This window comes from [Pseudopropionibacterium] massiliense (assembly GCF_900607225.1).
Taxonomy (GTDB): domain Bacteria; phylum Actinomycetota; class Actinomycetes; order Propionibacteriales; family Propionibacteriaceae; genus Arachnia; species Arachnia massiliensis.
Genome location: NZ_LR027842.1, coordinates 382,362 through 439,484, shown reverse-complemented (window position 1 = coordinate 439,484; position 57,123 = coordinate 382,362). Strand labels below are relative to the sequence as shown.

Here is a 57,123-nt window from a genome sequence, read left to right as displayed (position 1 = left end):
GTGGGCGGGCCTCGATCCCCTCGGGACCTTCTCCACCAAACCCGGCCCGGTGATGGCCAGCACCGACGAGATCAAGGTGCGGGTTCACGGGCGCGGCGGACACGGCTCCGCCCCGCACCTGGCCGCCGACCCGGTTCCCGCGATGGCGGAGATGATCACCGCCACCCACGCCATGGTGACCAGACGGTTCAGCGTCTTCGACCCCGTCGTGGTCAGCGTCGGCCGGGTGCAGGCCGGCACCGCGGCGAACGTGATCCCGGAGGAGGCCTTCTTCGACGCCACGATGCGCACCTTCTCCGACGCCTCCCGGACCCGCCTGAAGCAGTTGTGGCCGGAGCTGCTGGAGGGCATCGCCCGCGCCCACGGCGTCGGGGTGGAGATCGAGGTGGTGGAGCAGTATCCCGTCACCGTCAACGACGAGGCCGCCGCCGATCACGTCGCCGATGTCGTCCAGGAGCTGTTCGGCGAACACCGGCACGTCCGCTGGAGCGAACCCCTGGCCGCGGCCGAGGACTTCTCCCGCATCCTGGAGACCGCGCCCGGATGCTTCATCGGGTTGTCGGCCTGCCTGCCGGAGCTGGATCCGGCCACGGCACCCATGAACCACTCCGCCTACTGCCGCTTCGACGACTCGGTGGTCGCCGACGGCGCCGCCCTGCTGGCCGAACTGGCCCACAGGCGCCTCGCGCCCTCCGCCCAGTAATCTGGACGGTGATGACCACCCAGCCGCCCCCCCCCCCCCCGCACCGGCCCCACGCTTCCGATGGGTCCTGCCCGGGAACACCGCGATGCCCAGCCGGAACGCCACCAGCCGCATCGTCTCCCCGCCCGCCCCGAAGGAGATCGCGACACTTCCGCCGCTGCCGGTGCTGCGCCAGGACGTGCCGTTGTCGAAACGCACGGGGGAACCGCCTCGCCCGTGGAGCGTGCTGGTGGGGTTGGTGCTGTTCTGCCTGGCGGCCGTCGCCGTGACCGCGGTCTACGCGCGACACTGGTGGCTCGCCGTGTACCCCAACACGTATTCGTCGTCGGCCCACCTGGTCCAGTGGGTGGCCCCCGATCCCGGCAAGTGGCTGTCGCTGACCCTGGAGGGGGTGCTGGCGCTCGTCCTGGTGCTGGTCGCGGGCGCCTGCGCCGTCGCCGGCTACCAGGCGTGGATCGGCTGGACCTGGGCGCGGGTCATCTCGGTGGTGGCGCTGGCCCTGACGGGGGTCGCGGTCCTGCTGTTCGACCTGTGGGCCCTGGTCGGGGTGGGTCTGGCCCTGCTGGGCACGGTGTGCGTGTTCCTGCCCGCCACGACCCGCTACTTCCGGTACTTCGCGGCCCACCGGGCGAAAAAGGAGGAAACCTACCGGACCCCGATGCGTATCTTCTACGGTCGCCTGCCACGTTTCCGCTAGAAAGAGCACGCTGACCGCCGCGAACGAGCCGGACCCTTGAAACCGGTTGGCCCGGACCGCAAGTCCCCGGACACCCGCAAAAGGTTTCGACACGACCCACTCGCTGACGCTCGCAGGCCGGCTCAACCACCATCGACACGACCCACTCGCTGACGCTCGCAGGCCGGCTCAACCAGCTCCAAATGGGAATCTCGGCCGGCCCGACCGGCCGAGATTCCCTCGGAGGGATTACTTGGAAGCGAGGACCTCGCCCTTCGGCCAGGTCTGCTTGATGAAGTCCTTGACCTGCTGGCTGTGCAGCAGGTCGTCGAGCTTCTTCACGCCCTGATTGGTGTTGTCCTCACGCCACACGAGGATGTTGGCGTAGGGATTGTTCTCCACCTCCTCGACCAGCAGCGCATTGCTGGTGTCCAGGTTGGCGCTGAGGATGAAGTTGGAGTTCACGAAGACCAGGTCGAAGCCCGGGTCGCTCAGCAGCTGCACGTTGATCTCGGGCTGGTTCTCCTTGAAGTCGAGGCCGCGCGGGTTCTGCTCGGGGGTCAGATTGAGGACGGTGGATTCCTCGGTGAGGTTCTTCAGCAGACCTGCCTTCTCCAGCAGTTTGAGGGCACGGTACTGGTTCGTCACGTCGCTGTTGATGGCGACGACCGCGCCGTCGGGCACCGTGGACAGGTTGGTGTGTTTCTGTGAGAACACGGACAGGGGTTCGATGTGGACGCCCTCCCCGTGGGCGAACTTGTAGCCCTTCTCCTTCATCTCGGTTTCCAGGTAGGGCAGGTGCTGGAAGTAGTTGGCGTCCAGGGATCCGTCGCTCAGGGAGGAGTTCGGGAGCACGTAGTCGTCGAATTCCTTGATCTCGATCTCGATTCCGGCCTCCGCGGCGAGGTTGTCGCGGACGTACTCGAGGATCTTGGCGTGCGGCACGGGGCTGGCGCCGACCGTCACCTTGGTCTTGTCCGACGAGGTACCGCTGCCGCAGGCGGTCAGGGCCAGGGTTGCGGCCAACAAGGCCGCCAGCAGGGACAGGTGTTTACGCATGATGTCTGCGTCCTTTCCGGGCCAACCACGAGTTGGCCGCTGTTGTCACGGTGCGTCGGTTCCTCTTCAGCGGTGATCGACGCGGCGGATCACCACATCCCCCAACACCTGGATGAGCTGAACCATTCCCACGAGGATCGCGATGGTGATCAGCTGCACCGAGGTCTCGAAACGCTGGTAGCCGTAGTTGTAGGCGAGGCGCCCGAGACCGCCTCCACCGATCAACCCCGCCATGGCGGAATAGCCGACCAGCGTGACCACCGTCGTGGTGACGGCGGCGATCAGCGACGGCGCCGCCTCGGGCAGCAGCACCTTGGTGACGGTCTGCATCCGGGTGGATCCCATGGCGTGGGCGGCATCCACCTTTCCGGGGTGGACGTCACGCAGCGCCGACTCCACGAGCCGCGCGAAGAACGGCACGGCACCGATGGTCAGCGACACACAGGCCGCGATCGGCCCCACCGACGAGCCGGTCAGCCAGCGGGTGAACGGGATGAGGCTCAGCATGAGGATGGCGTAGGGAATGGAACGGGTGATGTTGGCGATGGTGGACAGCGTGATCGAGAGCACCGGGTTGGCGACGATCCCGCCGCGCTGGGTGACGAACAGCACCACGCCGAGCGGCAACCCCAGGAGCACGGTGGCGAGGCTGGAGACGCCGACCATGATGAGGGTTTCGTAGATCGCGGGCACGAGGGCCCGGACGATGTCGTCGACGCTCAGTTCGAGGGGGATCATCGGCTGGCTCCGTTCAGCTCGGATGTGGGGGTGCGTTTGGCATCGGCGCCGAGCTGACGCAGGTAGCCCACCACGGCGTCGGGGTCGGTTCCGTCCGGGACGCGCAGCCTGAGGTGGCTGAAGGTGATCCCGGCCAGGTGTTCGACGCTGCCCGCGACGATCGGGATGGTCACCCCGAAGTGCTGCGAGGTGAGCGCGACCACGGGACGGTCGGCGGTGCTGCCGGAGGCCAGCACGTCGATGAGCCGTCCGCCGTTCTCGACGCTGGGGTCGTGGGGTGGGATTCCCAGCAGCGCCTGCGACAGGGGCCCGTCGAGGGTGCGGATCACCTCGGTGAGCGGCCCGGACTCGACGATCCTTCCCGCCTCCAGCAGCGAGACGGAGTCGCAGATGCGTTTGATCACGTGCATCTCGTGGGTGATCACGAGGACGGCCAGATCGAGCTGGGAACGCAGGTCGAGGATCAGGTCGAGGATCTCGTCGGTGGTGCGGGGATCGAGCGCGGATGTGGGTTCGTCGCACAGCAGCACGGCGGGGTTCGTGGCGAGCGCCCGCGCGATGCCGACCCGCTGCCGCTGCCCACCCGACAGCTGCGCCGGGTAGGCGTTCGCCGCGTCCGCCAACCCGACGAGTTCCAAGAGGTCGAGGGCGCGTTCCCGGGCGGAGGCGCGACGTCCTTGGATCTCCAAGGGGTAGGTGACGTTGCGCCACACGGTGCGGGAGTCGAACAGGTTCGCGTGCTGGAACACCAACCCCAGGCTTCGCCGGGCGTTGCGCAGTGCGGTTGAGTGCACCTTGGTCAGTTCCACGCCGCCGATCTCGATCTTTCCCGAGGTGGGGCGGTCCAGCATGGCCAGGCAACGCACCAGGGTGGACTTCCCCGCCCCGGAGTGGCCGATGATGCCGTGGACGCTGCCATCGGGGACGGTCAGGGACACCCCGTCAAGGGCCTGCACCTCGCGTCCGGACTGGTGGTAGACCTTGTACAGGTCGGTTACGGTGATCAAGGACCCTCCTGGATGGTTGGCGTGCTCCTCAGGGGCTGACTCATTGCATCAACCCGAAAGGCCTCACGTAAATTCCTGCCCCGTCATCGCTGCCCGTTTCACGGTCCTCAGGCACGCACGGCCGCGGCGACCGCATCGAAGACGTCGCGGTCGAGGACGGCACCGATCCGGCGGACGTCGTCGGGGTCGATGCGGATGATCCGGTTGATGCGCACCTCGCTGGGACGCCGTTGGGGGTCCCACTCCCCCGTTCCGATGTCCATCCAGAACCGTCCGCTGCGAGCCTCCTGGGCGGCGTCGCGGTCGTGGTCCTTGGATGTGAGCAGCAGCCCGAGCAGCCACTCGTGGTCGCGCCCGATGATCAGGACGGGCCGGTCCTTGCCCTCCCTGTGGTCCTCCTCGTAGGGCACCCAGGTCCAGACCACCTCGCCCGGGTCGGCCTCCTTCCCGGGGGCCGGGGAGTAGGTGATCCTGGGGGTGCCCGTGAAATCGCCCGGGTACTCGCGGCGCCTCGATCCCCCGGTGCGACGGGAACCGTTCGGGCGCTGTCCCGTGTTGCTGGATGTCCCCGTGGTGCGCCTCCTCGTGCTGCGGCTCCGGCGTGACCGGTTCACGTCGGGTCTGAACTGGGCCACGAGGTCGCGAAGGATCCGTGACAGCAGGTCGCCCAGCCAGTTGCTCATGGGTTGAGCCTAGAGGGTCGGGGCACGAACGACGGATGTGTGGGAAAAGTATTCGACGAAGAAGTTGCCTCACAGGCAAGTGTGGGCGTGGAACCTGGTGCCGCGGCCTCCGACAGAGAGGCCCGCGCCCGTCCGATGGGGGGGTTCGGGCGGGCGCGGGCGTCCTTGGGTCCCGGCTAGCCGGGAGCCGGCGGCGCGGTCCGCTGCCCAGATGGGGGGAACAGGCTACGTCTCCTGCGCTCCGGCAGGACATACGTTACAGCACTCGTGGTCCACAGGGAAGCCAATCGCCCTGCGCGTTAACCGTGAATAATCCTTTTCCCGCCGCCGCGTTAACCGAGGGCAATCCTTCGTGCCAGCTCTTTGGCCCTCCCGAAGGGGCATTCACCTTTGTCAGGGGCTGTTTCAGACCTTTGTCAGGGGCCGTTCTGACGCATCGGAGGTGCTTGTCGTCGCCACCCACTCCACCATGCCGGATCCAAACAGCGGTCTTGACTTCGACCCCAGAACGTCTCGGGAGTGTCATGAACCACCGCTCGGGACGCACCGGACCGCGGACGACCCGACCCACTTCTCGCGGACAGGGCCCGGGAGGCCCGTATCCGCTCCTCGCGTTGACCGTTCCATCCCCCGGCTCCGCCCGTGGAGCCACCGGCCGGATGGCATGATTGCCACCATGTCTGACGCACCCCTGACCGGCACCGTTGCGCTGCTCGACGACGCCCCCCTCGACGAACTCATCGGGGTCGTGGAGGTACTCGCCCAGGAGGGAGTGGCGAACCTGTCGCTGCCCACCGGCGCCACGAACCTCAAGGAACTCGCGGCCCTGTACGGCCAACGGATCAGGATCGGTGCGCACGGTCCGGCGAAAACCCCCGCGACGCTCGTGATGCAGGGGGTGGATTTCATCCTTCCGGATTTCGTGACCCCGGACACCGCAACCGTCGCGGAAGCGCTCGAACTCGCCTGCTACGCCACCGCCATGACCCCCAACGAGGTGACGACCGCCCTGAGGATGCCGGTCACCGGTGTGCAGCTGCGTCCCGCGGATGTCGTGGGACCCACGATGGCGGAGCACCTACGGGAACTGGGGCTGATCGAGAAGACGATCCCACGGGGCGGATTGATCCCCTTCACCGCCAAGCAGTGGCTGAAGGCGGGCGCCCCCGCGGTGTGCGTGGGACGGCATCTGATCGGCGACGCCCTCACGGGCGGAGATCTGGCAGCCCTCCGCGACCGCTGCCGCAGCCTCCGGGACTAGGTCGGCCACCCGCACACCGGCGGGGGCGTGTTCAGCGCGGCGGCTAGGGCCTCCAGACGCCGGGGCGTCTCACGTACATCGGCGGGGCCTTCCCCCATCGGAAATGCCCGCCACGGGGCCCCTCAGATCCCGCGGCGCGGTTTCGGGTCTCCTCCGCGGCGCGGGAGTGGTTCCTGCGGCGACTCCTCACGCACCCTGACCTGGGTGATCTCCGAGTCCGTGAAGTCGTCCCAGTCCTCCCCGGGGGCGCGCGACTCGGGCAAGGGCACGTCCTCCCCCTCACGGAACCAGGCGGGCGGCATGGTCCGCGTCTCCTGCGGGGACGCGACCCCCTCGGGGGCATCCCGCAGGAGACGGTCATCGGGATCCACACGCACATCGGTCTCATCGTCCAGCCCCGGGTCGGGTTCCATCGCGTCCTCCGGGAACTCGTCCTCGAGCAGTTCCCCGTCGCCGATCAGGCCCAGCGTTCCCTCATCCGCGTCCCTGCGCCGGGAGCGCACGATGAGGCCGAGCACCACCAGGGCCGCGGCCGCGACTGCGACGACACCTCCGCCGATGAGCAGCCACAGCAGGGAATCGCCGCCACCCTCGCTCTGCGCCGTCGCCGCGGACGGCGACCCGGTGCCGATGGGGCCGCGCGTGCTGGCCGTCGGCGAGGGGGGCTGCGGAGCCGCGTCCTGCGTGGCCTCCCCTTCGCTCGGCGTCGGGCTGCTGTCGGGGATGGGGGCGTTGATGGTGAGCTGCTTCTCGGCCGACCCGGCCTGAAGATTCGAACTGCCCGCGAAGGTCGCGACCAGCTTTCCCTCCCCGACGGCGGCGGCTTCCGGAATCGCCACCCAGCCGTCGAAGTTTCCGTTCGCATCCGTTTGGAGGGTGTAGTCGGAAAGCTCGGCTCCCCCGTAGGAGAAGTTCACCAGCGCACCCGCAATCGGGCCGCCAGCGGCCGTCGTGACCCCGCCCGTCACCCTCACGAGGTCACCCGGGGTGGCGCTCGCCGGTTCGGCCTCCAGGGTGACCATGGTGGCACTCTGCGTCGCGAACTCGATCCGTGAGCTCTGTGACGACGGGGCGTACTGGGCATCGCCCGGATAAGTGATGACGAGCTCCTGGGGACCGGAGAGCTTGTCGGCCGGGACGTTGAACTCCATGGCGAAGGCGCCGCCACCTCCGCTGGCGACGGTCTGCAGCGGTTGCCCCGCGACGGTGGCGGTCACCTGGCCGCCACTCACGCCCTGTCCGGAACCGTCGAGCAGGAGACCCGAGACCTTGACATGCCCCGTGGTGTCCGCGGTGACGTTGGTCTGGATCTGCGTGGGGGCCGGGTCCGCCCGGGCATCGAGGCCCGGGAGGACCAAGGCCAGCAGGGCTGCCAGAAGCAGGCTCAGGGCCGTTCGTCTCGCCCGCAAGATCGGTGAACTCATTCAGATTCCTTTTCAGGAGGGTCCTGTGCAGATTACCGGGAAGGGTCACAGGGTGTCATGGCGCCTGTACCACCAACGCCGGACCCTGGGGTGAGAGTTCTGCCGCGGGCTCACACCCACTCGCCCCCAACAGCCGCCGACACCCCGTCGCCAAGCCCACTTTCCAGCCTACCGTCTGCTGAATCCATCCCAGAAGCCGGCTTGAGGAGATGGGATGACATGAACTTTCGGACATGGGATGATACTTCCGGCACTCAGTTCAGCAGGACGAGGTTTGTGCAATCCGCAACCACAACCTATCCTGAGAGAAGTTCAGGTATTTCTAAGAAATGAGGGGATCCATGGCAAAGGCACGACGCGCCTTCCTGGAGGAGGACGCCCAGGACGTCCTCGACATCACCCCTTCCGCCGTCACTTCCCCACGACGGGAGGCAAAACGACCACGCCTCCTCGGCAAGGTGCTTGCACCCATCGCGCTGTCGGGCCTGGTTGTAGCAGGCTCCTTCGCGATCGCGAGCAGAGGACACTCCGACAAGGTCGCCGACCCGAGCTACCAGAACACCGATCTCGGCGTGAGCCGCGGCGGGGAACGCGCGCCCCTGCCCTCCGAGTCACCGACAGGTGACGCCGAGACCAGCAGCCCGGCTCCGCTGCCGACCCCGACCGAAACCCCCGAGACGACACCGACCGAGACCACCACCCCCACCGAGGAAGCCGCCTCCGCCACCCCGTCCCCGACCAAGACCTTCGATCCCTCAGAGCTCGGCGAGAAGACCGGCGAGATGTACATCGCGTCCTCGGCCAACATCCGCACCGGCCCCGGCTCCGACTACGACGTGCGAACCACGCTCGATGCGGGGTTGGCGGTGACGGTGACGAACATCACGTCGAACGGCTGGCAGCAGATCTCCTACAAGGGCCGCGCGGGCTGGGTGAAGTCCGATCTGCTCACCTCCAAGAAACCCGAGACCCCGTCCGCCTCCCCCTCCACCGAATCCGGCTCCGGATCGGGCGGGGGCGCTTCCTCCGGTGGCACCTGTTCGTCCTCCTCGGCGAAGAGCATCGAATCCGGGCTCACGTCGAAGTCGATCTCCGTGCTCCACGCCGTCTGTGCCGCCTTCCCGGATGTGAAATCCTACGGCGGCTACCGCAACGAGTCCGGGTATCACGGCCAGGGCCGGGCCATCGACGTGATGGTCTCCGGCGACCGGGCCTGGGAAATCGCTCGCTGGCTTCGGGAGAACGCGAAGAGCCTGGGCGTGATCGAGGTCATCCACGCCCAGAAGATCTGGACCACACAGCGTTCCTCCGAGGGCTGGCGTTCCATGTCGGACCGCGGATCGGCCACCGCGAACCACTACGACCACGTCCACATCTCCGTCGGGGGCTGACCACCGCCTCGCCCGATCCTCCTCGGAGGGAAGGGACCGGTCACTCGCCACACCCGAGGCCCGAGGGGACAGAGGCGCGCCCCTCCGTCCCCTGCACCGTGCCGCCGCGAACCGCGGCCGGACCAGATCCTCAGGAGCCGAACGCGTACAGTCGCCATGCCGACCCTCGGCTGTCGCGCCACTCACGTTCCAAGGTCGCGACCCCGCTGCCGTGCTCGTAGATCCCCGGGAACTGGAGCGCCACCGCGTCAGCGGTCGAGGACGCCGGATCGGTCACGAGGGCGTAGCGGACCTTTCCCTCGACGGGGTTGCTCAGTTTCTCCCTGAAGTCCCGGTCCGGGGTGATGACGAACTGCTTGGGTCTCCTGCTGGCCAGGACGATGGGGAAGGAGTAGGCGACATCCGTGATCACGCTGCCCTCGGGCAGGTCCAGGGAATCGAGGTAGGCGGCCACCTGCCCCTGCATGACGTACTGACCACCCTGGGCGACCGAAAGAGCCAGGTGCTCCTCCCGGGCCAGGTGAGAATTCATTGAGGCCCACCAACCGAGGGGCAGCGGGGCGAGGGTGGCGATCAGTACCGTCCAGGCCGTGACCCTCCGCAGCGCCAGGCGTCCTTCCCCCTCCCGCAGAGCGGCCAGGATGTACCCGGCCATCACCAGCCCCCAGGGAATCGCCATGAGTTGGAACCGGAGCCACCCGAAGGACGATCCGCTCATGAAGGCCCATTCATCGAAGGCCAGGATTCCGCCGAGGACGGCGGCAGGTCCCAGCACACCGGCATCCCGCCGGAGTACCCCGATCACCATGGCCACCACCACGAACAGGAGCGCGAAGGGAGCCACCGAGAACAACTGGGCGCCCAGATAGGCCAGAATCCCCTCGAGGTTTCCACCCGTGACCCTGTCGATGGCGGCCCGGGCACTGGTGACCTGCGCCGTGTTCCCGTACAGGGATGTGTAGGTCTCGAACCACGACCCCGCCACCAGGCGCGAGGCCAACGCCCACGCCCCGAAAGACGCCGCGAAGGGCCCACCGGCCAGGAAACAGTCCAGCAGGAAGATCGTCCTGGCTCGCCGCCCACCCCTGGAACGCCACAGACTGACGACGAGGACGACGAGAACGGTCGCGAGCGCAGCCGCCACCGCTTCGTACCGCACCAGATAGGCCAGGCCGAGACCGAAACCGGTGTGTGCCAGATGCCATGGGTCGTCCTCCCGGAGCCAACGCGTCAGATTCAACGCTGTGTAGAGCGCGACCGCCAGGAGCATGGACTCGCTGGCCCCGGTGGCGGCCGAGAGCAGCACCAGTGGTTGGATGGCCAGGATTCCCGTCAGGACCATCACGGCTCCCCGCCCCATTCCGAACAGGGCGAGAAGTCTGCGCGCGAAGACCATCGCCAGGGCTCCGCAGAATGCCGAGACGATCACCCCGGCGAACGCCTTGGAGGCCAGTACGGGGATCAGGGGCGACAGCAGGAGCAGGGGGATCGCCGCCAGCGACGGCAACGGATTCCAGACGAACCCGATGGCCGCCAGGTGGGGATCCCGGCTGAAGACCACGTAGTAGCCGTTGGCGACCCGGCTCATGGAATCGGGGAAGATGATGTCCTGGCTGCTCAACCAGGCCCCGACTCCCAGGTAGAGCACCAGGGCGAGGATGGCCACGACCCAGTCATCGGAGATCCGGGGACGTTTCTTCTCCTCCTTCATCGCACACCTCCCGGCTCGGGGGTCGCGTGGGCGGGCTGCCCATCGACCGGCGATGGGCCGGCCTTCGCGTGAAGGCCGTGTGCTGTCTTCTCCCAGTAGGAGGGGTTGCGAATCAGCTGGACGACGGCCTTGACCGCGGCGACCCACATCAGGAGCCAGTAGGCGGGTACCAGCAGCGCCGCCACCAGCAGGTCGGGACGTTCCATGACACGGGCCACGTACAAGCTCATGTACATGACGACGAGGTTGCCCACCACCATGCACATCAACCCCAGGTGGTAGATCCCGGGTGGGAACAGTCCGGCCACGATCGGGGACTGGGACGTGAACCAGACCAGGGTGAGAATCCAGAACACACCGTTGAGGGCGCTGAGCAGGGGGGTTCCGGCGATGAAGATCGCCATGTCCGCCACGGCCCGCCAGCCGAGCTGCCTGGTGACCAGGCGCGGCGAGCGCATGTGCACCAGGAAGGTTTGCAGGTACCCCTTGTACCAGCGGCTCCGCTGTCGCACCCAGTTGATCAGGTCCGGGTTGGCCTCCTCCAGGGTCGTGGAGTCGAGCACACCGACCTGGTGTCCGGCCCGGTGCAACCTGAGTCCCAGATCGGCGTCCTCGGTGACGTTCCACGGGTCCCACGCCCCGACGGCCTTGAGCACATCCACCCGGAAATGGTTGGACGTACCCCCCAGCGGGATCGGTGCGGAGATGTCCACCAGCCCGGGAAGCATGTTGCCGAACCACGCGCCGTAGTCCAGCGTGAACCACCGGGTCAACAGGTTCTGACGCGAGTTGTAGAAACCCAGCCGGGCCTGCACGCATGCGTACTCCGGCCCCAGGCGCTCCAGGGCAAGAACGGCTTTGCGCAGCTGGAGCGGGTCGGGTTGATCCTCCGCGTCGAAGATCGTGCAGAGCGTTCCACGCGCGGTCAGAAGACCGTAGTTGCAGGCCTTCGGTTTCGTCTGGGGCTCGGCCCTGGGAACCTGGATAACGGTCAGGTGCGCCCGGGGCCGCAACCTGCTGGCCGCAGCAATGGTCTCGGTGTCATCGGCCTCCAGCAGAAGCCGTATGTCCAGTTTTTCCCTGGGATATTCGATGCGTTCCAGGGCCTCGACCAGTTCCTCGATCAACGGCTCCTTGAAAACCGGGACGAGCACCGTGTAGACGGGAAGCCGATCATCGGGGAAGGCCCTGGCATCCTCGTCGGTGATCTTCATCATTCGCCCTCCCCGGGCACCGTGCTTGAAGATCAGAAAACGAAACCCGAGCGCCCAGATGTAGGAGGCCGTTGCCAGCGCCACCACCACCACACCGGTGACCCACGGCAGAAATACCAGGCCGAGCAGGAAAAGAACCACGACAGATATGAGAATCGCCCGCTGCCAACGCGCCAGAACGCTGTGGGCGGAATATGCGGGAGAACGGTACTCCAAGGCATGACAGGCCACGTCCAGAGCTTGCTCCGGGGGCACCAGCCCCGAATCCGGAAATGGCGCCGGAGCTCCCCCGGATCGAGTGCCCACTCCCCCGTTGGATGCGTGCTTGACAGACCGGGACGTCACAGAATCACCCCGATCCGCGACAGGATGACGACGAGGATCAACGCCACACCCACTGTGACATAACGCGAGATCGGAATGCGGGCCAGCTGGTCGGAAGGAGCCCACCCCCGACGGAACAGAACCGCTCCGACGACACTCACCCACACGAGGGCGACGACAATCAAGGCGATCAGGTGGGCGGGCGGGGGAAGTAACCAGACCAGGGCCGGCAGGGCGGCGGGGCAGACCCACATCATGGCCCGGGTGCCACTCACTATCAGCATGCACGTCGCCAGGCAGAGGAGCCAGGCGATGGTGATGGCCGCCGGGTTGCCGGCGGTCGGCCACTGTCGGAGCACCCAGATCCCAGCCCCGAGCAGGATGGCGGCGAGGATCAGGTCGACCTCCCGGTCGTCGATTCTGGGCTGCGTGCGCCGAACGCAGAGCAGGACCTCGGCGACCAGCAGCGATATCAACCAGCCGATCCACAGCTCCGGCAGCGCGGCCGAGTGTGGAATCACGGCCGCGATCAGCACACCGCACAGAAAAAGGAAAGCTGCGTGTCCCTTTATTCCGTGCAGCACGGCGGCCAGCCCGGAATCCCCTCCCCGGATTTTTGTCATCTTGTTTACGGCTTCACCCATGACGTGGTGACCTCCCATGACGCGTTGGACATGACTTGAGGAATATGCTTCGCCTTCGGCCGGACAAAAGAAAGCAGCCACGCTGCACGGCTGCCCAACAGCTGTCCCCGGCCCACGCGAAGGTGATACTCCTCGCAACCAGCGGTTAGGGGCGCATCAAACGGAGCGATGCGACCACGATCATCATAACGACAATCCCCCACGAACCAAGGGAACCAGATTTCCTTAACCAAAGGAATTGGCCACCCCCAACCAAAGGAAATGGAATCCATTGGCCGAAAGTACTGGTCCCGCACGACCCGTTCTTCGCAAAGCCGCATCGGAAAATCAATCATTGACGAGATTCACCGATGGATTGACGCCCGTGATGTCGAGGTTTTCTCGTGAAAATATTGTGCATTCGGGACCTTTCGGGCGGCATGGACACGGGGTTTTCACCGCAGTGTTTTCCCTGGAGGGATGCACCGGCCACGATGGCGAGTCACGTCGCGGGGTACCGGACCACCCGGTCCGGTACCCCGCGGCTGGGCGCGATGTCGGCAACAGGACCTAAGCTGGTGCCATGATCAAGCCGGTTGACGCCACCACCACTGCCGCCTGGGATGAGCTGGACGAGCTCGCCGACAATGCCGAACTGGATCTTCGCCGGGCCTTCGCCGACGATCCGGAACGGGCCTCCCGTTTCACGTACACCGTCGGGGATCTGCACGTCGATCTGTCGAAGAACCTCATCAACGACGACGTCGTCGCGGCGCTGCTTCGGCTCGCCGAGCAGACCGACGTCGCCGGTCGCCGGGACGCGATGTTCCGCGGCGAACACATCAACGTCACCGAGGACCGTGCCGTGCTGCACACCGCGCTGCGGCTGCCCCGCGACGCAGAGTTGACGGTCGACGGGCAGGACGTGGTCGCGGACGTCCACGAGGTGCTGGGCAAGATGTTCGCCTTCGCCGACAAGGTGCGTTCCGGCGAGTGGGTGGGGGTCACGGGCAAACCGATCCGCACCGTGGTCAACATCGGTATCGGCGGCTCAGATCTCGGGCCTGTGATGGTCTACGAGGCACTGCTGCCGTACAAGCAGCAGGGCCTCGAATGCCGGTTCATCTCGAACATCGACCCGACCGACTGTTTCGTCAAGACCGCGGACCTGGATCCCGAGACCACGCTGTTCATCGTCGCGTCCAAGACCTTCACCACCCTGGAGACCCTCACCAACGCCCGCATGGCCCGCACCTGGCTGCTGGACGCGCTCGTCGCCGCGGGAGCCATCGAGGACACCGAGCAGGCGCGCCGCGAGGCCGTCGCGAAACACTTCGTCGCCGTGTCCACCGCGCTGGACAAGGTGGCGGAGTTCGGCATCGACCCGGTCAACGCCTTCGGGTTCTGGAGCTGGGTGGGGGGCCGCTACTCGGTGGACTCGGCCGTCGGCCTGCCCGTGGCGATCGCGATCGGCCCCGACGGTTTCCGCGACTTCCTGGCCGGCTTCCACAGCGTCGACCAGCACTTCCGCACGGCCGAGCCGTCGCGCAACGTGCCGCTGCTGATGGGGTTGTTGAACGTCTGGTACGTCAACTTCCTGGGCGCCACCAGTCACGCGGTGCTGCCCTACGCGCAGTATCTTCACCGCTTCGCCGCCTACCTGCAGCAGTTGACGATGGAGTCGAACGGCAAGTCGGTGCGCTGGGACGGTTCCCCGGTGACGTGCGAGACGGGCGAGGTGTTCTGGGGTGAGCCGGGCACCAACGGCCAGCACGCCTTCTACCAGCTGATCCACCAGGGCACCCAGCTGATCCCCGCCGACTTCATCGCGGTCGCCAATCCGCCGCACGCGATCAAGGACGGCGACGTGGACGTGCACGGGATGTTCCTGGCGAACTTCTTCGCCCAGACCGCGGCGCTGGCCTTCGGGAAGACCGAGGAGCAGGTGCGCGCGGAGGGCACGCCCGAGGAGATCGTGCCGGCCCGGATCTTCTCCGGGAACCGACCCACCACCTCGATCCTGGCGCCCGCGCTGACGCCGTCGGTGGTGGGGCAGCTGATCGCGCTCTACGAGCACATCACGTTCGTGCAGGGAGTCGTGTGGGGCATCGACTCCTTCGACCAGTGGGGCGTGGAACTCGGCAAGAAGCTGGCCCTGGAGATCGCCCCCGCGGTCTTCGGTGACGCCCACGCCCTGGCCGGGCAGGACGGCTCCACCCGCGCCCTGGTGTCCTGGTACCTGGAAAATCGCCGGTGAACCCACGGGGGGAGAAGGCGGGCAGGCCGCGTCGCCGTCGCCTGGAGGTGGCGGCGGCCGTGGCCCTGGCCGTCACGCTCGGCCCGATCCTGTCGGGGGTTTTCATGGTGGCCTCGGGCAGCGCCGAGCGGATCTATGCAGCGGGTGATGACGTCCCGGCCCGGGATGTGATCATGGTGCTGGGCGCGAAGGCCGATCCCGGACGCCCGTCGGGGTTTCTGACGGCCCGCCTGAACGTCGCCGTCGATCTGTTCAAGTCGGGCAGGGGCAAGGTGATCCTCGTCACGGGAGCGAACACCGCGGAGAGCAACTACGAAACCCAGGTGATGGAGGACTACCTCATCGCTCAGGGTATCCCCGCGGGCAGGATCGTGCAGGACATCGCAGGCTACGACACCTACGATTCCTGCATCCGGGCCCGCGATGTGTTCGGGGTGCGGGAAATGACGGTGGTCTCGCAGGCCTACCACCTGCCGCGCACGATCACCACCTGCCGGGCCCTGGGGGTCGACGCCATCGGGGTGGGTGACGTGACGGCCCAGCGGAACTGGCCTGAGCTTTACCTCCAGGGGGAGCTGCGCGAGTTCCCGGCGTACGTGAAGATGCAGCTCGACCTGCTGCGCGGGGCGAAGGCGACGCAGTCGCCGCCGAGCAGCGCTATCCAGGACGCACTTCGAAGGAGTTGAGTCGAAACCACCCCATTGAAGCCGGTTGAGCCGGGGCTAGCAGTCCGACTCGAAACCCCAGCACCCGAACAACAAACCCAGCCCCGGCTCCCCGGACACCCTCCCCCTTGGTTTCGACACGACCCACTCGCTGGCGCTCGTGAGGATCGGCTCAACCGACTTCCGCCCCGTCGAAGCTGGTTGAGCCGGGGTGCGAGGAACGAGCGGCCCGAGTCGAAACCAGTTCTGGCGTCCGGGAAGTGGACCTGGCCACGGGTCCCGGGGTGTGTGCGGGATGGTTTCGACTCGCCCGATGCGGAAAAAAGAACCCCGCGTTGCGGCGGGGTGGGATTCACATCTGGTGGCCAGGGCCGGGGTCGAACCGGCGACCTTTCACTTTTCAGGCGAACGCTACTACCAACTGAGCTACCTGGCCGTTGGGTGGCCTGTGGCTCACCCAGCGACCCCGACGGGACTCGAACCCGCGACCTCCGCCGTGACAGGGCGGCGCGCTAACCAACTGCGCCACGGGGCCAATCTCTTGGCCTGCCGGCTCTCACCAGCCCGGGTAACTCTAGCGGCACTCCCCGGTTTTGGGAAATCGGGGTTCGTCACCGCTCTGCCACCCGGTTCAGGACCACTCCGTGAGGAGTTTCCCTGGCATCCCCAACGGGATTCGAACCCGTGTTGCCGCCGTGAAAGGGCGGAGTCCTAGGCCGCTAGACGATGGGGACCGGCCCCGAGAAGAATAGTGGCGATCCGCCATCCGGGCAACTTGACCCCGGGGAACGTTTTCCCCGACGGTGTTGTGGCCGAGGGAGGGAACCGACGGATGGCTCCTTCGACTCCAGCAGGTTGAGCGGGTCGGGTTCCGCCGAATGCACCATGCCCTCCGGCCCCGGGAAAAGCCGCGGAGCCCCGGGCGTAGTCTTGTTCCTCGTGAGCCGGAGAGTCGCCACCCCGATGTGCCCGTTGCGTCCCGGCGACCCCTGTGGCCTGTGCGTTCCCGGGGCCGACGGTCCCCACAACTGCCCGACGGTGCGTCTCGTGCTGGAGGATCCCGAGATGCGGGAAATGTGGTTGGCGAAGAAGGCCGAGAGACGCGCCGCCGCCCGCTGAGCCGCGCCTCCTCTCAGGCGCCGTGGGGGCCGTAGGTGGCAAGCCAGCGCCGGATCTCGTCGAGGAAACGACGCCGCGGCTCCTCCTCCGAGAGCACCAGGTCGTGCCTGCCACCGTGGATGCGGATGAGGGTGACGTGGTCACCGAGCTGCGGGGCCCGCGCGGCCAGGGCGTCGACGTCGAGCACCAGGTCCGCGCGGTGCATGTCGTCGTTCCAGGTGCGGGAGGAGTCGCTACGGGAGCTGATCAGCATCAACACCGGGACGTCGATCCCGAGACCGGCCGCCACCGCAGCGTGGCCGCGCATCACCGCCGATATCCAGCCGACCCGGGGCAGGAAGGCCGGATCGCCCTTGAGGTTGTGGTTGTAGCTCCACTCCCCCTCCTCGTCCGCGGAGACGGAGCGGCGATAGAGCCCCAGGTCGGGCAGGGGAAGGGAACGGGTCGGGGAGAGCGTCCCCACCGCCCCGAAGGCCGCCGCGAGAGCAGGCCGCCACGCCTGGAGACTCGGCAGCTCGAGCCACGGCGAGTTCAGCACCACCGCATCCGCCACCCCGGGGCGGTCGCGCGCGAACAGCGACACCACCAACCCACCCGTCGAGTGCCCGAGCAGCACCACACGGTCGTGCCCCTCGTCGCGGATCAGCTCGACGGCGGCGTCGATTTCCTGGTGGTACTCGCAGAGATCCGCCGTGTAGCCGGCGAGCTGCCCGTCCCGCAGCGACCTGCCGTAGCGGCGCAGATCGAGGGCGTAGAAGTCGTATCCCCAGTCCTCGAAGGCCTCGGCGAGGTGGGTCTGGAAGAAGTAGTCGCTCCACCCGTGGATGTACAGCACGGCGCGACGAACCCCCGGATCGGAACGCCGGACGAGCGTGGCGACCAGTTCGTGATCCGGCTCCCCCGGGTAGGTCCGCGCCCCGGGCAGGGGGATGTTGAGCTGGCGGTAGCCCGGCAGCTCAACATCCGGAACCCAGGAAATCACCGACGGGGATCAGCGATGCGGGTACTCGTCCTCGGTGTCGTCGTCAGTGTTGTACTGCTCTGCGAGGTCTGCGTACGCATCAGGAATGTCGGTGGTCTCCCGGGACTGATACTTCTCGCCTCGGAGCTCACGCTCCAGAGATGCGAAATCGGTGTCCACTGAGCGATATTTCAAATCGCGGGCCACCTTCGTCTGCTTCGCCTTTGCACGGCCGCGCCCCATATGGGTCGACCCCCTCGTTCAATCATCGCGGGCTTGCCGCGGAATCTGTCAGTAACTCGTGCCTACGAGCCTACCGGAGTCAGTCAACATGCTCAAAGCTTCCCTCCGGGTAGGCTGGCTGAGCCGACTGCCGAGAGCCGAGGAGACCCCGATGGGAAAGATCATCTACACCCTCACCGACGAAGCCCCCGCGCTGGCCACGCACTCGTTGCTCCCGGTGCTCCAGGCCTACGGGCACCTGGCCGGCATCGGCATCGAGGGACGCGACATCTCCCTGGCCGCCCGCATCCTGGCGCGTTTCCCCGACTTTCTGCCCGATGACAAGCGGGTTTCCGATTCCCTGGATGAACTCAGGGAGCTGACGAGGGACCCTTCGGCCAACATCATCAAACTACCCAACATCTCCGCCTCGGTGCCGCAGCTGAAGGCGGCCATCGCGGAGCTCCGGGCCAAGGGGTTTCCCCTGCCCGACTACCCGGAGGAACCCGCCACCCCGGAGGAGCGGGAGATCCGCTCCCGTTACGACCGGGTCAAGGGATCCGCCGTAAACCCTGTACTACGCGAGGGCAATTCCGATCGCCGTGCACCCGAGTCCGTGAAGAGGCACGCGCAGGCCAATCCGCACCGGCTGGGAGCCTGGGCGCCGGACTCGCGAACCCGCGTCGCGACCATGACCTCCGGTGACTTCCGCCACAACGAACATTCGGTGGTGCTGGCCGGCGACGACGTGCTCACCATCCGTCACGTCGCCGGCGACGGGACCGTCACCGTACTGCGGGACGGCCTGGAAGTGTTTCCCGGGGAGGTCGTGGACGCCACCGTCATGCGCGCTGCGGCGCTCGACGATTTCCTGACCGAACAGGTCGCCGAGGCGAAACGAGAGGGCCTGCTGTTCTCCGTGCACCTGAAGGCAACCATGATGAAGGTGTCCGACCCGATCATCTTCGGTCACGTCGTGAAGGCCTTCATCGGTCCCGTCCTGGAACGCCACGGCGAGGCCCTGGCCGCCGCGGGGCTGTCCCCCGACGAGGGTCTGGGCGCAATCCTCGCGGGGCTGGACGACCTGCCGGGGGGCGAGACGATCCGTGCCGACATCGAGGCGGCCCTGGCCGATGGCCCAGCCCTGGCGATGGTCGACTCCGACCGGGGCATCACCAACCTGCACGTTCCCTCCGACGTGATCGTCGACGCCTCCATGCCCGCCATGATCCGCAACTCCGGGCACATGTGGGGTCCCGACGGGGCCGGGGCCGACACCCTCGCCGTGCTGCCCGACTCCTCCTACGCCGGGGTCTACCAGGCGGTGATCGACGACTGCCGGACCCACGGAGCCTACGACCCACGCACCATGGGCACCGTCCCCAACGTCGGGTTGATGGCACGGCAGGCCGAGGAGTACGGCTCCCACGACAAGACCTTCCACATCAAGGACGCCGGCCGCGTCGAGGTGGTGAACTCGGCCGGGGACGTGCTGCTGCGCCACGACGTCGCCGCGGGAGACATCTGGCGGGCCTGCCAGACCAAGGACGCCGCCATCCGCGACTGGGTGGGGCTGGCCATCGCCCGGACCCGCGCCACCGGCTGGCCCGCCGTGTTCTGGCTGGATGAGACCCGCGCCCACGACCGCAACCTGCTGCTCAAGGTGAGGACCTACCTGGCCGAGCAGGAGGTCGACGACCTGGACATCCGTGTCCTGTCCCCCGTCGAGGCCGCCCGGTTCACCGTCGAACGCATCCGCCGCGGGGAGAACACCATCTCGGTGACCGGCAACGTCCTGCGCGACTACCTCACCGACCTGTTCCCCATCCTGGAGCTGGGAACCTCGGCGAAGATGCTGTCGATCGTGCCGCTGATGGCCGGTGGCGGGTTGTTCGAGACCGGAGCGGGCGGTTCCGCCCCGAAGCACGTGCAGCAGTTCCTGGCGGAGAACTACCTGCGCTGGGACTCGCTGGGCGAGTTCCTGGCCTTGGCCGCGTCGCTGGAGCACCTCGCATCCACGGGAAACGCCCGGGCAGCCGTGCTGGCCGCCACCCTCGACCGCGCGAACGGACGATACCTGGCCGAGGACAAGTCGCCGACGCGTCGGCTGGGTGGCACCGACAACCGCGGGTCGCACTACTGGCTGGCCCGGTTCTGGGCGGAGGAGCTGGCCTCCCAGCGGGAGAACACCGGCCTGGCGGTGGCCTTCGGCCCCGTTGCGACGGCACTCGCGGAGGCCGAGGAGGCGATCACCTCGGAGCTGATCGCGGTACAGGGCTCCCCCGTCGACATCGGCGGCCACTACCTGCCCGACGAGTCCCTGACCTCGGCGGTGATGCGCCCCTCACCCACCTTCAACGCCATCATCGACGGCATCTGAGAGACGCCGGGGACGGGCACCACGGTTCCACTTCGGGGAGGGTGAAGCCGGTTGGGCCGGACCGCGACGAAGGAGCAGTCCGAGTCGAAACCATCCCTGACACCCGATCGACAAACCCCGCCCCCAAAAACCCCGGACCCCCCACCCCAACCACCTCCCCGAAACCGGTCGAGCCAGCACCCGGCCCGTGCCTGGCACCCGGATGGGCCACTATCGCGGTGGCGGCGATCGACCGGCACAGGATGAAACTGTGCACGTATTCCCGTGATGTCCGCGAGGTCCTTCAGATCGTGCGGGCCACCAGCGGAGGTCCGTGCGGCACATGCCTGGCCTCGTCCACGAGTGATTGGCTGGGCGAATGGAAACCGAAGGGGCCTTGATCCATTTCGGGGTTCGCGGTGCTTCCAGACCTCTCTTTCACAGAGAGAGGGGAGCCCTCGTTCTGGCGTTTCATTCCGCTTTAAGGTTCGCGGTGGTTTCAGACCCGCAAGCTGCGGAAAACGCGGCCACCGGCCGGAACGAGTTTCAATCCGCTTTGAGGTTCGCGGTGGTTTCAGACGATGGGACTAACATGGGAGCTCCTGCGCTCCTAGTTTCAATCCGCTTTGAGGTTCGCGGTGGTTTCAGACATCATCACTTACCTCGATCGGTGGCGGGACCGGTTCGGTTTCAATCCGCTTTGAGGTTCGCGGTGGTTTCAGGCCCTACCCCTTGGCACGCCGTCCTGACAAGCCCTACCCCTTGGCACGCCGTCCTGACAAGCCCTGTTGCGGCGGTTTTACACACCACCCCTCCTCACCCCCTCCAACAAGCGGACAGAACCTGTCCTAAATGGGGTAAAACCCCTAGTCAAGTGGCATACACACCTGAGGCTGTTTTTGGCCGTTCTCCAACCACCCCTGTCCGAGGGTGTCTCCAAAACCCCCGGCTGCGGGCAGCCGGGATTGCCGGCTTCTTTCAACCCTACCCTCATGCCGCCTCCCGGCCCGTCCTGCCAGGTGTCGGCGGATCCGGATCCGGCAGGATTCTTCACATCACCGTGTAGTGCAGCACCCGGGCCGGTGGGTGGGCCTGACCCAGGGTCCGGGCTTCCTCCCAGCAGGCCGCGCACTGTCTCACGATCCACAGCGAGTCCGTGTTCTCGTCGATGATGCCGGCTGCCCGGCTCTGGATCTCCACCAGCTCCTCCGGGGTGATGCCGAGCAGGAACACGGAGTACTGGATGCGGTCCCCGTAGGCCTGGAGGAGTGCGGAGAGTTGGGCGCGTCGCTGGTCCTCGTGTACGTCGTAGGCGGCCAGGTGCATCATCGCCATGCCAGTCCCGTCCATTTCTGTTCGGGGTCCATGATGGCTGCGCGCAGTCGCTGGGCCTGTTGTTACAGGTGGCCTCGTCTGGTGGAGCGGAAGTCGTCCAGCGCCCCGGCCACGCATGTGAGCATTCTGCGTTCGTAGGCGTCCAGCATCAGTTCCCGTCCCGCCGCGGTGAGGAAGATCCCTCCCTTGTCGGCCACCTCCCGGCCGTGCGACGCGGTGAGGACGTGTTTGCGGGCCGCCGTCACCACGACGTGGTCCACCACGAGTGGGCGAAACTCCTCCATCAGGTCGAGGGCCAGGCTGGGGCGGGTGTCGTGGTCGGCGTGCAGGACACCCATGTCCGGGTCCAGTCCGGTGGCCCGCAGGGCGGTCACGCATTCGCCGAGGAGGATCGTGTACAGGAACGACAGGGCGGCGTTCAGCACATCCCTCGGGGGTTGTTTCGATCGCACGGTGAAAGCCACATCCTCGCGACGCCAGCAGCACTTCGACCCCGTTCTGCAGCGCCCAGTTGCGGGCTCCGGCCGTCACCCCGACCGAGCCGAAACAAACCATTCGGGAAATGTCGCTGACGGGCACGGAAAGCAGTTCGTGGTCGTCCTGGATCACCTGCACCCGTCCTTTTCTTACCTGGATGCGGCTGCCCTGTTTCGCCACGTAGAGGATTTTCTTGTCCGGTTCCCGGATGCGGCCCTCGCCTTCTGCCGGCGGGTAGCGGGGGCCGAAGTCCTCCCCCAGGAAGGCGAATCCCTCCGAGAACGATGCGACTGCCGTTTTCTCCGCTCCAAGTTCCATTCCCAGCTCCTTCAACACCTTTGTTGCTGTTCTCAGGGCCTCGGGTGCGTCCCCGGGTTCTTCGAGGGCGATCACGAGGTCGTCGGCGTATCTGACCACCGGGAATCCCGCATCCACCAGTGCCTCGTCCAGGGGGATCAGCGCCAGGTTCGCGAGCAGCGGTGAAAGTGGGCTGCCCTGCGGCAGCCCGGGGAAGACACCCCGTCGCTTCCCGGGGAACCGGGCGCAGCGGTCGAGCAGCAGGTCCACCACGGCCAGGATCTCTGGTTCGGCTATCAGGAACTCCAGCTGGCGACGCAGCAGGGCCACGGGAAGCGACGGGAAACAGTCGTGCACGTCCGTTCGCAGGACGTGGGTGTAGCCCTCCTCGCGGAGTCGCACCACCTCCTGGGCGGCGTCCGCCACCCCCAGTCCGGGGCGGTAACCGAACGCGGTTGCCCCGAGGAGCGGGTCGATGGCCGGGTTGATGTGTTCCAGGATCGCCCGTTCCACTATCCGGTCCCGCACCGAGGGGATGTCGAGGAAACGTTCCCCGTTCTTCTTCGGGATCACCACCCGGCTCAGGTCCGAGGGCCGGTACGCCCCCGCCCGGAGCTCCTCGGCGAGCTCCTCCAGTCTTTCCTGAACCCCCTCGGCGAACCGCTCCACCGAATCGGAGATGTCGCCGTCCTGGGCGTCCTTCTTCAACACCCTCTCCCAGGCGCAACGAAGCGCGGGCAGGGTGAAACACTCCACCACCTTCTCCTCATCGAGAAGAAGGTTGTCAGTAGTCATTATTTTCCCCTCCACGTCATGCACTAAATCCCCAACTCGCCCTGCGCAAGAAGAGGTCGAATACGACGAAAACAACCCATCGAAGTTCTCAACGATTCCTCATGGGAACAGCTCACCAAACTGACTCAATCCAGTTTTTCAATCCGCTTTAAGGTTCGCGGTGGTTTCAGACACCCATGTTACGGCATGGATGACGGGAATGGAATAGTTTCAATCCGCTTTAAGGTTCGCGGTGGTTTCAGACTGCTGATTATCAGTATTGCCTTCCTGGTGGACGTTTCAATCCGCTTTAAGGTTCGCGGTGATTTCAGACACAGGGAAAAGAACGTGCACTGAGAAACTTGGCAGCAGTTTCAATCCGCTTTAAGGTTCGCGGTGGTTCCAGACCCTACCCCCTGGCACGCTGTCCTGACAAGCCCTGTTGCGGCGGTTTTACACACCACCCCTCCTCACCCCCTCCAACCAGGGGACAGAATCTGTCCTAAATGGGGTAAAATCCCTAGTCAAGTGCCATACACACCTGAGGCTGTTTTTGGTCGTTCTCCAACACCCCTGCCTGAGGGTGTCTCCAAGATGCCCGGTCGCAGGGAGCTGGGCGTCTTCGTCGGAGTCTACCTCGGGCCGGGTCCCGTCCCGAGGCGCGGGATCCGGCCCAGGGCGCGGTCGGGTTTGCTGTTCGGCCGCCGGTAGTGGTTTCGACACAGCCGTTCGCTAGCGCTCACGAGCTGGCTCAACCAGCTTCAAAAACTTTCACCACGAGCTGACTCAACCAGCTTTGAGGAACCTTGATCACGGGCTGGGCCGATCTGCTTCAGGAGAAATGGTTTCGACACGGGCCACTCCTTCGTCGCGGCCCGGCTCAACCAACTTAAAAAAGCATCCGTCGCGGCCCGGCTCAACCAACTTCAAGAAGCTTCGTCGCGGCCCGGCTCAACCAGCTTCATAAATACCCTCAAGACCTTTCCGTTTCTTCTTTTATGAATGTCACCGGGTTTTCTCCTAGCACCTCCACTGATTGCATTGTTTCGGGCCAGTGTGATTTTTCTCCCGCGAAGTTGATCTTCAGGCGTTCGTGGTCGGGTTTCCAAGTGATGACCTGCCGGGTTACCGTGGTCACCTCCTTTTCCTTCTCCCCGCCGCCCGGGGTTTTCCGCAGCCATCCCGCTATCACCCTGCCCGCGTCGATCCTGCCTCGCAGCAGCACCTCGCCGTCGCGGCTCCAGCCCCAGATGTGGCTGTATGGGGGTGCTTCGTCGGGGCAGGGGCCGATGTGGAAGCCGTCGTAGTTGGCCCAGGCGCAGGTGAGTTCGCTCGCTTCTTTCCGCAGCCGGGACCATTCCACCTCGCCCTGCCCGGAAAGGTAGCGGGTCTCGGTGGTTCGTTTCTTCTCAGGCATGCTGCATTGCCTCCTTCTCCTCCTTCTCCTTCAGTAACCGGTGGGTTCTTTCCAGTTCGATTTCCGCCTCGGTGATGCCCTCGACGGCCTCCAGGCTTGTCGCGGTCATCCCGAAACGCTGGAACTCCTCGCCGAGCCTCAGCTTCTCGAACCGCACCGAACCGAGTCCCGTCGAGGTCCGGCCCCCGATTCCGAGGTATCCCTCCTGCAGGTCTCGCAGCGCCAGCAGCAGGGCCTTCAGCACCCAGGCGTGGTGTTCCTCGACGCCGCTCAGCTGCCCAATCACCAGCCGCGCCTGGGAGGTCACCGTCTTTTCGGGAAAGAGTTTCTTCTCCGCCACCCCTCCGGTGAAACGGTCGATGGCGTTGCGGGTTCGCCCCGCCGGGTGGTCGGGTTTCAGCGGGGTGAAGTGGAAACTCCACCTGCCCACCCCGGTTTCCCCGGACCCGAAGACCTCGCAGACGGCGCACCTCCCGCAGCCGCGCCACTGCTGGTCCTCCGCGCCGCAGACGTCCAGGCCGAGGCTGCGTCCGATGTATTCCACCCGGCCCCGGAGGATTCCCTTCCACCGGGTGCCGTGGAACCAGTGGTCCTCCGGTCTCAGCTGATCCGCTAGCTTCTGGGTGGGAAGGTTCAGTCCGTCGATGCGGATCGTCGCTTCCAGGAGGGTGGGTGATTCCCCGGTGTTCACCTTATGTTTGGCGCCGCCTTGCAGCAGCTCGTCGAGGGCGTCTGGTCCGGTGTCCCGCAGTGAGACCCGGGCCAGCAGGTCGGCGGGTTGCGACAGATCCAGGGTGCGGTACCGGATGGCCGTCACCTCGGCGCGGCCGAGGCCCGTGCTGATTCCGCCCCCGATGGTGACCCGCCACTTACCGAGCAGCCGCAGCGCCTCGGCGGGGTCGCCCTCGTGCCGCAGGTAGAGCTGGATGGTTTCGGTGCCGTAGACCTCTTCGACGTCGTGCGACCCGTGGTTGCGGGCCGCGCGACGGTTCCGGTCGACGGCGGTGGCGGTGCGGCGCCTGATCTCCGGCTGTCCGTCCTCGACGCCGGTGAGCCGGGCGCCAAGGAACCACAGCGCGGAGGCCCGGAAGTCCTGTTTTCCGTTCTTCGTTTTCTCCTGGCCCATGAGGAGTTTCCGGGCGGCCTCGTCGATGCCGGCCCGGAAGGAACCGGCCAGGCTCGACGGCGGCAGCGCCGGCCTCCCGGCGTTATCGCGCAGCGTTTCGAGCGCGGCCTGGTCCTGTCCGACCGCTCCGACGCGCCACGGGCCCAACGGGCGGATCGTCACTCGAATGTAGGTGAGAATCATGTCAGTTCCGTCCCTCTCGTAGCCTCGATGCCCACGGGTTGCGCTGCGCCTGTGGGGTGTCGCGGATCACGCGCCGGGCCGCCGCCCGCCGGCCCTCGGTCAGGTTCAGCCAGGCGCGCCTGCTCTCCAGGGGCTCGGTGCCGTCGCCCTCCCGCAGTTCCTGCAGCCAGCCCGCCACCGCCCTGCGGTCCTCCAGCGGCCAGCCGAGCATTGCGTCGAGATCCGGGGTCGCGACTCCCCCGGTTTGTTCCTCGCCGGGTTTCCCACCGGGTGGCCGCCAGGGTTTCGTCACCTGTTCGAGCCATCCGAATCCCTCGGCCCTGCGGGTCCCGAGACCGCGTTCCAGCAGCTCCAGCACCTTGTCCCGGCCGGGTTCCCGCAGTTTCACGACGGCCCCGGGCGCGATGGCGATGTCCCCGGGTTTCGGGGTGCCGGAAGCCATGTGCCAGCCGCTGATCCCCTCGCCTGCGACTCTGCCACCCCAGGCATCCACGACCTCACAACCCTCGAAGGTTTTCATTCCTTTCCACTCGAGGTTGGGTTCGCCCGCGTCGCCCAAGAGGATCGTCGGCGACAGGGTGCGCAGCACCACATCCCCCGATTCGGGCAGCTCGGGTGGTTGTGCCGGTTCAATCCGGATCCGGGCGCGTCCCATGACGCTTCTGCGACCCCCGATGCTGGCGGATTCCAGTTCCGCCAACCTCCCCACCAGGTTCTCGTCGCCGTGGATCAGGCCGTGGTAGGTCTGCCGGCGACGGTGGGCCGCGCGGGAGAACAGGTTACCCTCGAGCGCGGTGCGTTTCTCGGGGTCGATGGCGGTGGTGGTCACCACCTTCAACGCGTTTTTGTCGCCCCAGATCACGTCGCCCTTGAGGTGTTCCCCCACGGCATCCCCCGCGTCCTCGAAGGCGCAGTCGACGTATTCGCCGTCGCCGGGGGCGTACTTGCGGCGCAGCACGGACTGGTTGGCGACGTCCCCCGACGCGGCCAGCAGGGGCCCGAACCGCACCGAGTGGTCGAAGGTTTCCCGGAAGGCAGGGTCCGGGTCGCCGTACCGGATCCGCCAGGCAGTGGCCAGCGCCCCGCGCAGCGTGGAACCGGGAATGTATCCGAGGCTCGGGGTGTGGAAGGCCCGGGTGGCCCCGGTGCCGATGACGATCGCCTGTTCGCTTGTCACCGTTACCCGCCACCAGCTCATGATTCGCTCCCGACCTGCTCGTTCCCGGTCTGCCCGTTCCTGACCCGCTCGATCCTGTCGACCATTGCCTCGATGTCGTCGGCGTCGGTGGTGATGCTCACCCACCCCAGGCCGCGACGCCGGTCGGCGCCGATCCCGTCGACCAGCCGCGCGGCGACGTGCAGCAGCGCGACGTGTGTGTCCAGCTCCTCCGGGGGCAGGGGCTGGGTCAGGGAGATCGTCACGGTGGCCCGGTCCGCGTGCAGCTCCTCCGCGAAGAGCAACGCCCCGGCCCGGGTGCGGCGCTGCTCGTCGATGGCCACCCGGGAACGCACCCGGATCCGCTCCCGGGGATCATCCGGGTGGTCGAGTTTCCCGTCCGAGAAGTTCCACGGGGAGCTGTCGCTGCCGCGTTTCCCGAAGACGGCGTACACCAGGTGATGGTCGACGTATTTGTCGCCTTGTCGTTTTCCCGGCAGGACCATGCGGGCGGCGTCCCGCATGACGCCTTTCAGCGACGTGGCCGGCAGCGGGTTCTCCTCGTCGATCACGTCGTCGACCTCCCCCTGCCCGTATCCCTGGGAGATGCGGAAGGCGGTGTTGAAACGGATTTTCAACTCGATCGTGGTCTTGGTCGTCGTCATGCGTACCACCTCATGATGTTCAGTACCGTCAGGAGTTCCTCGGTTCCCTGGTTCGTCGCCCGCTCCCAGTTCCTTCCAAACACCGCGTTCAGGAGGTCCGCGACCCCGGGCAGCCTGCCGGCCCGGTGTCTCAGGTGCAGGGTGCGGTCCTTCTCGTCTCTGATCCGCAGTTCCTGGCGCAGGGTGGCACGCGCCGCGTTGCCGCGTTCGTCGTCGCCGAGCCGGCGCGCCAGGTCCCGGAGTTCCTCGATCCGCCCCCAGTCATCGAGGGTGAGGAATCGTCTCGGCGGTTTGGGACCCTCGTTGGTGACGTCCAGCCAGGCGAAGGACCAGTCGTTGCCCCTCACCGCTTCCTTGGCGGTGCGCAGCAGGGCGGTGGCCAGCTCCACCTGGTCGCCGATGGGGTAGGCGAGTTTGCAGATCACCATGCCCGCGGAGAAGCTGACCTTCCCCGCCCCCAGTCCGAAGGTGTCGCTGCCCGATTCCTGTTCCAGGTGTTTCAGGAATGCGATGAGGAAGGGCCATGCCTTGGTGGCGGGTACGGTCACCAGCACGTCGTCGCCGCCGAGGATGTGCGGGACGGCGGGCATGCGGTTCGCTGCGGCGACCCGGTCGTCCGTGATCTCCTCGATGGCTTTTTGCAGCGCCTGTTTCGTGGAGTCCTTGACGGCCTTGGAAACCCTCCGCAGCTCCTGCAGGCCGTCCTCCGATTCCGCCGCGGCCGCCCGCAGCTCCCGGAACAGTTTCCCGAAGCCGTTGCCGTCGGCGAAGATGGTGGCGACGTGGTTGTCGGTGTGGGTGCGCGACCCCTCGGAGCCGAGGTCGCCGAGCTGCGCCAGCTCATCGAAGTTCTCCACCTGTTTGAGATTCCCGAATTTCTCCTGCTTCCGGAGCTCGCGGAGCATGACCTGTTCCACCATGAACCCCTGCTGGACGCTACCCAGCCGGGACCAGTTCAGGAGCCTGTTGCGGCCCTCCCGCGGGGCGCGGGAGGCGCAGTCGCCGCACAGCCGCGTCGTCTCGTCACCTACCGAGGTTTCCTCCGAGGCCATGCCTGAGGAGCATTCGTCGCAGTGGTGGGCCAGGGGGAACTCGATCATCGACGGCGGATACTGCCTGGTCTCCGCGGCCATGTCCCGGTCCTCGGCGCGGATGACGTCGCCGTACCCGGCGGCCTTCCGGAGGCTGGTGTGGACGTGCGCGGCGGGCAGGTGCAGTTTGATGTTGAGCGCGAGGGTCTCGGTGGCCTTGCGGACCTCGCCGGGATTCTCGCCCCGGATGTTCAGCACCGAGTCGACGTCGACGGCCTCGTCGTTGACCGTCACCCCGGGGAAACCCTGCAGGATCTCCCCCGCGGTCTCGAAACTGCGTTCCTCGATGCGGTCGGCGGCCCCGGTGGTGTCGGTGAGGTAGGCCAGCATGTCGGAGGCGCCGCGGCGTCCCCACAGGCGACGGGACCGGGCGAGATAACCCTGGATCTGTTTGACCCCGATGGATGCGAAACAAGTCATCTCCGGTCCTTTCAGTTCTCGTTGCTCATGTACTGGATCGGGTCGTTGATCCTGGGGAGGGTGCGCATCCGGGTTTTCTTGTTCTTGCCTCCGGAGAACCTGGCGTAGTACTCGAAGCTCTTGTCGAACTTCTGCTGCTGCACGTCACTGCCCCGCTGGGTGAAGTTGCCCATGGTCGGGTACCAGATTCGGTCGGCGGGGACGCTTTCGGTGCCGAGCGCCTTGACCAGCCCGGTGATCCACGGCACATCCGGGTCGATGACCTGCATGGCGGCCCCCCAAGGATCCACCTCCACCTTCCCCGCGCCGGCACGGTACCTGCCCGCGGCATCCTGGATACAGGTTGCGGTGATGCGGCCGACGGCGGTGCCGAAGCCCAGGCCCTTACCGCCACCGAGGTGGGTGGCAAGTTCACCGTTGACGGTGATACCGGCGCGTTTCGCGAGTTCCCGGGGTTCCAGCGCGAGCATGAGGAGCCCGAGCTGGCGGGCGTCGATGTTCTCGAAGTGGATCCGTCCCTTCAGGACGGGAGGTTTCTCGGTGATCCAGCGCCTGGTTTCCCGGCAGTTGTTGGCACCTTCCGCCGGATAGTGATTGCGGCGCACCTGGCGGGGTGTGGGGGTCGTGTCCTCGGGTTCCTGGCCGTGCCAGTAGAACTTGCGGCCGGCGATCCGGCGCATCCGGGGGCTGTCCAGCCGACCGCCCCACCGCGACGCCGGTTTCCCGAACTCGGCCACACCCGCCTCCCGGTTCTCGCCCTCCACTTTGAGGTGTTCCAGGTAGAACGCCCCGGCGCTCGGGCGCGGGGAGCGGGTCGGTGGGGGCAGCACCAGCCGCAGCGGCACCGGAGCGTCGGTTTCGAAGGCCCCGAACCGCAGGTGGGAGGCGTAGGCGTTGTGTTCCGCCTGGTCGCGTCGCTGACCCTCGGCGCGGGCCTCGATGAAACCGAAGGTGGCGCAGGCGGGGCACAGCTCGTCCGGGTCGCGGCACGGCAGCAGGGACTCGTCGGGAAGCCGGTTGCGGATCGGGCCCTTCCCGAGCTCCCGCCAGCTCGACGACATCGTGAGCCCGGCGACCACGCGCTCGCCGCCCTCGCTCCGGGTGGTGATCCACACCGAATCGCCCGGGGCCAGGGCGCCGTCGCTCTTGCGTCGCTTCCCGATGGCGGTTTCTCTATTCCCTCTGTTCCTGTCCGTGTGCCTGACCATCACCGCCACTCCCGCCCATTCCTCGGCATCCCATGCGGGCGCCGAGGGGGCGAGCCCTCCGCCGGTCACGTCCACCGAGTACCTGCACAGCTCCCGGTAGTCCTCCCAGGTCATCTCGCCCAGCCGGATCGGGGTGGTTTCGAGTTTGCCCACGGCCACATAGATGTGATCGGCGGGGTGGTCGCCCTTCGTCCCGGCATCGGCGACGTGCACCACCCAGTCGCCGCCCTCCGTGAGCGTGGCCTCCCCCTCCGGTTTGAGCTGTTCGCGTTTCACGGGTTTGCCTTTGTTGCCGCCAAAACTCCGTTCGTAGATGGCACTCTCGTCGAAGGAGATCCGCACCCCGGAGCGCAGCCCCGCCACCCCGCCGAACAGGCGCCACAGCGCCTCGGCCCGGATCCACACCACCCGGTTGGTGGGCAGCACCGAGATCACTTTCCCGTCGGAATCGACCTCGTCAACCACTGCCAGCCACTTGTCGGGGCGCATTTCCAGCGACGCCCGGTGGGCGGGCCGGTAGTCGGGGTCGAGTATGGACAGGCAGCTGCTGCTTATCACCTCGAACAGCGACCGGACGGCACCCCGCACGGAGGATCCCGGCACCGTGACGCGCTCTTCGATCCGGGTGCCGGTGACGGTTGTCTCCCCGGGGGTGTTCCAGTCCACCGGCATCATGAGCGGGGAACGGAAGGCGAACTCCACGTCGAGATACCCGGTGAGCCCGCCCTCGACTGCCCTCGCGTGGCCGTGGGGTTTGTCCCGTTTCACCGTGTCGGGCAGCGGAACGAAGGTGTAGGGATTGATGAAGGCGTTCCCGCCGTCGTGGAACTCTTTCAGCTTCTCCCGGATTTCACCGGCCTTCTTGCGTGCGGCTTTTCGCTCAACTTCCTCCTTGGCCGTCTCAATCCACCTGCCAAGACCTTCACCACCCCAGCACAACCGTTTAGGTTCGACTTCCAGGAGATCGAAGTCATGGCTGTAGGCTTTGTCACGGAGAGCACCTTCCAGCCCGCCACTTCCTTCGGGAATCCACAGTTCTTTTCTCCAAGTTTTGCTTCTCTTGGAACCGACCGAACTTCCGGAAATGTGAGATTCCAACATGCACACTTCAGGTAGCTCATCGGTTTCCACCACGTAGTATCCCGGGTTCCCTTTCTCATACCCGAGGCACATTTCGATTTCGAGAGTGAAGCCGTCCTTTCGCGTCAGGACTTTTTCTCCATTCCACGTGAGTTCCGAATCGGTCAGCGGCCACACCCGGACGTGGTCCTCGTCGATCTCCTCGACGTAGGCGTATTCATTCACTGCCAAACCTCCTGTCCCGCGACCCGCCCGGCCGCTCGTCGCCGAATCCCCATTCCCCCGATTCCCCCGCAAACCGGGGGAATGGGGTTCTCCCGGTCCTGCCAATCCCTGACGGACGGGACGGGCCGCGCCGGGAACGACGCTTGTTTCCCGTGGCGATCGCGCGCATCGGAACCCGGTCCGCGATCTCCAGCACACCGGCTCCCCAAGCCGTTCTCGCCCCGATGCCGGTCAGTTCCCCCACCTGGAGGAGCCGGTCGATCAGGCTCGACGTGGCCGCGTCGCCGGTGCAGAGCCAGTCGACCTCCCCGAGCGCGACGCGGACGTCACGGAGGCTGGCCCGGCTGGGATCCCCCTCGGTCCATCGCACGGACTGGAGTTCCACCTGCGTGGGAAACACCGACGCCATCACCTCCCGTGGCAGGCGCTGCTCGTCCCGGTCCCGGCCACAGATCAGCGCGAGCCGCCGCTGGATGCTGCCCAGCAGCAGGTACGGATCGGGCCAGGGCATGAAGATGTCGCCGCGTTTGAAGGTGACGCCCTCGGGAAATCGCAGCCGCCACCCCTTCGACGGCCTGCCCGCGATCTCGGCGAGGTTCACCGAGGCCACCTCCTGGATCCCCTCGACCCGCAACGTCACCATGCCGAGCCGCTCCCGGTTCCCGAACGCGACGCGGTCGACCAGCAGCGGGGTCAGGAAGTCGTCGAACAGCCGCAACTCCACGAGCACGGCGAACTCGCTGACCTGTCGCCACCGCACCGCGTACCGGTGTTCCTCGGAATGCGGCTCGCCGTCGCCGCCCGGCGACCGGTGCAGCCACGACGAGACCATCGCGTGGATTCCCGAGGGTGTGGGGGTCAGGTGACGTTCCCCCGTCTCCGCCCGCAGCAGAACCTGCCAGATCCTGACCCGCACCGCGGGCAGGGATCTCGGCGACCCCACGTTCAGTCCTGCGGGACGGGGTCGAGGAGTTCGAGGTAGGGCCGGACCTTGTTCGATACCGCCTCGAAACATCCGAGTCTGCGGCATCCGATGATGCCGCCGCCCTGGCCGCGGACCTCGCCGTGCGGGAAGAAGAAATCGGGTCTGCGGGCCGTCTCGGCGCTGATCCGCGGCACGATGTAGCCGACCCCCGGCATCGGGTCCGGAACCGGGGCGATGGTTCCCTGCCGGATCCTCGTAACCGGGATCTCGCGTCCCTGAACCCGGAGCGACGGCAGCTCCTCGGACTGCTCCTGGCGCCGCACCCACTGGTCGGGCCCCTCGGGGGCCGCCCACGTGAACGGTTCCCCCGCCTCGGGATAGTAGGTGACGTCGTGCGGGGTGAGGTTGATGAGTTTCCTCACCTCGTCCACCTGGGGCACGCCCTGGGGGAAGACCCCCGTGATGGGGGATTTGTTCCCGGATTCGGTGCGCAGCACCCGGATGTATTCGCGGGCGCCCATACCGGTGTTGCCGAGTTCGTAGAAATCGATCGTCAGGGTGTTGCACCAGCGGGCCGTCAGGGCCGCCATGGCGGCGGGGGCACTGACCGCGAGATGCAGCAGTTTGGCGAGGTCCCCGAGCCTCCGGAGGATTTCACCCACGCGCCTGGCCAGCCCGGCCCCCTCGGCGTGGTCGATCCATTTCTTGGCGCCGTCGGCGGAGGGGGTGTGGAGGTTGATGACCAGCACCGGCGCGTCATCCAGCTTCTTGGCCAGGGCGAGCAGGGGCTGGGGGCGCAGGTCGTCGGCGGCCAGCAGCACGACGACGTTCTTCGCGGGTGCATCCCCCCAGAGGACCCGCCGCAGTTCGGCTCCGGAGGGTATCTTGTCGCGGGGGAACCCGAGGGGGCGTCTGGTCCCGTCGGGGTTCAGGGTTTCCAGGCAGATACTGGTGCTGCGTTCCGCGGGTTCGTCCGCGGAGGCCCAGTCCTTTCCGTAGGTGTCGCGCCAGGTGAAGTGCTCGATCTCGCGGGCGTGCGGCAGCGCCACGCCGAGCGCCCACGCCAGGCTCGGGTGGCAGCCGCCCCGGAAGAGGACACGCCTGATCCGGGCCGCGTGGAGTTCGTCGATGAGAACCGGCAGCGCCTGCTGCAGGCAACGGTAGTCGAGTTCCTCCGGGATCTGCGTGGCGGCGTCCTGCCGGAGCCGGATGTGGAGGTCGGCCTCCGGGACGGTGCGGCCGTCCGCGGGCAGGTGGTTGGGTTCGGGCCGGGTCTGGAGGCCGATCTCGATCTCCCCGTCGTCGAGCTGCGGCCGGCGCACCTTGAGGCGGTTGCGCAGCAGGTCGCGAAGGACCAGGTTCAGTTCGCTGACCGGTTTGCCGCCCTTGCCGTCGGAGTGCAGCAGCCGCCGCTGGAGATGGTCATTGAGCTGTTCCGCCTCCGGGTATTTCGTCTCCAGCTGTTTGCCGGGCGCTTTGAAGTCGCATTCGTCCGGGGAACCGGGTTTCCGGAAGGTGTTGATGATGTGCAGCTGGAAGCCGTCCGGGTCGGCCTTGTGGGCCCCGACCAGCAGCGGCGCCTCGGTCTCGGGGACGAAACTGCTCTCGGAGATGCCGCTGGAGAGCAGCAGAACCCCGCCGCTCAGCCCGTCCTCGAAGGCCTGGGTGATGTTGCGTTCGACCGTTCCGGCCTCCAGGTCGCGGATGTCGCGCCAGGGCACGATCCCCCCGGCGCGCAGATAGGTTTCGATGAACTCGGCGTCGGCGGTTCCGCTCCCCTGGTGGTACGAGATGAAAACGGGGCCGGTGCCCCGCCCCGGGGGTCGTGATGACGTCATCGCAGGTCTCCTTTCGTGGCCTCACCGGTCCCTGACGGACAGGACGGCCGCTGATCCCGGCGACGGGAGGAGACGTGAGCGAAGCCCCCGTGCCCCTGGATCCGTATGTGTCGTGAGGGATTTTCCCGAGGTACACGGAAAGGAGGCACGACATGCTGTGGCGCTGGTGACGTGACGAGCAGCCGAGGCTGCGAACGCAATCTCATCACACGGGGGCGAACCGCCGGGTTCGCCCCCGTGTGCGTTCCCGGGCACCGCTGGATCCGAAAGTCGGGTGAGGCGAAGATCCCGTCTTCGGAACCGAGGAGGTGAATGCTCATGTTGTGGAGTTGGTGATCCGACGGGTGGCCCCGGGCCACTTCTCGCGGGGTGCGCATCGCGCACCCCGCTTTCGCGTCCTCACGACTTCGAGTGGAGCAGCCACCGTTCGGCGACGGTCAGGGCGACCCAGTCGCCCCACTCGCCCGATTCCGCTTTCCGGCGCAGGAAACGGCAGGCCTCGGCGTCGCGTTTCCGACCGACCGCCTCCCAGCACGACGCCGCTTCCGTCAGGGCCGCGACCGCCCCTGCCCGCAGTTCCCGGTCGTCGACGGCGGTCAGCAGTCTCATGGCACCCACCCCTCTCACGGACCAGCGCCGCGCGGCCGCCGCCACCGGGTCGAGGATTTCCTGCCCGATCGTGTCGCAGTGCACCCGCAGCGACGTCCCGGCGCCCGCGTCGAGGGTGTGCCTCAACCGGGTCGTCTGCGCCGTCGTCCCGGCCACCGACCCGGCCCAGCCGCGGGCCCGTGGATCGTAGCCGAGCTGCCCGCTCAACACCGGTTCGGGGACGTCCCCGGAAAGCAGCTCGAAACCGAGCCGGTCGTCCTCACCCGGTTCCCACCCCCCCGGCACCCCACCGAACCAGCGCACCTGCCGCGGCCCGTCCACCGCGACGACGCAGTGGACCGCCCCGTTGACATCGAGATCCACCATCCAGCGGGCATTGTTCTCGTCCGTTCCCACCCAGCCGCGCGGCACCTGTTCCCAGTCGACGGTCGTGGATTCGACGAGCCCGTCCCACCCCTCCGCCCCCGCGGCCAGGGCCAGTTCCGGCCTGAACCGGTCGATGAGCTCGGCGTCCAACCGCCCGGGTGGAGCGGTTTCCTCCCCGCCCGGCCAGGTGGCCAGCACCTCGCGGGCCCAGTCGCCCGAGTCCCCGGACAGCGGGGACCGGTCCGCGACCTGCTCCAGCGCGTCCCCGAGCAGCCCGGTCAGGGGGGCGAAATCCTCCTCGGCCAGGTGGTCGTGGAAATATCTGCACAACTTCGCCAGTTCGGGCAGCCGGTCGGGTTCGTCGGCGAGATGCCCGGTGAGCGAGGCCACCAGGGTCAGTTCCTCCAGCCGCAGCAGTCGCCAGTCGAGCGGCAACGGCGAGCACTCCTGCAGCCACCGCACCACCCCGAGCCGCGCCACCGCCTCGGCCACGTCCTCGTCGTCGGGCGCGAAGGGCATCCTCCCGACCCGCCCCGGCGCGTCCCACCCGGCGGCCTGCGCCGCGAGCCCGGCCGTCGCGTCGCCGTAGAGACCGGCGATCTCATCCCGGGCCTCGTCGACGTCAGCGGCCAGGCAGCAGGGCACCTCCTCGGGTTCTGCGGGATTCACCACGACGACGACGGTTCTCAAGGGCAGCGTGACACTGCCCGCCGGCGCCGGTCCCCCCGCCCCCACCTGCACCGGGCCATCCCCAAGCGCCTCGACGACGATCTGTTTGTCGGTTCCACTCATTGTTTCCAGTCCTGGTCCATGTGATGACACACCTCATCGATGCTCGGGAGCCCCAGCTCGGCGGCGGCGCGCGCGTACTCGGCGATCGCCTCCTCGTCGCCCCGGACAACCGCCCGGGCGCGGTCCTCGTCGGCCCGCAGCCACTCGATGGCGCGCCCGAAGGACGCCGGAAGGTCGGGCTCGAACTTCTCGCCCACGTCCTCCGGCGACGTCTCGTCCTGGTGAGCACCCGTCAGCCGGCGGGAATCCCTGCGTTGTTTCTGACCGCTCGGGATGCCCCAGTAGATGGCCTGCTTGACGATTCTCGACGCCTTCGCCTCCGTGACGGGCCTGCCCGCCATGTCCAGCCGGAAGCAGTCGTGCCAGGCGCGGCGCATGGCGTCCTGGTGGGCCTCCTCCACCTTCTCGGCCCATTTCAGGTACTGCCCCTGGGTGGTGCGCCCCGTGAAGGTGGCGATCATCGCCTGGGCCAACGCCGCGATACCGGCGTGGATCCCCTTCCAGTCCAGGGCGGGGTCGCCCTGCGGGTCGACTTCCTCCCCGAGCGGCAGGAGGTCGTCGTCCCAGGCACGTCTCCCGGGGGTGGCGCCCAGGGGCTTCCATCCGGGACCGGATGGGCCGCTCAGCAAACCGGCGTACAGGCTCCTCAGCGCGATCCGGGCTGATTCATCGACCAGCCCGAGCCTGGCGCAGGCCCGGGAGACCTCACGTCGCGCAATCTCATCAGCGCTTCCCTTCACATACGATTCTTGCGCCGCGAGCGAGAACCGGGAGAAGACCGAGCGTTGCAACCCCAGGAACATGTTCTCCTTGTGTTCGACGACCAGCGGTGGCCGCTCGTTCTCCCCCAGCCCGTAACGCCCGTAGGGTTCGGCGGCCAGGCAGGCGCGTCCCTCGTCCTCCCAGAGCCGGTCGTAGAGCCCCTGGTATCCGGCGAACCCGCGCCGGCCCATCCGTCTGCCCAGCGGGACGCTGTTGCGCAGGAAGGTTTCCCACACCGACTCGACCTCCATGTCGGTGAGCACCACGCCCTGTCTCCACTTCGACCCGATGGCGACGGCGAGCGCCTCGGCGATCCGGCTGACGGTCACGTCCAGTCCCTGCTGTCGCGCCCGGGCCATGGCCTCGTCAACGCCGGTCCGCAGCAGGGCCAGCAGTTTCCCCACCACGTCACGCCGCCCGTCGAGCCAGGCCACCAGTTCCCGGCCGCGTTCGTCGCCGATCCTCTCCCCCCGCCCCACACCCACCCACGCGGGTTCAACGGCGAGGCAGGGACACAACATACGTTTGACAACGAGCTTCACGGTCACGCCATGTCCTCTGGGGGCGTATCGTCCCCAGTTCGGCAGCCGCTCCAGCCACTGTCCGCACCACTGCTCAAAGGATTTGGACATCAGTCTCCTTCCGTCGCCATCCTTTGACGGACATTACCCCCGATGCGGCCGTGACAACGGACTCTCCTCCGTGAGTTCAGAAGTCAGATGACCAAAAGCTAATATCTCGCCATGGACGGCTCACGGAAAAACGAGGCTGCCTCCCCGAAACATCACGAGGCGGCACCCGAGGAGCTGTTCAGCGCCATCAAGAAACTGCGCTCCGACGGAATCCACAACCCCGAACTCCACCTGCCCGAACCCCTGCTGAAGGTGTTGAAGCTCGAACCGGACTCCCCCTTCCTCAGGCATCAGGTGTTCAAGGCGCTGCTGTCCTGCGCGGCGCGGCTGGAGGAGGACACCCGGAGCGCGTTCCTGTTCGCAGCCGGCTTCTCCAAGGACATCACCGGTTCCCCCGGGGAGCGGGTGAACCGTTCCGCCACCGCCTTGAACATGGGGCGCCGCACCCTGTACCGCCACATCGAGAAGGCGGCCCACGAGATCGCCCACCTGCTGCTCGCCGGCAACCGTACCCCCGCGTTGGAGAACATCGACTTCCTCACGACGAGCACCCGATGCCGCCTGGATCTTCGCGACGACTCTCCCACCATCCTCATGGAACGCACGGTGATGGCCCTCCGAGACGGTTTCAGCGCCCTCGACGAGCACCTGTTCCTGCCCCTGCTGCGCGACCCCGAGCTGAAGTACTACACCCTCGAGGGGTGCAGAATAGCGGGGATTCAGGAGAACGGGGGCTCGTGGACCACCCAGCTGCGGCTCCCCCGCTGCCTGAACGTCGGGGAGTCCCACACGTTCTCGGTGTCGGTACGCCTACCCGGCCACGACTGCCTGGAACCGGTCTTCGGGTTGGCCCCCGTCACGTCCATGCACGCCGCGAGGATCGAGCTGCGCTTCGACACACGGCTCCCGAGGCTCGTCGAACGCATCGACCGCGCCTGGCCCTCCCAGATGATGTCCCCGACCGCCCCCGGTCATCCCGTCGAGGTGACGGACAACAAGGCCGTCGCGAACTTCACGAACATGCAGCCCGGCTGGGGCTACGGGATCCGCTGGGCCTGGTGAACACCCGCCTCGCTCTCAGGAGAATCCCTGAGTACTCATACCACGCCGCTGAGCACCCCCTGAGTACCTGAGTTGCCGAACCTTGGTTCCCGACTAGGCATTTCGGCCGAAAGTACGACACGCAATCCGCGGAATACCCAGTCAGAGCGGATTTGCTGAAGCAACTTCTCTGAGTACGGATACTCAGGCGCGTGCAAGCCGGATACCCAGGAAAGTCAGGTAGCACCCCTTATCAAAAGTACTTATCAACTTCCGCGGCATCCGCCACTCTGGTGTGGCAGGCATCTAGAAGGCCCCGTTCCCCAGGGGCAGGGAGGAACCACACCGTGACCATCGCTCTCGACAACGCCACCCCTTGCGTCAAGTTCGCCTCACTCTTCCAGAACCCCCTCCTGGAGGACGAGACCAGCGTCGAGACCGCCGCTGACATCCGCACCCAGGCGGCATTGGCCGCCCACGCCGCGAAGCTCTGCGGAGAATGCCCCCTGCGCGCCCAGTGCCTCACCGACGCCGTCGTCTCCCACGATGTCGCAGGCTTCGTGGCCGGCACCACCGAACCCCAGCGTCACGAGATCCGTGCCCGTCTCGGCGTCACCGTCGAACCCGAGGAGCTGGACAGCTTCGCCGGCGTCTCCTCGGGCCGCAGCTTCGACCACGAGGAGATCTACCGACTGCGGCAGGCCAATCCCACCCAGCCGTTGTCCGCCATCGCCGCGCGCGTCGGCTGCTCCATCTCGACGGTGAAGCGCCACCTCAGGCGGGCCGAGGCCCAGGGCGGGGTGGTGAAGTCCATCGACAAGAAGCGCAGGCCCGGCAAACGCGAGGTGATGAGAGCCGCCGCCGAGGTTCTGAGCCCGGCCTCCTCGGTCGCCTGAATCCGACCCGTCCCTTCCCCAGCACGAACCGGGGGCCGCGAGGGCACCCCTCCACCCGCCGCCCTCACCCAGGCCTAGAACCAGCGCTCCAGTTCCTGAACGGCCCCACCGGAGTCGAAGTCGCCGGTGACGTGATCGGCCGCGGCCCTCACGTCGCGTGGGGCGTCGCCCATCGCAACCCCGCGCCCGGCCCACCGGATCATCTCGATGTCGTTGTAGCCGTCGCCGAGGACCAGCACGTCGGCGGCGGCGACACCGAGTTCCCCGCACACCCGCTCCAGGCCCCGGGCCTTGTCGACGCCCTCGGGGACGATGTCGACCCACGACGACCAGCCGATGTAGTACGACACCTCCCGCAGCCCCAGCGCCCCGACCATCTCGTTGAAGACGTCGTCGTCGGTCTCGGGATCGTGCACCACGATGCGGGAAACCGGACGCGAGGCCAGTTCCTCGACGCTCTCCACGACGAAATCGCCGTTCAGTTCCCCCTCGGGGAAAGGTTTCGAAACCCGCCACAACATGCCGTCGGTGACGGCGATGGCCGCGTTCGGGGCCAACCGGGCCACCCTCTCTATGGAATCGGCGGGATCGAAGCGGATCTCGTGGACCACGTCGACGGGCGGATAGTTCACGATCATCGCGCCGTTCGCGCACACCGACGGGCCGGGCGGCAGGGCGAGGGCGTCGAAGATCTTCTGCGTCCCGGCCCAGGCCCGACCCGTCGTGAGCACCACCGGCACCCCGGCGTCGACGACGCGCCGCACCGCACGGCGCGCGGCGTCGGGCAGGTCGCCGTCGACACTGACGATGGTGCCGTCGATGTCGAGGGCGACCAGGGCAGGGTGAAAGGTCATCGTGTCTCCTACCAGAGGCTGTGAGGAAAGAAATATCCCGGTTGCGCAGCACCCGAACCGGGGAACGGCCCCTTCAGAGCCCGGAATCGAGTTGAGTGCTGCACGACCGGGACGGGAACGAGATCAACCCGCGGCGAGCACCTCCAGGCCACCGAGGTGGGGGCGCAGCGCCTCGGGGACGCGCACCGAGCCGTCGGCCTGCTGGTGGTTCTCGAGCAGCATGATGATGATCCGGGTCATGGCGCACAGCGTGCCGTTGAGGGTGGCGACGTGCTCGGTGCCCTTCTCGGTGCGGTACCGGATCCCGAGGCGGCGGGCCTGGAACTGGGTGCAGTTGGAGGTGGAGGTCACCTCGCGGTAGCGCTGCTGGGTGGGCAGCCAGGCGTAGCAGTCGTACTTGCGGGCGGCGCTGAGACCGAGATCCCCGGAGGCGACGTCGAGGACCTGGAAGGGAATCTCCAGCGCCTGGAGGAACTCCTTCTCGAAACCGAGGAGTCGCTGGTGCCATTCCTCGGCGTCCTCGGGCAGGCAGTGGATGAACATCTCGACCTTGTCGAACCAGTGGACGCGGAAGATGCCGCGGGTGTCCTTGCCGTAGGAACCGGCCTCGCGGCGGAAGCAGGGGCTGAACGCGGCGTAGCGGCGCGGCAGCGAGTCGGCCTCCAGGATCTCGTCGCTGTGGAAGGCCGCGAGGGCCACCTCGGAGGTGCCGACGAGGTAGAGGTCGTCGGTGGAGAGGTGGTAGACGTCCTTGGCGGCCTGGCCGAGGAAACCGGTGCCGGCCATCGCCTCGGGTTTCACCAGGGCCGGGGGGATCATGGCGGTGAATCCCCATTCGACGGCCTTGGTCATGGCCAGGTTCAGCAGCGCGAACTCCAGGCGCGCGCCGACGCCGGTGAGCACGTAGAACCGCGACCCGGAGATCTTCGTGCCGCGTTCCATGTCGATGGCGCCCAGCGCCTCACCGAGCTCCAGGTGATCCCTGGGTTCGAAACCCTCGGCGGCGAAGTCGCGGGGAGTGCCGACGGTCTCGATCACGACTCCGTCGTCCTCACCGCCGCGCGGCACACCGTCGATGACGATGTTGCCGAGCTGCATGATCAGCTCGTTGAAACGTTCCCCGGCGGCCTCCGACTGTTCCTGCGCGGCCTTCACGTCGGTGGCGAGCTGTTTGGTGCGGGCCAGCAGCCCGGCCTTCTCGTCTCCCTGCGCCCTGGGGATGAGCCTGCCGAGTTCCTTCTGCTCGGCGCGCAGCCTGTCGAAGGTCGCGATCCCCGAGCGGCGCGCCTCATCGGCCGAGACCAGTTCGTCGACGAGTTCGACGGAGTCCCCGCGGGCCTCCTGTGAACGTCGGACGAGGTCGGGGTCGGTGCGCAACAACTTGGGGTCGATCATGGGATGAACTCTACGCGGACATCGTGCGCATCCGGTCGCAGGACCACGATTCCCGGCCCTGCCCTTCCCGAAACCGGTCGAGCCGGAACGCTTGCCTTGTGGTCGTGCGCTTGCGCTACAGCGCTGGCGTTCGACGAGAAGGCAGGCGTTGGATGACCGGGTCGAAGCTGGTTGAGCCGGGCCGCGACGAAGGAGCAGCCCGTGTCGAAACCACCCCGCAGTCTACAAGCAGACCCGACCCCAGGCCCCCGGCCACGCTCACCTTGGTTTCGACACGGCCAGCTCGCAGAGCGAGCAGGCCGGCTCAACCGACTCCAGAAAAAAATTTGTCACCGCGTCTCTCGGTCCGCGCCGAGCGACCGCAGCCACTCGGATGCCTCCTCGAACGCCTCGTCGTCGAAGCCGCGGCGCACATCGGCCGGTTGGGCGTCGGCGCGCGGGTAGGAGCCGAGGAAGATCACGTCGCGGCAGATCCGCCGCAGCCCGAGGAGGGCCTCGGCGAGGCGGCGGTCGTCGAGGTGGCCCTCCGCGTCGATGGCGAAGCAGTAGCTGCCGAGGATGGTCTTGGTGGGACGCGACTCGATGCGGCACAGATTCACCCCGCGCACCGCGAACTGCTGCAGGATCTCCAGCAGGGCGCCCGGATGGTCCTGGTGCATGTAGGCCACCAGGGTGGTCTTGTCCGCGCCGGTGCGTTCCGGCACCCCTCCCGGGCGCGACGCCACGACGAACCGGGTCACCGCCCCCGGGTTGTCCTCGATCGAGTGGGCCAGCTCGTCGAGCCCGTAGAGCCGCCCCGCGACCCGCGCGCAGATGGCGGCGTCGTAGCGGGACGCGGGGTCCGCGACCTCCCTGGCCGCGCCCGCCGTGGAACCGGCCTCCGTCACCTGGGCGTCCGGGATCATCGTGGCCAGCCAGTCGCGGCACTGCGCGGCCGCGTGTCCGTGGGTGAGCACCGAGGTGACGTCGTCGAGGGTGGTGCCGGGACGCACGTAGATCCCGAACTCGACGGGTATCACCACCTCGGCCGTGATGATCAGGGGATCACCGTCGACGAGCTTGTCGAGGGTCGCGGAGACCCCGCCCTCGACGGAGTTCTCGATCGGCACGACCGCCCCGTCCACCTGTCCCTGCCTGACGGCGTCCAGGGTCTCGCCGACGCTGGCGAAGGGCACGCCTCCGGAGTCGTCGATGCCGAGCAGCGCCTGATGGGTGAACGTCCCTGCGGGTCCGAAATATCCGAGCACGCGCACAGGGTATCGCCGCGCGACCTGCCGTGCCCGCGGCATCCCCACCGGTGACCCCTCTCGGGCATAGGGTCTTTTTTGACGACATCCGAACCGGAAGAGAACACCATGGCCCCCGAGCACGCGGACAACCCCGTGATGGCGCAGGCCGCTGGACAGGTCGAGACGAAGCACCAGCAGATCCACGACCTCCAGATCCGGCTGCAGAGACAGCTTCCCGTGCTCGCCGCACGCTGGGGCGCTCACGAGTTCACCGTGTTCCAGCACGACTACAGCCAGTTCGACTCCGAGTTCGAGCGTGTGAAACAGGGCCTCGACATGGTGCACGCCAGCCTCACGGGGCAGGCGGAGGTGCCGACACCCCCCGCGCGGCGCGCACCCACGCAGGCCCGCCGGGCACGCCCCGAGAGCCCGCAACGTGACTGCCCTGCGCCACTGCCCGAGGGCATCGCGGGTCTGATCGACGCCAATGCAGAGTTGAACACCCTCCTGGCGATGCTGCACGGCGAACTGGTGGGATCCATGGCGCAGTGGGACGACGCCGCCCGGCACGCCTGGGTCGCGGCGCAGTCCTCATGGGAGGAGTCGAACCGCCGCCAACGAGACATCGTGGCGGGACTCCCGGAAACCATGTCCCGCGCCCACCGGGGTGTCTGGTCCCCCACCACTCCGGTCGCCAGCTGACACCTTCCACCGACACGCACCCGATGCCGTCTCAGGCGTGTGCCGCCAACAGCTGACGGAAATCCCAGCGTTGGGCGTTCGACCACGTGTTGCGGTGTTCCCCCTCGAGGGCGACGTCCAACCGGGCCAGGTAGTCGTCACGAGACAGCTCCACCACCCCCAGACTGGCCAGGTGCGGGGTGAGCCACTGCACGTCGAGCAGGTCGACGCGGGCCCGGGCGAGTTCCGCGACCAGCCTCAGCAACGCCACCTTGGACGCGTCACGGCCCAGTTCGGAGTGGTGGAACATGGACTCCCCTGCGAACATCCCTCCCTGGTGCACCCCGTAGAGTCCCCCGACCAGCCTGCCGTCGGCGTCCCAGGTCTCGACGCTGTGCGCATACCCGGCCTGGTGGAGGGCGGTGTAGGCGAAGGCGATGCGGTCGTCGATCCAGCCGTCGGGGCGTTTCGGGTCGGCGCAGGCGGCCAGCACGTCGGGAAAGGCCTGATCGACGGTGGTGGTGTAGCGAGCCGCCGTCTTGCGAAGCGACCGGGTGATGCGCAACCCGCCCGGAGGCAGCACGGCGCGTCGCAGCGGCGACCACCACCCCATCCACTCCTCCACGGGCATGGGGAAAACCCCGCAGCGGTAGGCGACCAGCGCCAGGGCGGGGTCGAATTCGTCGCTGTACCCGATCAGGTCGGAGTCCGGCCAGGCATCGGGTGATCCGAAGACGTTGTCGAGCACGACTCCCAGTCTTGCAGGCTCACGGGGTCTCCCGTCGCCACAGGTTCCACTTGACCGCTTTCCGGTCGCGGTGAAGGTTTCGCGCGGCATCCGAAATGCCCCCTTTTCACGGTGACATAATGCGAGATAATGCGGGATGGGGTAGAAGGACGGTGAGAAGATGAGCAACGCCAACGATGCCAACAACAAAATGGTCGCGACGGCCGAGGGCCTGACGTCGGACGCCTTCCACCGACTCCTGGAGCTCGCCATCACGGGCCGCGGAAAACTGCTGGGGGCCCGCACCGTCGCGAACAACCAGCTGCGCCACCACCACGACCACGAGGCCGCCATCCGCTGGCTGTCGAACCAGCACATCGCATTGGCCGGCGGTCAGGGATTCGCGACGAACTGGGGAGGTTTCCTCCTGTCGCTCGTGACGATCCCCGCGAACATGGCCGCGGCCGCCTTCATCCAGGCACGTGCCGTCGCCGCGATCGCGCACCTGCGCGGCTACGAACTGGACGATCCCCGGGTCCGCACCGCGATCCTGATGGCCATGCTCGGCCCACGCGGCTCGGCGGCGCTCATCGCCGCGGGCGACCTTCCCAGCTCCGCGGCCGCCGTCGCCACCGCCCCCGCCTTCGACCCGCGACTCGATTCCCGCGTCTCCCGGGCGCTCCTGGAGCAGTCGATGAACCATGTCGGGGGCAAACGACTGGGGGTGTTCCTGGCCAAGAAGATCCCCCTGGTGGGCGGCGGGGTCGGCGCGGTCGTGGACGGCTGGTCGACACGCTCCATCATCCAGTACGCCCAGGAGCAGTTCATCTCCCGGCGCCCCCGATCCGCCGGCTACGTGATCATCATGGAGAGTTGACCACCGCCCGACCATCCACACCACAGGTCACCCCGGCCGTGGACGTCGCCGCGGGCCCCGCGGGGTAACGCGACGACGTGTCCCCGTGAAGAGTGCGGATCGCGTCCTCGACGAGCACAATTGGGACCGTGACTGTGCTTTCCGATCTGGCTGCCCTCGTTCCCGACGCCCGCGACCGGTTGAGGGGAGTGGCCCGCGTCACCCCCGTCGAGTTGAACCAGCGGCTCACGGAGGCCACCGGTTCCGAGGTGTGGTTGAAACGCGAGGACCTCCAGCCCGTGCGCTCCTACAAGCTGCGGGGCGCCTACAACCTGATCTCACAGCTTCCCCCCGAGGCGCGGAACGCCGGTGTGGTGTGCGCGTCGGCGGGAAACCACGGGCAGGGGGTCGCGTTCGCCGCGGCGACGCTGGGAATCAGCGCCGTGGTGTATGTGCCCACCACCACTCCCCGGCAGAAACGCGACCGCATCCAGGCGCTGGGACGCGGCCACGTCGAACTCGTGATGGAGGGCTCCACCTACGACCAGGCCTCCCGGGCCGCGGCGCGGTTCGCGGAGGAGAACGGACGCACCCTCGTGCCGGCCTTCAACGACCCGCGCACCGCCGCCGGGCAGGGCACCGCCATCGCGGAGGCCGTCGAACAGCTCGGGTTCGTGCCGGACGTCGTGATCCTGCCCGTCGGTGGCGGCGGTTTGATGTCGGGGGCCGCGGCATGGTTGCGCACCCACCACCCGCAGGTGCGGATCATCGGGGTGGAACCGGACGGGGCGCCGTGCGTGGCGGCCGCGATCTCCGCGGGCCGCCCGTTCCCGCTGACCAACATCGACACCTTCGTCGACGGCGCCGCGGTCAGTCTCGTGGGCGACTTCACCTTCGACGTCATCAACGAGGCGAGGATCGAGCTGACCCGCATCCCCGAGGGGCAGGTGTGCTCCGAGATGCTCGCCATGTACCAGACCGACGGCATCATCGCCGAACCCGCCGGGGCCCTCGCGGCCGCCGCCCTGCCCACCGGCGGGGTGGGTCCGCGCGTCCACGTCCCCGGCGGGTCGCGGGTGCTGAGCATCGTCTCGGGCGGCAACAACGACGTCGCCCGCTACGCCGACGTCGTGGAGCGGTCGCTGCTGCACGAGGGTCGCAAGCACTACTTCCTGGTCAACTTCCCGCAGCAGCCGGGCGCGTTGCGTCGTTTCCTCGACGAGGTGCTCGGCCCCGACGACGACATCACCTACTTCGAGTACGTGAAACGCTCCAGCCGGGAGGTCGGCCCGGCCCTGGTGGGTGTCGAACTCAGCAACCCCGGTGACTACCGTTTCCTCCTGGCCCGCATCACCGACTGCGGCATGGAGGTCAACGAGGTCGATTCCACCAGCCCCTACTTCCGCTTCCTGGTGTAGGGGGCGCCCGGCTGATTTCGACACGGTCAGTTCCCTCGACGCGAGGCCGTCTCACCCGATCTCGCGGCGAGAGGCCGGGTCAGGGGGTCGGGGCCGACTGCCCGCGCCGCTCACCGGCCGGTGTGGTCGTTCTGCCGCTGCGACGGGGGGCGCGGCGCCGGTCGTCCCCGCCCAGGTCGCGGCGCAGCTCCGGGGGCAGTGCGAACGTGAGGTTCTCCTCGAGGAGGCGTTCCTCGTCGGCCTGCGGGAACCCCCGCTCCCCGAGCAGCGCCAGCACCCCCTGCACCAGTTCGTCGGGCACGGAGGCCCCCGAGGTGAGTCCGATGGTGGAGACGCCGTCGAGCCATTCGTCCTGGATCTCGTGGGGGTAGTCGATGCGTTCGGAGCGCTTCGCACCCGCTTCCAGGGCGACCTCCACCAGGCGCATCGAGTTCGACGAGTTCCGCGACCCAACCACGATCATCAGGTCGCAGTGGGGGGCGATCTGCTTGACCGCCTGCTGACGGTTCTGGGTGGCGTAGCAGATGTCATCGGTGGGAGGGCTCACCAGCAACGGGAACTTCTGCCGCAGCCGGGTGACGGTCTCCATGGTCTCGTCGACGCTGAGGGTGGTCTGCGACAACCAGACGAGGGGTTTGTCGGTGGGCAGGTCGAGGCGGTCCACGTCGTCGGGACGCTCCAGGAGGGTGGTGCGGTCCGGGGCCTCCCCCATGGTGCCCTCCACCTCCTCGTGCCCGGCGTGCCCGATCAGGAGGATGTCGGTGTCCTTGGCGGCGAACCGTTTCGCCTCGCGGTGCACCTTCGTCACGAGCGGGCAGGTGGCGTCGATGGTGCGCAGCTCGCGGCGGGCCGCCTCCTCACGGACGGCCGGGGAGACGCCGTGCGCGGAGAACACCACCAGGGCGTCGGCGGGCACCTCGTCCAGTTCGTCGACGAAGATCGCACCCCGTTTCTCAAGGGTCGAGACGACGTGTTTGTTGTGGACGATCTGTTTGCGCACGTAGACGGGCGGGCCGTAGGTCTCGAGGGCCTTCTCCACGGTGGTGACGGCACGGTCCACGCCCGCGCAGTATCCGCGTGGCGCAGCGACGATGACCCGCTTGCTGGTGCTCATGCGGGCCAGTGTACGGGGCGCGCACCACCCCTCGACGCTTCCGGCCGGCCGCCGGTCAGGCGATCAGCACCCCGGGAATCAGGATCGCCAGCAGGGCCGCGGTGGCGATCATCTCCGTGTAGCCGAGCTGCTTGGTGGTCACCTTGCGGCCCTTCATCACCCCCAGCGAGGGCACCAGCCACGCCCGCAGCGTGCAGGCGACGAAGAACGCCACCAGCCACCAGCGGGGCAGGTGGAAGTCGACGAGCGCGAACAGCACCGCGCAGGCCGCGTGCCAGGCGACGGAGTAGACGATGTAGCTCATCCGGCCGCGTTCCCGCACGTTGGTCTTGACGTAGAACACGGTGCCGAAGAAGTCCCCGAAGCAGGCCAGCGACACCCCCGCCAGCACCGGCAGGCCACCGAGGTTGAGCGGCCCCTCCGAGCCGAGCACCAAGGGCAGTCCCGTGGCGGCCAGCACCGTCACGAAACCGGACAGCAGTGACCTCTCGCGGCGTTTCCACGCCAGCCACAACCCGATCCCGGTCAGCGGTCCGAACACCAGGGCCCACGCCCACCACGCGGGTTTCAGCGCCAGCAGCAGGACGCCGAGAACGGCGGTGATCGCGCCGTAGGTGATCACGGCGCGGCGATACCTGGGTTTGAAGTTCGACTTCAGCCACGTCGCCGTCGCGAAGAAGGCGAAGTACCCGATCACCCACACCGGGGCCAGCAACGCCAGCGGCCACGAGAACCGTCCGGCCCCGATGGCCCAGATCAGCCCCATGACGTAGGGCATGATCAACATCGCCCAGGCCCCGTGATGGTTCGGCACCCAACCCTGCGAATGTCCCCCGGGTTTCCGAGGTCCCTTCCTGCTGCTCACGGCACCGATACTAAGCGACCACGCCAGCGGTGTTTTCCGGGGACGGGAGTCGCGATGTGCCGGGGTGGTCAACCACTCGGCGAACGTCAGGGCGACGGGGGATCGTTGAATTTGACGTTGCCCAGCGCCGCGGCGAAGTTGATGCCGACAATGCCTGCCCACACCACCAGACCCATGATGATTCCAAAGATTCCACCGAGCGAGAGCGCGATCGCTGTCAACGGAATCGCGAGTGCCATCGACACCACCGCCAACAACATCGGGTTGTAGGGACGATTGCGGCGTTGCATGTAGGCCATCTGCGCAGGGGTGAGGGTCGGGGCCGGGAATCCCGGCCTCGGGGTCGTCGCCTGCTGGCGCCTGATCTCGGCGACCACTTTCTCAGCGAACGAATCGACGAGCGCAGGTTCCATCTCCGGACCGAGGTCTTTCCGGGCCGAGAGCGCGGCTTCAAATTCGGATCTGTCGAGGGGCTGCTGACTCATGTTCCTAGCCTAGTCCGAATAAATGTCGGGTTGCATGGGTAGGCTCCCTGACATGGCCCTGACCAGTTCCCCCGAGCATCCGCAGCCGTTGGAGAGAGTCGTCGGTGCAGTTGCGGACTGGGTGGGCAGGCTCGGCGAGATCTGGGTGGAAGCGCAGGTCATCGAGATCAAACGCCGCGCCGCACCCACCCAGTTCCTCACCCTGAGGGATCGGTTCACCGATGTCTCCTGCTCGGTGACGACCACGGCCTTCGTACTGGATGCGGCGGGCCCGCTTCCGGAGGGGTCGCAGGTGGTGGTACGCCTGAAACCGCGGGTGTGGGAACCCACCTCATCGCTCAGCTTCGAATGCCTGGAGCTGCGGGTGGTGGGGGTCGGCAGGTTGCTGGCCGAGTTGGAGGCGCGGCGCCGCAAACTCCAGGCCGAGGGCCTGTTCGATCCCCACCGCAAACGCCCGCTGCCATTGCTGCCCCGGCGCATCGGGTTGATCACCGGTAAGGATTCCGACGCCGAACGCGACGTGCTGCGCAACGTGGCCCGCCGCTGGCCGGCGCGTTTCACCGTCGCACACTCGCCGGTGCAGGGGCCGAACGCCTCCACGTCGGTGATGCAGGCCCTCCAGGATCTTGACGAGGACCCGGATGTCGACGTCATCGTCATCGCCCGCGGCGGCGGGGCCCTGGAGGATCTGCTGCCGTTCTCCGACGAGGGGCTGGTGCGGGCGGTCGCGGCCTGCCGCACCCCGGTGGTCTCCGCCATCGGGCACGAGTCCGACACCCCGCTGCTGGATTTCGTCGCCGACCTGCGGGCCTCCACCCCCACCGACGCGGCCTCGCGCATCGTCCCGGAGTTCGCTGCCGAGCAGGACCTCATCGCCCTGGCCCGTACCAGGCTCAGGCAGGCCGTCGAGGCGCGGATCGGGCAGGCCGACCAGGAGCTCGCGGAGCTGCGGCGACGTCCCGTCCTCGCCGGCCCCGCGGCCGCCCTGGAGGGGCACCGCGACCACCTCGCCCTGCTGCGTCACCGGCTCCGCAGCGCCATCGACCAGCAGCTCGCCAGCAGACGAACCGAACTTGCCTCCCGGCTGTCGACGGTACGGGCCCTGTCCCCCGCCGCCACCCTGCAGCGCGGCTACGCCCTGCTCGTCGACGAGGCCCATCACACCGTCTCCAGCGTTGCCGACGCCCCCGTCGGGAGCACGTTGACGGCCCACCTGACCGACGGCGAACTCACCCTCGTCACGCAGGCCGGTCACCCGAAGGAGCACAGATGACCAAACCCACGAAACTGTCCTACGAGGAGGCCCGCGACGAGCTGGCCACAACCGTCGCCACACTGGAGTCGGGCGGGGTGACGCTGGCGGAGTCGATGGCGCTGTGGAAACGCGGCGAGGAACTGGCCGCCATCTGCCAGGCCCATCTGGACGAGGCGAAGGCCGCCGTCGAGAAGCAGACCGCCGAACAGTGAGGCATGAAGCCCCTTTCTGAAGCCGGTTGAGCCGGGCCGCGACGAAGAAGCAGCCCGAGTCGAAACCCTCGCTGAAGCTGGTTGAGCCAGCACGTGAGCGCCAGCGAACGGCTGAGTCGAAACCACCCGGCAGCCGACAGACAGACCCGACCCCAAGACCCCAAACAAAGTCACCATGGTTTCGACACGGCCCACTCGCTGACGCTCGCAGGCCGGCTCAACCAGCTTGAAATGGGGACGCTCGTAAACGGGCTCAACCAACTTGTGGATTCGGCGCGGCCGGCGTTCATTCCGGAAGCGTTCCGCGACAATGGGACGCGTGGATTTCTTCGGATGGCTGACGACCATCTGGGACGTTGCCTCGCTCCGGGTGGTCGAGGACCCCTCCCTGGGGTTGCCCGGCCTGCCCACCGCCGGGCTCATCGCGCTGGTGGCGGGGATCTCCACCCTGCTCGGGCACTGCGCCGTGCTGTTCATCAACCGCGTCAGGGGTGTGCGGTTCCTGGCGATGCTGGTGGTCGGCGGAATCTTCCTCACCCTGCTGTACGCCATCCAGGCGCTGATCCTGTGGGTCGTGGCGGGCCCGATCACCCAGCACGGCATGCGCCTGGCCGACCTGCTGGCGGTGACGCTGTCCTCCACCGCCCCCCTGGCCTACGGGTTCCTGGTGTTCATTCCCCACCTCGGGTTGCTGATCGGCCGCGTCCTGCAGGGCTGGAGCGCGATCTGCCTGTGGCTGATGGTGATCTCGGCGATGGAGACCAGCTGGTGGCAGGCCCTGATCGCCACCGGCCTGGCCTGGGGCATCATGCAGCTCGCCTCGCGGCTGCTCGGGCGTCCCATCGGGTACCTCACCGGTCGCGTCTGGACCCTCGTGACGGGCCGCCCGGCGATCCTGGCTCCGAGGGACGTGCTGGCCGGGGCGCCGTTCATTCCCGTCGAGGCGAAGGCGGTCCCGTGATCCGGCCGATGATTCTCGTGCTGCTGGAGGTGACGCTGCTGGTGGTCCTCGTCCTGGCCCTGCTGGCTCCCCTCGAATCCCTCGAATGGTGGGCGCGACGCTACCCGACGCCCTCCCTTCCGGCCCCGGAACCCGAACCCGCCACCGGCATCCGGCGGTTCGCGGTGTATCTGTCGGGCATCGCGGTGCTCGACGGCAGGTCGATATCGCGCCGCGAACACGCGGTGCTGGAGGAGGTGCGGAAGCAACTTCCCGACGTGGTCATCACCGAGGACGTGTTCCCCTACGCCATGGAGAACCGGGGCTTGCCGCAGCGCGCCACCGCCTGGTTGTGGCGTCGCCTGGACTGGGCGCGACGCCGGTTCCCCTGGTCGCCGCTGCCTTTCCTGATCAACCTGCGCAACGTCATGCAGGTGCTGGTCTCCGCCGACCCGCGCTACGGCGGCACCTACAACTTCGGGGTCGCGTGCGTGGTGTGGCGTTCCCTCCTGAACGCGGGCTACGACCCCGACAACCCGGCCCCGGTGACGCTGATCGCCTACTCCGGTGGCGCGCAGATCGCCTGCGGGGTGGCACGGTTCCTGGCCGCCCACGACGTGCAGGTCGATGTCGTCTCCATCGGCGGGGTCTACGCCGACGACCCGGGGTTGGATCACATCGGTTCGCTGACGCACCTGAAGGGCAGCCGTGACCGCACCCAGTCGCTGGGCACCATCGCCTTCCCGGGACGCTGGTTCACGGCCCCGCTGTCCTCCTACGGCCGCGCCGTCAGGGACGGCCGCATCCACACCGTGGACATGGGCCCGATCTCGCACGGCGACTACTTCTCCCGGCACATCACCCTGCCCGACGGCCGCACCCCGAAACAGGAGACCATCGAGCAGCTGGTGGCGGCGCTGAGCCGCTGAACCTACCGGCCGAAACGGCGTTCCCGCTGGGTGTAGTTGCGCAGGGCACGCACGAAATCGACCTTGCGGAAATCCGGCCACAGGGCCTCGCAGAAGTAGAACTCGCTGTGCGCCGACTGCCACAGCAGGAAACCGGAGAGCCGCTGCTCCCCCGATGTGCGGATGATCAGGTCCGGATCCGGTTGGCCCTTCGTGTACAGGTGCTCCGAGATCTCGTCGATCTCGACGGTGGCCGCCACCTCCTCCAGGGTGCGGCCCTGGGCGGCCCGTTCCGCCAGCAGCGACCTGAAGGCATCGCGCAGCTCGTGTCTGCCACCGTAGCTGACCGCGACGTTGATGTGCATGCCCTCCACCGCTTCCGTCCTGGCCGCCGACGCCCTGAGGCTGGCGGCCCGCTCCGTGGGCAGCAGGTCGAGGTCACCGACCGCCTGCACCCGCCACCGGCTCGTGTCGGCCAGCGCCACCACCAGTTCGTCGATGACCTCCAGCAGCGGTTCCAGTTCGTCCGCGGCGGAGCGGTCGAGGTTGTCGGTGCTCAGCACCCACAGCGTGATGACGGGAATGCCGATGTCGTCGCACCACTCGACGAACTGCTGCAGCTTCGCGGCCCCCGCGCGGTACCCCGCGACGAGGGGCTGGCCGGGGGCGTTGAGTCGCGCCCACCGCCGGTTGCCGTCCGCCAGCACCGCGACGTGGCGGGGCATGGCGGAGCGATCCAGCTGCTTGATCACCTGGGCCTCGTAGGTGGAGTAGAGCCAGGCGGGAGGCCAGATGCGGTCGATGAACCGGCTTATCGCAGACATGCACCAAGGGTAAACCCGGTAGCGGGACTCATCCGCACGACGTGGGGAAAGCGCCTCCTCAACTGCAGGTCTTGCCGTCCTCGGGAAGAGTGCCGTCCTCGAAGTAGGCGGTGAGCGTCTCGTCGACACACGCGTTTCCCGCTGTGATGGAACCGTGACCGGGGCCGTCGTAGGTGAGCAGATGCCCGGATTCAAGCTGCTTCGCCATGCTGACGGCCTGCTGGTAGGGGGTGGCGGAGTCCCCCGTTGCCCCGACCACCAGGATCGGTGCCGCACCCTTGCCGGTCAGTTTCAGGTTGGGTGCGGAAGTTGCGGTCCAGCGTTCGCAGACCAGGTCCGCACCCATGTTGCCGCCGAACACCGGGGCCTTCTCGGCCGCTCGTTGCCGCACGGCCTCGGTGTCCGCGACCCCGGCGTCCGGTTGGTCGACGCACCGAATGGCCGGGAAGGCGTAGGCGACGGTTTCCCAGCCCTTGTCAGTGCGACCCATCAGGGAATCGGAGGCCTTGAGGATGGCCCTGCCGTTGCCGCTCATCGCCGCCTCCAGGAGCTGGGTCAGCCTCGGGTAGAGCTCTTTCCCCGAGTAGAGGAACAAGGCGATGCCCGTCGCGCCCTGCCCCTGCGTCACCTGCCGGTCCCCCACCGTGAGCGGATTGGCGTCGAGCCCGTGCAGGAAGGAGTTGATGCGGGAAATCACATCGTCGCGCGAGTTCCCGAGGGAACAGGATCCCTCCCTCGCGCACCAGTCCGCGTAGAGCCCGAGGGCCGTGTCGAAACCTTCGACCTGGAGAACCTCGCCCTCGTGGGCGATGTTGACCGCGGAGTCCAGCACCATGTGTCCGGTGCGTTCCGGGAACAGTTCCGCGTACATCGCGCCGATGAAGGTTCCGTAGCTGACGCCCAGATAGTTGAGTTTCTCCGCCCCCGTCAGGAAACGCAGCAGGTCGAGGTCACGGACGTTCTCGATGGTGGAGATGTGGTCCAGCAGTTCCCCGGATGCCTCCCGGCATTCCCGGGCGAAGGCGGCCCAGGCGTCGTCGAGGGCGGTTTTCTCGGCCTCGTCGTCCGGGGTGCCGTCCGCGAAATAGGCCTTGTCCGTCTGCTCGGTGGTGCCGCACTGCACGTGGGTGGATTCCCCGGAACCGCGCGGATCCCAGGCGATGATGTCGTATCCCTTCCACTTGTCACGTCCCAGGTTCGTGGCGAACGATCCCCCCTCCACGCCGGGGCCGCCGGGGTTGACGAACAGCGGGCCCTTCGTCGGGTTCGCGGAGGGCATCTTCGTGACCTTGATGTCCAGCGCCGCCTTGCCGGGGTTGTCCCAGTCCAGCGGCACCTTCATGGTGGCGCACAGGGCCTCGTCGCAGGGCTGCCAGTTCAGGGACTGCTGCCAGTAGGGGGTCAGGTCGTCGCCGAGGGCGGCCGGGAGCTGCACCGTCGGGTTGGATGCCTTGACGTCGAGCTGCCGGTCGGGGTTCTCGGTTGCCTCGCGCGGCCACGTCTCGTGTTCGGAGACGGGGACCGCGGGCACCCCGGGTTTCTGGTCGCCGACGGTGGGGGCGGGTTGTGCCGACGGCCCGACCGTGGGTTTCTCCGTCGCCTGCTGCTTCCCCGGAGCCAGCATTCCGCTGGCGAAGAACGTCACCACGAGACTGACCGCGAGGAAGATCAACATCCCCTGGACCCAGACAATCCCTCTTCGCATCAACTCTCCTCATCCGGTGTGGCGTGGTGCGCCACTCGGTTCTTGTTCCTGACACAGACCTGCATCAGCGGGCAGCGTCTCACACCGTCGGCGGTCCGAACCGCCACCTCCCCCGTCGGCACCACGTGTCCGACCACCCGGCCCGGGCCGTCCGGGGTGGTGACCTGTTCCCCGATCTGCGGTGCCCGGTTCAGGAAATCCACGTACAGCGGGTGTTCGAAGGCCAGGCAGCACAACAGTTTCCCGCAGACCCCCTGGATCTGGAGGGGGTTGGCCGCCAGGTTCTGGCTGCGCGCCAGCCGCATGGAGACGGGTTCCACCTCATCGAGGAACAGGGTGCAGCACAGTTCCCGGCCGCACATGCCCACCCCACCGGCCAGCCTTGCGGTGTCGCGGGAGGATATCTGTCGCAGGTCGATGCGCGCCCCGACGGCGCGGGCCAGGTCACCGATCAGGGCGCGGAAGTCCACCCTGCCGGGGGCCGTGAAATAGATCACCGCCAGCTTGTCGTACTCCTTGGAGGAGTCTATGTAGTCGGTGGCCATCACCTTCATGGGCAGCCCGTGGGCGGTGATCCGCTCGACCGCCACCTCACGGATCCGGCGGCGGTGTTCCCGATTGGTTTCGTCACGCCTCAGATCCGCCTTCGTGGCGCGCCCCACGCATCTCGGCAGCGGAGCATCCACAGTCGTCTCCTCCGGCGCCCACACCACACACGCCACCTCCGCGCCGTCGTCGGTCGGGTAGAGCACCTGGTCGCCGATGCGGTAGTCGACGTCACCCGGGTCGAGGTAATGCAGACGGCCGTACTGCTCGAAGGTGACGGCCATGACTCTGGGCATGACCAACAGAGTAACCGCAGACACCGACCGCCTGCTGAACACCCGGGACCAATTCCCTTCGTTCACCGGCCCTCGCGGGTCCGATCCACCCACCCTGACGAACTGCTCTCGCCCGCGGGGCCCTTAACTTTTGGTCAGAGTTTCGTCTGGTGTCCTGTGGGGTTCTGTTGTTGGTTCTAGTGTCGTGGGATTCCCGGGTTGGAGATGCTGGTTCGGGGTTGTGGCACCAATGGAGGTGTTGGGTGATGAGTGGTTGTGTGGGGCGGGCCGTTGTGGTGGGGGTGGCGGTTGTTGTGTTGGTGTGTTCGTGTAGTGGTGAGGGGTCGACTTCTGGTGGTCCGGGGTCCGGGGGTGCTGGTGTTCAGCAGTCCTCCTCGCCGGTGGCGACGTCGCCGTCGTCGCCGGTTGTGACATCGCCGTCGTCGCCGGTTTCGTCGATGCCGGTGAAGCCGCAGCCGTCGGAGACCTTCACTTCGGAGCAGTTGGAAGCAGCCAACACGGTGATCGAGTACGTCCGTATCTCGGACCAGGTGTTCAGCAATCCGGATGCTGATCTCCAGCCTTTGAAGGACATCACCACAGGGCAGACCCAGGAGATAGATATGGATGATCTGAACGACTATCGCCAGCAAGGGCACGTGCAGACGGGGGCCACGGTTGTTCACATTACGGGTGCGTCGGAGCCGGTCGAGGTTGATGGCATGCGGATGGTGGATGTGCAGATGTGCACGGACGTCGGGCAGGTTGATGTGATCGACTTGCAGACGGGCAAGAGCGTGGCGTCTCCGGAGCGGTCGCGGTATCTCCAGTGGAATGTGACCGTGGTCAAGACCGAGGGTGGCTGGAAGTTCGGGGATGCCACGAACGATAGGGCGATGGGGTGCCCGGCATGAAACACCTCACCGTCATTGTTGTGGCCTGTCTCTTGGCAGGGGTGGGTCTGCCTCCGCAGCTGGCCCGCGCCGAGGGCAATGTCCGGTGTGCGCGCGAAAGCATGAAAAGTGGTGTCTGCACGTTTGAGATCAGGGTGCCGGGGTCTGGTAGTCAGCCCGGCCGTCCGGGCCGGCCCGGGGGGTCTGGGCGGGTTCCTGGTGCCCGTCC

The 57,123-nt window shown here is 67.3% G+C and carries 50 protein-coding genes, 3 tRNA genes and 2 pseudogenes (1 of these 55 cut by a window edge); 18 read left to right on the top strand and 37 right to left on the bottom strand.

Annotation, left to right across the window (positions count from 1 at the left end; translation table 11 throughout):
• Positions 1-703: the 3' portion of a M20 metallopeptidase family protein gene (locus tag E0E39_RS01865; RefSeq protein WP_130873229.1), read on the top strand. The gene continues 506 nt to the left of window position 1, outside the view; the window shows 703 of its 1,209 coding nt (coding positions 507-1,209); the start codon falls outside the window, past its left edge; the stop codon is at positions 701-703.
• 85 nt (positions 704-788) lie between these two features.
• A complete protein-coding gene (locus E0E39_RS15640; RefSeq protein WP_165444598.1) occupies positions 789-1,400 on the top strand; it encodes a hypothetical protein in 612 nt (203 codons plus the stop codon).
• Between the two features lie 228 nt (positions 1,401-1,628).
• On the opposite strand, the gene E0E39_RS01855 is transcribed toward E0E39_RS15640, so the two are convergent.
• The 4 genes from E0E39_RS01855 to E0E39_RS01840 form a co-directional block, all read right to left on the bottom strand.
• Positions 1,629-2,438: a MetQ/NlpA family ABC transporter substrate-binding protein gene (locus tag E0E39_RS01855; protein ID WP_130873228.1), complete on the bottom strand. Its 810-nt coding sequence runs from the start codon at positions 2,436-2,438 to the stop codon at positions 1,629-1,631.
• Positions 2,439-2,504: 66 nt separating this feature from the next.
• Positions 2,505-3,176 carry a methionine ABC transporter permease gene (locus E0E39_RS01850; RefSeq protein WP_130873227.1) on the bottom strand — a complete coding sequence of 224 codons (672 nt, stop codon included), beginning with the start codon at positions 3,174-3,176 and terminating at the stop codon, positions 2,505-2,507.
• A complete protein-coding gene (locus E0E39_RS01845) occupies positions 3,173-4,183 on the bottom strand; it encodes a methionine ABC transporter ATP-binding protein (RefSeq protein WP_130873226.1) in 1,011 nt (336 codons plus the stop codon). The genes E0E39_RS01850 and E0E39_RS01845 overlap by 4 nt, the downstream gene beginning before the upstream one ends.
• 107 nt (positions 4,184-4,290) lie before the next feature.
• Entirely contained in the window at positions 4,291-4,866 is a 576-nt protein-coding gene (locus tag E0E39_RS01840; protein ID WP_130873225.1) for a type II toxin-antitoxin system PemK/MazF family toxin, read from the bottom strand.
• 676 nt (positions 4,867-5,542) lie between these two features.
• Here E0E39_RS01840 and E0E39_RS01835 point away from each other — a divergent pair.
• Positions 5,543-6,127 carry a beta/alpha barrel domain-containing protein gene (locus E0E39_RS01835; protein WP_165444597.1) on the top strand — a complete coding sequence of 195 codons (585 nt, stop codon included), beginning with the start codon at positions 5,543-5,545 and terminating at the stop codon, positions 6,125-6,127.
• A gap of 122 nt (positions 6,128-6,249) precedes the next feature.
• On the opposite strand, the gene E0E39_RS01830 is transcribed toward E0E39_RS01835, so the two are convergent.
• Positions 6,250-7,551, bottom strand: a complete 1,302-nt coding sequence (locus E0E39_RS01830; RefSeq protein ID WP_130873223.1) for an Ig-like domain-containing protein — start codon at positions 7,549-7,551, stop codon at positions 6,250-6,252.
• A gap of 341 nt (positions 7,552-7,892) precedes the next feature.
• On the opposite strand from E0E39_RS01830, the gene E0E39_RS01825 reads away from it, so the two are divergent.
• Positions 7,893-8,942, top strand: a complete 1,050-nt coding sequence (locus E0E39_RS01825) for an SH3 domain-containing protein (protein ID WP_130873222.1) — start codon at positions 7,893-7,895, stop codon at positions 8,940-8,942.
• Between the two features lie 130 nt (positions 8,943-9,072).
• Here the strand turns inward: E0E39_RS01825 and E0E39_RS01820 are convergent, their stop codons facing one another.
• The 3 genes from E0E39_RS01820 to E0E39_RS01810 all read right to left on the bottom strand — a co-directional run bounded on the left by E0E39_RS01820 (position 9,073) and on the right by E0E39_RS01810 (position 12,835).
• Entirely contained in the window at positions 9,073-10,653 is a 1,581-nt protein-coding gene (locus tag E0E39_RS01820) for a hypothetical protein (RefSeq protein ID WP_207302381.1), read from the bottom strand.
• On the bottom strand, positions 10,650-12,008 hold the full coding sequence (locus E0E39_RS01815) for a glycosyltransferase (RefSeq protein WP_245988165.1): 1,359 nt from the start codon (positions 12,006-12,008) through the stop codon (positions 10,650-10,652). The genes E0E39_RS01820 and E0E39_RS01815 overlap by 4 nt, the downstream gene beginning before the upstream one ends.
• Positions 12,009-12,208: 200 nt before the next feature.
• Positions 12,209-12,835, bottom strand: coding sequence for a hypothetical protein (locus tag E0E39_RS01810; protein ID WP_130873220.1), 627 nt, complete (start codon positions 12,833-12,835; stop codon positions 12,209-12,211).
• A 562-nt stretch (positions 12,836-13,397) separates the two neighbouring features.
• On the opposite strand from E0E39_RS01810, the gene pgi reads away from it, so the two are divergent.
• Both pgi and E0E39_RS01800 read left to right on the top strand, forming a co-directional pair.
• Positions 13,398-15,071 (top strand): glucose-6-phosphate isomerase, encoded by a 1,674-nt coding sequence (pgi, locus tag E0E39_RS01805; protein WP_130873219.1) that lies wholly within the window; start codon positions 13,398-13,400, stop codon positions 15,069-15,071.
• Positions 15,068-15,757, top strand: coding sequence for a SanA/YdcF family protein (locus E0E39_RS01800; protein ID WP_130873218.1), 690 nt, complete (start codon positions 15,068-15,070; stop codon positions 15,755-15,757). The genes pgi and E0E39_RS01800 overlap by 4 nt, the downstream gene beginning before the upstream one ends.
• 338 nt (positions 15,758-16,095) lie before the next feature.
• Here E0E39_RS01800 and E0E39_RS01795 read toward each other — a convergent pair.
• The 3 genes from E0E39_RS01795 to E0E39_RS01785 all read right to left on the bottom strand — a co-directional run bounded on the left by E0E39_RS01795 (position 16,096) and on the right by E0E39_RS01785 (position 16,470).
• Positions 16,096-16,172 (bottom strand) — tRNA-Phe (locus E0E39_RS01795).
• Between the two features lie 25 nt (positions 16,173-16,197).
• Positions 16,198-16,271 (bottom strand) — tRNA-Asp (locus E0E39_RS01790).
• Between the two features lie 123 nt (positions 16,272-16,394).
• Positions 16,395-16,470 (bottom strand) — tRNA-Glu (locus tag E0E39_RS01785).
• Between the two features lie 205 nt (positions 16,471-16,675).
• Between E0E39_RS01785 and E0E39_RS01780 the strand changes: the two genes are divergently transcribed.
• On the top strand, positions 16,676-16,855 hold the full coding sequence (locus tag E0E39_RS01780; protein WP_130873217.1) for a DUF6767 domain-containing protein: 180 nt from the start codon (positions 16,676-16,678) through the stop codon (positions 16,853-16,855).
• A gap of 13 nt (positions 16,856-16,868) precedes the next feature.
• On the opposite strand, the gene E0E39_RS01775 is transcribed toward E0E39_RS01780, so the two are convergent.
• Both E0E39_RS01775 and E0E39_RS01770 read right to left on the bottom strand, forming a co-directional pair.
• The gene (locus tag E0E39_RS01775; protein ID WP_130873216.1) at positions 16,869-17,837 is read right to left on the bottom strand and encodes an alpha/beta hydrolase; all 969 of its coding nucleotides are present in this window, start codon (positions 17,835-17,837) and stop codon (positions 16,869-16,871) included.
• A gap of 9 nt (positions 17,838-17,846) precedes the next feature.
• The gene (locus E0E39_RS01770; RefSeq protein ID WP_130873215.1) at positions 17,847-18,059 is read right to left on the bottom strand and encodes a DUF3073 domain-containing protein; all 213 of its coding nucleotides are present in this window, start codon (positions 18,057-18,059) and stop codon (positions 17,847-17,849) included.
• A gap of 151 nt (positions 18,060-18,210) precedes the next feature.
• Here E0E39_RS01770 and E0E39_RS01765 point away from each other — a divergent pair, with 151 nt between their 5' ends.
• A complete protein-coding gene (locus E0E39_RS01765) occupies positions 18,211-20,418 on the top strand; it encodes an NADP-dependent isocitrate dehydrogenase (protein WP_130873214.1) in 2,208 nt (735 codons plus the stop codon).
• A gap of 1,029 nt (positions 20,419-21,447) precedes the next feature.
• Here the strand turns inward: E0E39_RS01765 and cas2 are convergent.
• The 13 genes and pseudogenes from cas2 to E0E39_RS01710 form a co-directional block, all read right to left on the bottom strand.
• A pseudogene (gene cas2 / locus E0E39_RS16730) lies at positions 21,448-21,714 on the bottom strand (CRISPR-associated endonuclease Cas2); the annotation flags it as partial.
• An 80-nt stretch (positions 21,715-21,794) separates the two neighbouring features.
• Positions 21,795-22,157: a CRISPR-associated endonuclease Cas1 gene (gene cas1 / locus E0E39_RS16725; RefSeq protein WP_425470698.1), complete on the bottom strand. Its 363-nt coding sequence runs from the start codon at positions 22,155-22,157 to the stop codon at positions 21,795-21,797.
• A gap of 105 nt (positions 22,158-22,262) precedes the next feature.
• Positions 22,263-23,301: pseudogene (locus E0E39_RS16720) on the bottom strand (reverse transcriptase domain-containing protein); the annotation flags it as partial.
• Between the two features lie 952 nt (positions 23,302-24,253).
• A complete protein-coding gene (locus E0E39_RS01755) occupies positions 24,254-24,697 on the bottom strand; it encodes a hypothetical protein (RefSeq protein WP_130873212.1) in 444 nt (147 codons plus the stop codon).
• Positions 24,690-26,006: an RAMP superfamily CRISPR-associated protein gene (locus E0E39_RS01750; RefSeq protein ID WP_130873211.1), complete on the bottom strand. Its 1,317-nt coding sequence runs from the start codon at positions 26,004-26,006 to the stop codon at positions 24,690-24,692. The genes E0E39_RS01755 and E0E39_RS01750 overlap by 8 nt, the downstream gene beginning before the upstream one ends.
• 1 nt (position 26,007) lies before the next feature.
• On the bottom strand, positions 26,008-27,204 hold the full coding sequence (locus E0E39_RS01745) for an RAMP superfamily CRISPR-associated protein (RefSeq protein WP_130873210.1): 1,197 nt from the start codon (positions 27,202-27,204) through the stop codon (positions 26,008-26,010).
• On the bottom strand, positions 27,201-27,827 hold the full coding sequence (locus E0E39_RS01740; RefSeq protein WP_130873209.1) for an RAMP superfamily CRISPR-associated protein: 627 nt from the start codon (positions 27,825-27,827) through the stop codon (positions 27,201-27,203). The genes E0E39_RS01745 and E0E39_RS01740 overlap by 4 nt, the downstream gene beginning before the upstream one ends.
• Complete coding sequence (locus tag E0E39_RS01735; RefSeq protein WP_130873208.1) at positions 27,824-29,338, bottom strand: Cas10/Cmr2 second palm domain-containing protein; 1,515 nt, start codon at positions 29,336-29,338, stop codon at positions 27,824-27,826. The genes E0E39_RS01740 and E0E39_RS01735 overlap by 4 nt, the downstream gene beginning before the upstream one ends.
• 11 nt (positions 29,339-29,349) lie before the next feature.
• A complete protein-coding gene (locus E0E39_RS01730; RefSeq protein ID WP_130873207.1) occupies positions 29,350-31,851 on the bottom strand; it encodes a TIGR03986 family type III CRISPR-associated RAMP protein in 2,502 nt (833 codons plus the stop codon).
• A complete protein-coding gene (cas6, locus tag E0E39_RS01725) occupies positions 31,844-32,794 on the bottom strand; it encodes a CRISPR system precrRNA processing endoribonuclease RAMP protein Cas6 (protein WP_130873206.1) in 951 nt (316 codons plus the stop codon). Before cas6 ends, E0E39_RS01730 begins: the two co-directional genes overlap by 8 nt.
• A 2-nt stretch (positions 32,795-32,796) precedes the next feature.
• Entirely contained in the window at positions 32,797-34,614 is a 1,818-nt protein-coding gene (locus tag E0E39_RS01720) for a hypothetical protein (protein ID WP_130873205.1), read from the bottom strand.
• 399 nt (positions 34,615-35,013) lie between these two features.
• Positions 35,014-36,381, bottom strand: a complete 1,368-nt coding sequence (locus E0E39_RS01715) for a hypothetical protein (RefSeq protein WP_130873204.1) — start codon at positions 36,379-36,381, stop codon at positions 35,014-35,016.
• Entirely contained in the window at positions 36,378-37,775 is a 1,398-nt protein-coding gene (locus E0E39_RS01710; protein ID WP_130873203.1) for a hypothetical protein, read from the bottom strand. Before E0E39_RS01710 ends, E0E39_RS01715 begins: the two co-directional genes overlap by 4 nt.
• A gap of 111 nt (positions 37,776-37,886) precedes the next feature.
• Between E0E39_RS01710 and E0E39_RS01705 the strand changes: the two genes are divergently transcribed.
• Entirely contained in the window at positions 37,887-38,837 is a 951-nt protein-coding gene (locus E0E39_RS01705; protein ID WP_130873202.1) for a hypothetical protein, read from the top strand.
• Positions 38,838-39,163: 326 nt separating this feature from the next.
• Positions 39,164-39,712, top strand: a complete 549-nt coding sequence (locus E0E39_RS01700; RefSeq protein ID WP_130873201.1) for a WhiB family transcriptional regulator — start codon at positions 39,164-39,166, stop codon at positions 39,710-39,712.
• A 74-nt stretch (positions 39,713-39,786) separates the two neighbouring features.
• On the opposite strand, the gene E0E39_RS01695 is transcribed toward E0E39_RS01700, so the two are convergent.
• The 3 genes from E0E39_RS01695 to pheA all read right to left on the bottom strand — a co-directional run bounded on the left by E0E39_RS01695 (position 39,787) and on the right by pheA (position 43,208).
• Positions 39,787-40,566, bottom strand: coding sequence for an HAD family hydrolase (locus E0E39_RS01695; RefSeq protein ID WP_130873200.1), 780 nt, complete (start codon positions 40,564-40,566; stop codon positions 39,787-39,789).
• A gap of 123 nt (positions 40,567-40,689) precedes the next feature.
• Positions 40,690-41,961: a serine--tRNA ligase gene (serS, locus tag E0E39_RS01690; protein WP_130873199.1), complete on the bottom strand. Its 1,272-nt coding sequence runs from the start codon at positions 41,959-41,961 to the stop codon at positions 40,690-40,692.
• 329 nt (positions 41,962-42,290) lie between these two features.
• On the bottom strand, positions 42,291-43,208 hold the full coding sequence (gene pheA, locus E0E39_RS01685) for a prephenate dehydratase (protein WP_130873198.1): 918 nt from the start codon (positions 43,206-43,208) through the stop codon (positions 42,291-42,293).
• A gap of 108 nt (positions 43,209-43,316) precedes the next feature.
• Between pheA and E0E39_RS01680 the strand changes: the two genes are divergently transcribed.
• Complete coding sequence (locus E0E39_RS01680) at positions 43,317-43,892, top strand: WXG100 family type VII secretion target (RefSeq protein WP_130873197.1); 576 nt, start codon at positions 43,317-43,319, stop codon at positions 43,890-43,892.
• A gap of 31 nt (positions 43,893-43,923) precedes the next feature.
• Here E0E39_RS01680 and aat read toward each other — a convergent pair whose 3' ends face one another.
• Positions 43,924-44,619, bottom strand: coding sequence for a leucyl/phenylalanyl-tRNA--protein transferase (gene aat / locus E0E39_RS01675; RefSeq protein WP_130873196.1), 696 nt, complete (start codon positions 44,617-44,619; stop codon positions 43,924-43,926).
• A 160-nt stretch (positions 44,620-44,779) separates the two neighbouring features.
• On the opposite strand from aat, the gene E0E39_RS01670 reads away from it, so the two are divergent.
• Both E0E39_RS01670 and ilvA read left to right on the top strand, forming a co-directional pair.
• Complete coding sequence (locus E0E39_RS01670; protein ID WP_130873195.1) at positions 44,780-45,475, top strand: EcsC family protein; 696 nt, start codon at positions 44,780-44,782, stop codon at positions 45,473-45,475.
• A 128-nt stretch (positions 45,476-45,603) separates the two neighbouring features.
• On the top strand, positions 45,604-46,872 hold the full coding sequence (ilvA, locus tag E0E39_RS01665) for a threonine ammonia-lyase IlvA (protein ID WP_342770186.1): 1,269 nt from the start codon (positions 45,604-45,606) through the stop codon (positions 46,870-46,872).
• Between the two features lie 79 nt (positions 46,873-46,951).
• Here ilvA and E0E39_RS01660 read toward each other — a convergent pair whose 3' ends face one another.
• From E0E39_RS01660 to E0E39_RS01650, 3 genes are all read right to left on the bottom strand, one after another.
• Entirely contained in the window at positions 46,952-47,986 is a 1,035-nt protein-coding gene (locus E0E39_RS01660) for a 4-hydroxy-3-methylbut-2-enyl diphosphate reductase (RefSeq protein ID WP_245988164.1), read from the bottom strand.
• 55 nt (positions 47,987-48,041) lie between these two features.
• Entirely contained in the window at positions 48,042-48,851 is an 810-nt protein-coding gene (locus tag E0E39_RS01655) for a YwiC-like family protein (RefSeq protein ID WP_130873194.1), read from the bottom strand.
• Positions 48,852-48,937: 86 nt separating this feature from the next.
• Complete coding sequence (locus tag E0E39_RS01650; protein WP_130873193.1) at positions 48,938-49,336, bottom strand: hypothetical protein; 399 nt, start codon at positions 49,334-49,336, stop codon at positions 48,938-48,940.
• Positions 49,337-49,388: 52 nt separating this feature from the next.
• On the opposite strand from E0E39_RS01650, the gene xseA reads away from it, so the two are divergent.
• From xseA to E0E39_RS01630, 4 genes are all read left to right on the top strand, one after another.
• On the top strand, positions 49,389-50,609 hold the full coding sequence (gene xseA, locus E0E39_RS01645; protein WP_130873192.1) for an exodeoxyribonuclease VII large subunit: 1,221 nt from the start codon (positions 49,389-49,391) through the stop codon (positions 50,607-50,609).
• Positions 50,606-50,803, top strand: a complete 198-nt coding sequence (locus tag E0E39_RS01640) for an exodeoxyribonuclease VII small subunit (RefSeq protein ID WP_130873191.1) — start codon at positions 50,606-50,608, stop codon at positions 50,801-50,803. Before xseA ends, E0E39_RS01640 begins: the two co-directional genes overlap by 4 nt.
• Positions 50,804-51,122: 319 nt before the next feature.
• Entirely contained in the window at positions 51,123-51,764 is a 642-nt protein-coding gene (locus tag E0E39_RS01635; RefSeq protein ID WP_130873190.1) for a hypothetical protein, read from the top strand.
• Positions 51,761-52,672 carry a hypothetical protein gene (locus tag E0E39_RS01630; protein ID WP_130873189.1) on the top strand — a complete coding sequence of 304 codons (912 nt, stop codon included), beginning with the start codon at positions 51,761-51,763 and terminating at the stop codon, positions 52,670-52,672. Before E0E39_RS01635 ends, E0E39_RS01630 begins: the two co-directional genes overlap by 4 nt.
• Before the next feature lie 2 nt (positions 52,673-52,674).
• On the opposite strand, the gene E0E39_RS01625 is transcribed toward E0E39_RS01630, so the two are convergent.
• From E0E39_RS01625 to E0E39_RS16520, 4 genes are all read right to left on the bottom strand, one after another.
• Positions 52,675-53,475: an isoprenyl transferase gene (locus E0E39_RS01625; protein WP_130873188.1), complete on the bottom strand. Its 801-nt coding sequence runs from the start codon at positions 53,473-53,475 to the stop codon at positions 52,675-52,677.
• Between the two features lie 58 nt (positions 53,476-53,533).
• Positions 53,534-55,180: an alpha/beta hydrolase gene (locus E0E39_RS01620; RefSeq protein ID WP_130873187.1), complete on the bottom strand. Its 1,647-nt coding sequence runs from the start codon at positions 55,178-55,180 to the stop codon at positions 53,534-53,536.
• A complete protein-coding gene (locus E0E39_RS01615; protein ID WP_130873186.1) occupies positions 55,180-56,022 on the bottom strand; it encodes a PSP1 domain-containing protein in 843 nt (280 codons plus the stop codon). The genes E0E39_RS01620 and E0E39_RS01615 overlap by 1 nt, the downstream gene beginning before the upstream one ends.
• A gap of 361 nt (positions 56,023-56,383) precedes the next feature.
• Positions 56,384-56,518 carry a hypothetical protein gene (locus E0E39_RS16520; RefSeq protein ID WP_281275562.1) on the bottom strand — a complete coding sequence of 45 codons (135 nt, stop codon included), beginning with the start codon at positions 56,516-56,518 and terminating at the stop codon, positions 56,384-56,386.
• Positions 56,519-56,522: 4 nt separating this feature from the next.
• On the opposite strand from E0E39_RS16520, the gene E0E39_RS16235 reads away from it, so the two are divergent.
• Positions 56,523-56,915 carry a hypothetical protein gene (locus tag E0E39_RS16235; RefSeq protein WP_245988163.1) on the top strand — a complete coding sequence of 131 codons (393 nt, stop codon included), beginning with the start codon at positions 56,523-56,525 and terminating at the stop codon, positions 56,913-56,915.
• Positions 56,916-57,123: the final 208 nt, after the last annotated feature.

Coding starts and splice junctions, on each gene's coding strand:
- E0E39_RS01765 (WP_130873214.1), top strand. CDS start 18,211: ATGGGAAAGATCATCTACACCCTCACCGACGAAGCCCCCGCGCTGGCC.
- E0E39_RS01855 (WP_130873228.1), bottom strand. CDS start 2,438: ATGCGTAAACACCTGTCCCTGCTGGCGGCCTTGTTGGCCGCAACCCTG.
- E0E39_RS01835 (WP_165444597.1), top strand. CDS start 5,543: ATGTCTGACGCACCCCTGACCGGCACCGTTGCGCTGCTCGACGACGCC.
- E0E39_RS01695 (WP_130873200.1), bottom strand. CDS start 40,566: ATGACCTTTCACCCTGCCCTGGTCGCCCTCGACATCGACGGCACCATC.
- E0E39_RS01840 (WP_130873225.1), bottom strand. CDS start 4,866: ATGAGCAACTGGCTGGGCGACCTGCTGTCACGGATCCTTCGCGACCTC.
- serS (WP_130873199.1), bottom strand. CDS start 41,961: ATGATCGACCCCAAGTTGTTGCGCACCGACCCCGACCTCGTCCGACGT.
- E0E39_RS01830 (WP_130873223.1), bottom strand. CDS start 7,551: ATGAGTTCACCGATCTTGCGGGCGAGACGAACGGCCCTGAGCCTGCTT.
- E0E39_RS01740 (WP_130873209.1), bottom strand. CDS start 27,827: ATGACGACGACCAAGACCACGATCGAGTTGAAAATCCGTTTCAACACC.
- E0E39_RS01825 (WP_130873222.1), top strand. CDS start 7,893: ATGGCAAAGGCACGACGCGCCTTCCTGGAGGAGGACGCCCAGGACGTC.
- E0E39_RS01625 (WP_130873188.1), bottom strand. CDS start 53,475: ATGTCTGCGATAAGCCGGTTCATCGACCGCATCTGGCCTCCCGCCTGG.
- E0E39_RS01680 (WP_130873197.1), top strand. CDS start 43,317: ATGGCCCCCGAGCACGCGGACAACCCCGTGATGGCGCAGGCCGCTGGA.
- E0E39_RS01820 (WP_207302381.1), bottom strand. CDS start 10,653: ATGAAGGAGGAGAAGAAACGTCCCCGGATCTCCGATGACTGGGTCGTG.
- E0E39_RS01670 (WP_130873195.1), top strand. CDS start 44,780: ATGAGCAACGCCAACGATGCCAACAACAAAATGGTCGCGACGGCCGAG.
- E0E39_RS01705 (WP_130873202.1), top strand. CDS start 37,887: ATGGACGGCTCACGGAAAAACGAGGCTGCCTCCCCGAAACATCACGAG.
- E0E39_RS01640 (WP_130873191.1), top strand. CDS start 50,606: ATGACCAAACCCACGAAACTGTCCTACGAGGAGGCCCGCGACGAGCTG.
- xseA (WP_130873192.1), top strand. CDS start 49,389: ATGGCCCTGACCAGTTCCCCCGAGCATCCGCAGCCGTTGGAGAGAGTC.
- E0E39_RS15640 (WP_165444598.1), top strand. CDS start 789: ATGCCCAGCCGGAACGCCACCAGCCGCATCGTCTCCCCGCCCGCCCCG.
- E0E39_RS01715 (WP_130873204.1), bottom strand. CDS start 36,381: ATGAGTGGAACCGACAAACAGATCGTCGTCGAGGCGCTTGGGGATGGC.
- E0E39_RS01735 (WP_130873208.1), bottom strand. CDS start 29,338: ATGACTTGTTTCGCATCCATCGGGGTCAAACAGATCCAGGGTTATCTC.
- E0E39_RS01660 (WP_245988164.1), bottom strand. CDS start 47,986: ATGAGCACCAGCAAGCGGGTCATCGTCGCTGCGCCACGCGGATACTGC.
- E0E39_RS01745 (WP_130873210.1), bottom strand. CDS start 27,204: ATGAGCTGGTGGCGGGTAACGGTGACAAGCGAACAGGCGATCGTCATC.
- E0E39_RS01615 (WP_130873186.1), bottom strand. CDS start 56,022: ATGCCCAGAGTCATGGCCGTCACCTTCGAGCAGTACGGCCGTCTGCAT.
- E0E39_RS01710 (WP_130873203.1), bottom strand. CDS start 37,775: ATGTCCAAATCCTTTGAGCAGTGGTGCGGACAGTGGCTGGAGCGGCTG.
- pgi (WP_130873219.1), top strand. CDS start 13,398: ATGATCAAGCCGGTTGACGCCACCACCACTGCCGCCTGGGATGAGCTG.
- E0E39_RS01770 (WP_130873215.1), bottom strand. CDS start 18,059: ATGGGGCGCGGCCGTGCAAAGGCGAAGCAGACGAAGGTGGCCCGCGAT.
- E0E39_RS01810 (WP_130873220.1), bottom strand. CDS start 12,835: ATGGGTGAAGCCGTAAACAAGATGACAAAAATCCGGGGAGGGGATTCC.
- E0E39_RS01620 (WP_130873187.1), bottom strand. CDS start 55,180: ATGCGAAGAGGGATTGTCTGGGTCCAGGGGATGTTGATCTTCCTCGCG.
- E0E39_RS01650 (WP_130873193.1), bottom strand. CDS start 49,336: ATGAGTCAGCAGCCCCTCGACAGATCCGAATTTGAAGCCGCGCTCTCG.
- E0E39_RS01755 (WP_130873212.1), bottom strand. CDS start 24,697: ATGCCTGAGAAGAAACGAACCACCGAGACCCGCTACCTTTCCGGGCAG.
- E0E39_RS01750 (WP_130873211.1), bottom strand. CDS start 26,006: ATGATTCTCACCTACATTCGAGTGACGATCCGCCCGTTGGGCCCGTGG.
- E0E39_RS01850 (WP_130873227.1), bottom strand. CDS start 3,176: ATGATCCCCCTCGAACTGAGCGTCGACGACATCGTCCGGGCCCTCGTG.
- E0E39_RS01720 (WP_130873205.1), bottom strand. CDS start 34,614: ATGACGTCATCACGACCCCCGGGGCGGGGCACCGGCCCCGTTTTCATC.